At 61.8% G+C, this 56,584-nt stretch carries 51 protein-coding genes and 4 pseudogenes (2 of these 55 cut by a window edge); 27 read left to right on the top strand and 28 right to left on the bottom strand.

Annotation, left to right across the window (positions count from 1 at the left end; genetic code table 11):
• From dgcA to CVO77_RS13105, 7 genes are all read right to left on the bottom strand, one after another.
• Window positions 1-995: the 5' portion of an N-acetyl-D-Glu racemase DgcA gene (gene dgcA, locus CVO77_RS13135; protein WP_105999419.1), read on the bottom strand. It extends 22 nt beyond the left edge of the window; 995 of the gene's 1,017 nt are visible here — the first part of the coding sequence; the start codon lies at window positions 993-995; its stop codon lies off the left edge, out of view.
• 138 nt (window positions 996-1,133) lie between these two features.
• Window positions 1,134-2,012, bottom strand: a complete 879-nt coding sequence (locus CVO77_RS13130; RefSeq protein WP_105999418.1) for a MurR/RpiR family transcriptional regulator — start codon at window positions 2,010-2,012, stop codon at window positions 1,134-1,136.
• Between the two features lie 218 nt (window positions 2,013-2,230).
• Window positions 2,231-3,655, bottom strand: a complete 1,425-nt coding sequence (locus tag CVO77_RS13125; RefSeq protein WP_105999417.1) for an amino acid permease — start codon at window positions 3,653-3,655, stop codon at window positions 2,231-2,233.
• 113 nt (window positions 3,656-3,768) lie between these two features.
• Window positions 3,769-6,162, bottom strand: coding sequence for a TonB-dependent receptor (locus CVO77_RS13120; protein WP_242445938.1), 2,394 nt, complete (start codon window positions 6,160-6,162; stop codon window positions 3,769-3,771).
• Between the two features lie 48 nt (window positions 6,163-6,210).
• The gene (locus CVO77_RS13115; RefSeq protein WP_242445937.1) at window positions 6,211-8,046 is read right to left on the bottom strand and encodes a tetratricopeptide repeat-containing sulfotransferase family protein; all 1,836 of its coding nucleotides are present in this window, start codon (window positions 8,044-8,046) and stop codon (window positions 6,211-6,213) included.
• On the bottom strand, window positions 8,043-9,074 hold the full coding sequence (locus CVO77_RS13110) for an N-acetyltransferase DgcN family protein (RefSeq protein WP_105999416.1): 1,032 nt from the start codon (window positions 9,072-9,074) through the stop codon (window positions 8,043-8,045). Before CVO77_RS13110 ends, CVO77_RS13115 begins: the two co-directional genes overlap by 4 nt.
• Window positions 9,071-10,510, bottom strand: coding sequence for an N-acyl-D-amino-acid deacylase family protein (locus CVO77_RS13105; RefSeq protein WP_197709634.1), 1,440 nt, complete (start codon window positions 10,508-10,510; stop codon window positions 9,071-9,073). Before CVO77_RS13105 ends, CVO77_RS13110 begins: the two co-directional genes overlap by 4 nt.
• 268 nt (window positions 10,511-10,778) lie before the next feature.
• Between CVO77_RS13105 and CVO77_RS13100 the strand changes: the two are divergent.
• Window positions 10,779-11,129 (top strand): annotated as a pseudogene (locus CVO77_RS13100) (IS5 family transposase); the annotation flags it as partial.
• A gap of 78 nt (window positions 11,130-11,207) precedes the next feature.
• Here the strand turns inward: CVO77_RS13100 and CVO77_RS13095 are convergent.
• The 4 genes and pseudogenes from CVO77_RS13095 to CVO77_RS13080 all read right to left on the bottom strand — a co-directional run.
• Window positions 11,208-11,396, bottom strand: a pseudogene (locus CVO77_RS13095) (ATP-binding protein); the annotation flags it as partial.
• Between the two features lie 318 nt (window positions 11,397-11,714).
• Complete coding sequence (locus tag CVO77_RS13090) at window positions 11,715-12,413, bottom strand: EthD domain-containing protein (RefSeq protein WP_105999414.1); 699 nt, start codon at window positions 12,411-12,413, stop codon at window positions 11,715-11,717.
• 38 nt (window positions 12,414-12,451) lie between these two features.
• Entirely contained in the window at window positions 12,452-13,210 is a 759-nt protein-coding gene (locus CVO77_RS13085) for an SDR family NAD(P)-dependent oxidoreductase (protein ID WP_105999413.1), read from the bottom strand.
• On the bottom strand, window positions 13,210-13,611 hold the full coding sequence (locus CVO77_RS13080; RefSeq protein ID WP_158258068.1) for a nuclear transport factor 2 family protein: 402 nt from the start codon (window positions 13,609-13,611) through the stop codon (window positions 13,210-13,212). Before CVO77_RS13080 ends, CVO77_RS13085 begins: the two co-directional genes overlap by 1 nt.
• Before the next feature lie 349 nt (window positions 13,612-13,960).
• Between CVO77_RS13080 and CVO77_RS13075 the strand changes: the two genes are divergently transcribed.
• Window positions 13,961-14,983, top strand: coding sequence for a homogentisate 1,2-dioxygenase (locus CVO77_RS13075; RefSeq protein WP_105999411.1), 1,023 nt, complete (start codon window positions 13,961-13,963; stop codon window positions 14,981-14,983).
• A gap of 88 nt (window positions 14,984-15,071) precedes the next feature.
• Window positions 15,072-15,695 (top strand): superoxide dismutase, encoded by a 624-nt coding sequence (locus CVO77_RS13070; RefSeq protein ID WP_105999410.1) that lies wholly within the window; start codon window positions 15,072-15,074, stop codon window positions 15,693-15,695.
• Here the strand turns inward: CVO77_RS13070 and CVO77_RS13065 are convergent.
• Entirely contained in the window at window positions 15,683-16,627 is a 945-nt protein-coding gene (locus CVO77_RS13065; RefSeq protein WP_275541971.1) for a LysR substrate-binding domain-containing protein, read from the bottom strand. The genes CVO77_RS13070 and CVO77_RS13065 overlap by 13 nt on opposite strands.
• 64 nt (window positions 16,628-16,691) lie before the next feature.
• On the opposite strand from CVO77_RS13065, the gene CVO77_RS13060 reads away from it, so the two are divergent.
• Genes CVO77_RS13060 through CVO77_RS13035 form a run of 6 tightly spaced genes read left to right on the top strand, consistent with a single transcriptional unit; the run spans window position 16,692 to window position 22,478 of the window.
• The gene (locus CVO77_RS13060; RefSeq protein WP_242446191.1) at window positions 16,692-17,282 is read left to right on the top strand and encodes a hypothetical protein; all 591 of its coding nucleotides are present in this window, start codon (window positions 16,692-16,694) and stop codon (window positions 17,280-17,282) included.
• Window positions 17,279-18,286, top strand: coding sequence for an ornithine cyclodeaminase family protein (locus CVO77_RS13055; protein ID WP_105999407.1), 1,008 nt, complete (start codon window positions 17,279-17,281; stop codon window positions 18,284-18,286). The genes CVO77_RS13060 and CVO77_RS13055 overlap by 4 nt, the downstream gene beginning before the upstream one ends.
• Window position 18,287: 1 nt before the next feature.
• Entirely contained in the window at window positions 18,288-19,382 is a 1,095-nt protein-coding gene (locus CVO77_RS13050) for a cupin domain-containing protein (protein ID WP_105999406.1), read from the top strand.
• A gap of 5 nt (window positions 19,383-19,387) precedes the next feature.
• On the top strand, window positions 19,388-20,236 hold the full coding sequence (gene hpaH, locus CVO77_RS13045) for a 2-oxo-hept-4-ene-1,7-dioate hydratase (RefSeq protein WP_105999405.1): 849 nt from the start codon (window positions 19,388-19,390) through the stop codon (window positions 20,234-20,236).
• Window positions 20,237-20,279: 43 nt separating this feature from the next.
• Window positions 20,280-21,074, top strand: coding sequence for a 4-hydroxy-2-oxoheptanedioate aldolase (gene hpaI, locus CVO77_RS13040; protein ID WP_197709633.1), 795 nt, complete (start codon window positions 20,280-20,282; stop codon window positions 21,072-21,074).
• Window positions 21,075-22,478, top strand: a complete 1,404-nt coding sequence (locus CVO77_RS13035; RefSeq protein ID WP_198771997.1) for an NAD-dependent succinate-semialdehyde dehydrogenase — start codon at window positions 21,075-21,077, stop codon at window positions 22,476-22,478.
• A gap of 22 nt (window positions 22,479-22,500) precedes the next feature.
• Here CVO77_RS13035 and CVO77_RS13030 read toward each other — a convergent pair whose 3' ends face one another.
• Genes CVO77_RS13030 through CVO77_RS13020 form a run of 3 tightly spaced genes read right to left on the bottom strand, consistent with a single transcriptional unit; the run spans window position 22,501 to window position 23,179 of the window.
• Entirely contained in the window at window positions 22,501-22,695 is a 195-nt protein-coding gene (locus tag CVO77_RS13030; RefSeq protein ID WP_105999403.1) for a hypothetical protein, read from the bottom strand.
• Window positions 22,696-22,700: 5 nt separating this feature from the next.
• Window positions 22,701-22,868 (bottom strand): nuclear transport factor 2 family protein, encoded by a 168-nt coding sequence (locus CVO77_RS13025; protein WP_105999402.1) that lies wholly within the window; start codon window positions 22,866-22,868, stop codon window positions 22,701-22,703.
• Window positions 22,869-22,906: 38 nt separating this feature from the next.
• Window positions 22,907-23,179 (bottom strand): SDR family NAD(P)-dependent oxidoreductase, encoded by a 273-nt coding sequence (locus tag CVO77_RS13020; protein ID WP_197709632.1) that lies wholly within the window; start codon window positions 23,177-23,179, stop codon window positions 22,907-22,909.
• Window position 23,180: 1 nt separating this feature from the next.
• On the opposite strand from CVO77_RS13020, the gene CVO77_RS13015 reads away from it, so the two are divergent.
• On the top strand, window positions 23,181-23,729 hold the full coding sequence (locus CVO77_RS13015) for a Rossmann-fold NAD(P)-binding domain-containing protein (protein ID WP_197709631.1): 549 nt from the start codon (window positions 23,181-23,183) through the stop codon (window positions 23,727-23,729).
• A 39-nt stretch (window positions 23,730-23,768) separates the two neighbouring features.
• Here the strand turns inward: CVO77_RS13015 and CVO77_RS13010 are convergent, their stop codons facing one another.
• Window positions 23,769-24,470, bottom strand: coding sequence for a MarR family winged helix-turn-helix transcriptional regulator (locus tag CVO77_RS13010; RefSeq protein WP_242445936.1), 702 nt, complete (start codon window positions 24,468-24,470; stop codon window positions 23,769-23,771).
• Between the two features lie 220 nt (window positions 24,471-24,690).
• On the opposite strand from CVO77_RS13010, the gene CVO77_RS13005 reads away from it, so the two are divergent.
• The 3 genes and pseudogenes from CVO77_RS13005 (at window position 24,691) to CVO77_RS21945 (ending at window position 27,394) form a co-directional block, all read left to right on the top strand.
• Entirely contained in the window at window positions 24,691-25,656 is a 966-nt protein-coding gene (locus CVO77_RS13005; RefSeq protein ID WP_197709630.1) for a 3-keto-5-aminohexanoate cleavage protein, read from the top strand.
• 124 nt (window positions 25,657-25,780) lie between these two features.
• Window positions 25,781-26,961 (top strand): annotated as a pseudogene (locus CVO77_RS21315) (MFS transporter); the annotation flags it as partial.
• Between the two features lie 199 nt (window positions 26,962-27,160).
• Entirely contained in the window at window positions 27,161-27,394 is a 234-nt protein-coding gene (locus tag CVO77_RS21945) for an MFS transporter (protein WP_158258143.1), read from the top strand.
• A gap of 151 nt (window positions 27,395-27,545) precedes the next feature.
• Here the strand turns inward: CVO77_RS21945 and CVO77_RS12985 are convergent, their stop codons facing one another.
• Window positions 27,546-29,729, bottom strand: a complete 2,184-nt coding sequence (locus CVO77_RS12985; RefSeq protein WP_158258064.1) for a TonB-dependent receptor — start codon at window positions 29,727-29,729, stop codon at window positions 27,546-27,548.
• 407 nt (window positions 29,730-30,136) lie between these two features.
• On the opposite strand from CVO77_RS12985, the gene wrbA reads away from it, so the two are divergent.
• The 3 genes from wrbA (at window position 30,137) to CVO77_RS12970 (ending at window position 32,769) form a co-directional block, all read left to right on the top strand.
• The gene (gene wrbA, locus CVO77_RS12980; RefSeq protein ID WP_105999395.1) at window positions 30,137-30,736 is read left to right on the top strand and encodes an NAD(P)H:quinone oxidoreductase; all 600 of its coding nucleotides are present in this window, start codon (window positions 30,137-30,139) and stop codon (window positions 30,734-30,736) included.
• 111 nt (window positions 30,737-30,847) lie between these two features.
• Window positions 30,848-31,303, top strand: a complete 456-nt coding sequence (locus CVO77_RS12975) for an SRPBCC family protein (RefSeq protein ID WP_105999394.1) — start codon at window positions 30,848-30,850, stop codon at window positions 31,301-31,303.
• A gap of 74 nt (window positions 31,304-31,377) precedes the next feature.
• Window positions 31,378-32,769 (top strand): spinster family MFS transporter, encoded by a 1,392-nt coding sequence (locus CVO77_RS12970; protein ID WP_146130871.1) that lies wholly within the window; start codon window positions 31,378-31,380, stop codon window positions 32,767-32,769.
• Window positions 32,770-32,806: 37 nt separating this feature from the next.
• On the opposite strand, the gene CVO77_RS12965 is transcribed toward CVO77_RS12970, so the two are convergent.
• A complete protein-coding gene (locus CVO77_RS12965) occupies window positions 32,807-33,853 on the bottom strand; it encodes an aromatic ring-hydroxylating oxygenase subunit alpha (RefSeq protein WP_105999392.1) in 1,047 nt (348 codons plus the stop codon).
• Between the two features lie 24 nt (window positions 33,854-33,877).
• Window positions 33,878-36,001, bottom strand: coding sequence for a TonB-dependent receptor (locus CVO77_RS12960; RefSeq protein ID WP_158258063.1), 2,124 nt, complete (start codon window positions 35,999-36,001; stop codon window positions 33,878-33,880).
• A gap of 225 nt (window positions 36,002-36,226) precedes the next feature.
• Between CVO77_RS12960 and CVO77_RS12955 the strand changes: the two genes are divergently transcribed.
• Entirely contained in the window at window positions 36,227-36,991 is a 765-nt protein-coding gene (locus tag CVO77_RS12955; RefSeq protein WP_105999390.1) for an SDR family NAD(P)-dependent oxidoreductase, read from the top strand.
• A 197-nt stretch (window positions 36,992-37,188) separates the two neighbouring features.
• Window positions 37,189-38,772, top strand: coding sequence for an ISL3 family transposase (locus CVO77_RS12950; RefSeq protein WP_105998671.1), 1,584 nt, complete (start codon window positions 37,189-37,191; stop codon window positions 38,770-38,772).
• A gap of 168 nt (window positions 38,773-38,940) precedes the next feature.
• On the opposite strand, the pseudogene CVO77_RS12945 reads toward CVO77_RS12950, so the two are convergent.
• Window positions 38,941-39,320, bottom strand: a pseudogene (locus tag CVO77_RS12945) (ATP-binding protein); the annotation flags it as partial.
• On the opposite strand from CVO77_RS12945, the gene CVO77_RS21040 reads away from it, so the two are divergent.
• Window positions 39,283-39,951 (top strand): site-specific integrase, encoded by a 669-nt coding sequence (locus tag CVO77_RS21040; protein ID WP_146130870.1) that lies wholly within the window; start codon window positions 39,283-39,285, stop codon window positions 39,949-39,951. The pseudogene CVO77_RS12945 and the gene CVO77_RS21040 sit on opposite strands and share 38 nt — an antisense overlap.
• Window positions 39,952-40,253: 302 nt before the next feature.
• The gene (locus CVO77_RS12935; RefSeq protein WP_105999388.1) at window positions 40,254-41,522 is read left to right on the top strand and encodes a site-specific integrase; all 1,269 of its coding nucleotides are present in this window, start codon (window positions 40,254-40,256) and stop codon (window positions 41,520-41,522) included.
• Between the two features lie 124 nt (window positions 41,523-41,646).
• Here CVO77_RS12935 and CVO77_RS12930 read toward each other — a convergent pair whose 3' ends face one another.
• Window positions 41,647-42,132, bottom strand: a complete 486-nt coding sequence (locus tag CVO77_RS12930; RefSeq protein WP_105999387.1) for an arsinothricin resistance N-acetyltransferase ArsN1 family B — start codon at window positions 42,130-42,132, stop codon at window positions 41,647-41,649.
• Window positions 42,133-42,301: 169 nt separating this feature from the next.
• Here CVO77_RS12930 and CVO77_RS12925 point away from each other — a divergent pair, with 169 nt between their 5' ends.
• The 4 genes from CVO77_RS12925 to arsH are packed head-to-tail and all read left to right on the top strand — an operon-like array spanning window position 42,302 to window position 44,913.
• Window positions 42,302-42,631 carry an ArsR/SmtB family transcription factor gene (locus CVO77_RS12925; RefSeq protein ID WP_105999386.1) on the top strand — a complete coding sequence of 110 codons (330 nt, stop codon included), beginning with the start codon at window positions 42,302-42,304 and terminating at the stop codon, window positions 42,629-42,631.
• Between the two features lie 10 nt (window positions 42,632-42,641).
• Window positions 42,642-43,070, top strand: a complete 429-nt coding sequence (arsC, locus tag CVO77_RS12920) for an arsenate reductase (glutaredoxin) (RefSeq protein WP_105999385.1) — start codon at window positions 42,642-42,644, stop codon at window positions 43,068-43,070.
• An 11-nt stretch (window positions 43,071-43,081) separates the two neighbouring features.
• Entirely contained in the window at window positions 43,082-44,146 is a 1,065-nt protein-coding gene (gene arsB, locus CVO77_RS12915) for an ACR3 family arsenite efflux transporter (RefSeq protein WP_105999384.1), read from the top strand.
• A gap of 2 nt (window positions 44,147-44,148) precedes the next feature.
• Window positions 44,149-44,913, top strand: a complete 765-nt coding sequence (gene arsH / locus CVO77_RS12910) for an arsenical resistance protein ArsH (RefSeq protein ID WP_105999383.1) — start codon at window positions 44,149-44,151, stop codon at window positions 44,911-44,913.
• Window positions 44,914-45,101: 188 nt separating this feature from the next.
• On the opposite strand, the gene CVO77_RS12905 is transcribed toward arsH, so the two are convergent.
• Window positions 45,102-45,860, bottom strand: coding sequence for an AraC family transcriptional regulator (locus CVO77_RS12905; RefSeq protein WP_158213758.1), 759 nt, complete (start codon window positions 45,858-45,860; stop codon window positions 45,102-45,104).
• A gap of 91 nt (window positions 45,861-45,951) precedes the next feature.
• Between CVO77_RS12905 and CVO77_RS12900 the strand changes: the two genes are divergently transcribed.
• From CVO77_RS12900 to hutC, 3 genes are all read left to right on the top strand, one after another.
• Window positions 45,952-46,680 carry a class I SAM-dependent methyltransferase gene (locus CVO77_RS12900; RefSeq protein WP_088440010.1) on the top strand — a complete coding sequence of 243 codons (729 nt, stop codon included), beginning with the start codon at window positions 45,952-45,954 and terminating at the stop codon, window positions 46,678-46,680.
• Between the two features lies 1 nt (window position 46,681).
• The gene (locus CVO77_RS12895; protein ID WP_088440011.1) at window positions 46,682-47,527 is read left to right on the top strand and encodes an alpha/beta fold hydrolase; all 846 of its coding nucleotides are present in this window, start codon (window positions 46,682-46,684) and stop codon (window positions 47,525-47,527) included.
• An 85-nt stretch (window positions 47,528-47,612) separates the two neighbouring features.
• The gene (gene hutC, locus CVO77_RS12890; protein ID WP_242445934.1) at window positions 47,613-48,434 is read left to right on the top strand and encodes a histidine utilization repressor; all 822 of its coding nucleotides are present in this window, start codon (window positions 47,613-47,615) and stop codon (window positions 48,432-48,434) included.
• A gap of 4 nt (window positions 48,435-48,438) precedes the next feature.
• Here hutC and CVO77_RS12885 read toward each other — a convergent pair whose 3' ends face one another.
• The 6 genes from CVO77_RS12885 to CVO77_RS12860 form a co-directional block, all read right to left on the bottom strand.
• Window positions 48,439-49,173: a PepSY domain-containing protein gene (locus CVO77_RS12885; RefSeq protein ID WP_088440013.1), complete on the bottom strand. Its 735-nt coding sequence runs from the start codon at window positions 49,171-49,173 to the stop codon at window positions 48,439-48,441.
• A complete protein-coding gene (locus tag CVO77_RS12880; protein WP_088440014.1) occupies window positions 49,170-49,874 on the bottom strand; it encodes a PepSY domain-containing protein in 705 nt (234 codons plus the stop codon). The genes CVO77_RS12885 and CVO77_RS12880 overlap by 4 nt, the downstream gene beginning before the upstream one ends.
• A gap of 11 nt (window positions 49,875-49,885) precedes the next feature.
• Window positions 49,886-52,591 carry a TonB-dependent receptor domain-containing protein gene (locus CVO77_RS12875; protein WP_088440015.1) on the bottom strand — a complete coding sequence of 902 codons (2,706 nt, stop codon included), beginning with the start codon at window positions 52,589-52,591 and terminating at the stop codon, window positions 49,886-49,888.
• A 284-nt stretch (window positions 52,592-52,875) separates the two neighbouring features.
• Complete coding sequence (locus CVO77_RS12870) at window positions 52,876-53,628, bottom strand: amino acid ABC transporter ATP-binding protein (protein WP_088440016.1); 753 nt, start codon at window positions 53,626-53,628, stop codon at window positions 52,876-52,878.
• A complete protein-coding gene (gene metC / locus CVO77_RS12865) occupies window positions 53,625-54,791 on the bottom strand; it encodes a cystathionine beta-lyase (protein ID WP_242445932.1) in 1,167 nt (388 codons plus the stop codon). Before metC ends, CVO77_RS12870 begins: the two co-directional genes overlap by 4 nt.
• Before the next feature lie 70 nt (window positions 54,792-54,861).
• Window positions 54,862-56,584, bottom strand: partial view of an ABC transporter permease subunit gene (locus CVO77_RS12860; protein WP_088440018.1) — the 3' portion only. Its footprint extends 467 nt past the window's final position; 1,723 of the gene's 2,190 nt are visible here — the last part of the coding sequence; its start codon lies beyond the right edge, outside the window; it ends in the stop codon at window positions 54,862-54,864.

Genomic DNA, 56,584 nt, shown 5'->3' with positions numbered 1-56,584 from the left:
GGCGGGTAGACCATGCCGTCCTCGTACCGCATGCCCGGCGACCGATCCCAGGCGATCAGCAGCGGGCCGTCAAGGTCGATGAAGCGGGCGCGCTGGGCAAGAAGATGCGCCGGCGCCATCGCCAGCGAGGTGCCGGTCATGCAGCCAACCATGATGCCCAGTCCCGCCGCCTCCGCGGCATCGGCCAACGCGAGCGCTTCGGTGAGGCCGCCCGTCTTGTCCAGCTTGATATTGATATAGGCATAGCGGCCGATCACCGCCGGCAGCGACCGGCGGTCGAGGCAGCTTTCGTCGGCGCACAGCGGCACCGGGCTGCCATAGTCGGCCAGCGACGCATCCTGCCCCGGCGGCAGCGGCTGTTCGATCAGCGCCACGCCCAGCCCGGCGAGCGCCGGCGCCATGTGCTGCAGCACCGCCATCGTCCAACCGCCATTGGCATCGACGATCAACTCGACATCGGGTCGCGCGCCGCGCACCGCAGCGACCCGGTCGAGGTCCCGTGCAGTCCCATCGCCGCCCAATTTGATTTTCAGGCGGGTCCATGCCGCCATCCGCCGTGCCTTTTCGGCCATCGCCGCAGGCGCATCGATGCCGAGGGTGAAGACGGTCGGCAGCGCGATCGGTACCGCAACGCCGGCGATCGACGCCGCGGTGCGCCCGCTCTGCTTCGCCTCGAGGTCCCACAAGGCGCAATCGAGCGCGTTGCGGATCGGCCCGGCGGGCAGCAGGGCGGCCAGATCGGTGCGATTCACCCCTTCCGCGACGCGATTGGATAGCGCCCACAACGCCATCATCGCGCGGTCGCGCAATAGGGGGTCACTCTCATGCGGCTCACATTCGCCGCGCCCGACATGGCCGCCGGCTGCGATTTCCGCGACCATCACCTGGCTGTGGTGAAATTCGACCCGCGAGATGCGAAAGGGTTCGCGCAACGGGATATTTTCCGCGAACACGTGAAGCGAAGGGGTTTCCGGGCGCGCGGGCGGGGCGGTCATCGAACATCCTCGGTTGAACATTCGACGATGCCAGAATAGCATCATCTATATTAATATGTATCTTTTATAACATTTGGATGCAAGCCAATAGGCCGCCGGTTTCGTCGAAATGCAGGGATTAAAGCCGGCCGGCCGGCGTTACGGGCCGTTGCCGCGTTGACGCCCGGAGCGGACGAAGCCGGTGAACTCGTCGTAGAGCTTGCCGACCCGTTCGAGCCGTTGCTCGACCTCGCGCCCGCCGCCTTGACCGACGATGTCGTTGACCAGCAAATTGATCAGCGCGACCATCGGCACCGACGATTGCCAGAACAATGCGCCGTCGCTGTCGGCGGTCAGCACATGCGGTGTCAGGCGCGGCGCCCAGTCGCACAATGTATCGGTCAATATGACGAGCGGCAGCCCGGCATCGCGCGCCTTTTCCGCGAGCAGCCGCGACTGGCGCGAATAGCGGCGAATGTCGACGATGATCAGGCACCGGCCCTGGACATCGTCGATCAGCAAATCGGCGAAATGGCCCGAGGCTCCGTCGATCAATTCGACGCCGGGCCGCACATATTGCAGATTATGGGCGAGCAGCGACGCGATCCCCCGCTCGGTCTGAAACCCCACCACCTGGACGCGCGCCGCGCGGGCGATCGCTCCGACGGCGTCCTGCCACACCTTGTTTTGCGATCGTTCGTAGACGGCGACGGTCAGTTCGATTTCGCGCTCCAGCGTCTTGCGCCGGTTGTCGCTGTCGCGAAAGGCGGACAGAAATTCCTGGAAATCGGTGCCCTGCAACCAAGGCAGGTTCGCCGAGGCGCGCAGCTGTTCCTTCAATTCGCGAAAATGCCGGAAACCCAGCATCCGGCAAAAGCGGCCCACGGTCACCGCGCTGACCCCGAGCCGGGCGGCGATCGACGCCGCGGTTTCAAAGGGTATCAGCTCGCGATTGCTCAGAAGAAAGAGCGCAATCTGGCGCTCTGCCGCAGTATAGGTCGCGTTTTCCGCCTCCAATCGCGTGAAAAGATCCGCCATCAAATCCTCGTTTCACCCTGTCGCGCGGTCATGTTATTAAAATTACAATTGGCAAATCAAGCGCCGAGGGACGACGTCTAGGCGACCGGGCACGCCGGTGAAAGGCATATTATATCGGGCGGGATCACTCTCCCGAAAGGCCCCGCCGGGCCGATCGCCGCCGCCGCTATCGCCGGCAACCGGTCAGCGAGGGCAGCCGGGCCGACCCGTCTGCCACGTCAGGCTGACAGGCCGCCCGCCCGCCGCCGGGGGCGCGAGTAGCCGAGGTAGATCATCATCCCCACCGCCATCCACAGCAGCAAGCGGATCCAGGTGTCGCCCGGCAGGCTGACCATCAGATAAAGGCTGCTGGCGATGCCGACGGCCGGCAGCAGCGGCGACAGCGGCGTGCGGAACGGGCGCGGCGCGTCGGGCATCCGGCGGCGCAGCACGAGGACGCTCCAGCACACAAAGGCAAAGGCGAGCAACGATCCGATCGAGACGAGCTCGCCCAATATGTCGATCGGAAACAATCCCGCGATCAACGCGCACGCCGCGCCGACGATCACCGTGCCGACCGCGGGGGTGCGGAACCGCGGCGCGATGCGGGCAAAGATCGGCGGCACCATCCGGTCCTGCGCCATCACATAGAGGATGCGGCTCTGACCATAGAGTCCCATCAGGATCGCCGAGGCAAGCCCGATCACCACGCCGATATTCACGAGCGTGCGCAGCCAGTCGAGATCGCCGCCCGCCGCCGCCAGCGCGACCGAGACCGGGTTCGCCACATTCAATGTCCGATAGTCGGCCATCCCGGTCATCACGACCGCCATGGCGACGTAGAGGACGGTGCACGCAGCCAGCGCGCCGATGATCCCCCAACCGATGTCGCGCTGGGGATTCCGGCTTTCCTGCGCGCTGGTCGATACGCCGTCAAAGCCCAGAAAGGCATAGAAGATCACTGCGGACCCGCGCAGCACGCCGCTCCATCCGAATTCGCCGTAGCTGCCCCTATTTTCGGGAATATAGGGGGTGAAATGCTCGGCGCGGACATAGGCCGCGCCGAACCCGACGACGAGCAGGATGATCCCGACCTTGATGACCACCATCGCGATATTGGCGCGATTGGTTTCCTTGATGCCGACGATCAACAGCATCGTGACCAGACCGACGATCAACGCAGCGGGCAGGTTGAACAAAGCACCGGTCGCGACCGGATGCCCCGCCTTGTCGAAATTGATCGGCGCCGTGGCGATCCAGTCGGGGATTCGCACCCCCATGCTGGCGACCAGATCGGTGAAATAGCTCGACCAGCCCACCGCGACGGTCGAACAGGCGACGAGATATTCGAGCACGAGGCACCAGCCGACAGTCCAGCCGATCAGCGGTCCCGAACTGGCGAGGGCATAGCTGTAGGCGCCGCCCGATTTGGGCAGCAGCCCCGCGAGTTCGCCGTAACAATAGGCGGTGCACAGACAGACCGCGGCAGCCAGGATGAACGACAGCGATATCGCCGGGCCGGCATATTGCGCCGCCGCGGTGCCGGTGATCACGAAGATGCCCGAACCGATCGTCGAGCCGACCCCCGCCGCGATCAGGTGCCAGAGCCCCAGATGCGGGCGAAGGGTCGGTTCGGCGTCGTCGATGGCTGCGACCTGGGTCATGGTGGCGGTTCCTGGATGGTCGAAGGGCGCGCGCCGACGCGTCGGGAAAGGAAATCCGGCGGGGTCGGGACGACCGCCCCGCTCCGCAGATGGAGCGGAGCGGGTGGGCGGGATCAGAATTCGGTTCCGACCTTCAGGCCGAAAAATTGCGGTTTGGTCGGATAGCTGCGGCGGTAAGGTCCGCAGAATGTGATCGCGCAATAGGTGTTGCGGCTCAGCTCCCCGCGCCGGTCGAACAGATTCTCGATAAAGGCCTCGACCTTCCAGTTGCCGACGTGGGTGCCGGCCGAAAGATCGAAGGTGACGAACCCCTTCGTCGGCCCGATCGCCGCAAAATCGGCGTCGGTCAGAAAAGATCGCGTGCCACCCTGAAAGAACATCGATGCCTGGACGAACATCTTGTTCTCGGCTGCCGCCGGAAACTCGTAGCGCGCGGTCAGCGTCCCCTTCACCTTGGGCTGGACCGGCAGCCGGGTTCCCTTGGGCGCCGCCGGCGCGACCCCCGGGCGGCAGACGATGTTCAGCGTGGCCGGGTCGATCTCGCAGAAATCGGTTCCCAACCGGGCATCGGTATAGGCCATCGACGCGATCAGGCTGAGTCCGTCGACGCGGTAGGACACATCGCTCTCGATGCCATAGATGTTCGCATCGCCGGCGTTGTAGATGTTGGTGACGCCGTTGTTGTTCAGCGGCACCAGCCCGAACTGCATATTCTTCCATTTTTGATAGAAAGCGGCGCCGTTGAAGGTGAACCGTCCCGCGCCCAGCTTCCAGCCGATCTCGTGATTATAGAGCTTGTCCGCCTTGAACGGATCAACGTCGGCCCGGCGGTTGTTGCCGCCCGGCCGAAAGCCGCTGGACAGCGTCGCATAGAGCATCAGATCGGGCGTCGCGTTCCAGCTGAGGTTGAGCTTGTACGTGTAGCTGTCCTGCTTGGTATGCTTGTCGATATTGATGCAGACCTTGTCGGGCGTCGGCGACGGTCGCACACAGCTGTCGATCGAACTGCCGGTGGCGATACCCGAAAAGCCGACGATCGAATTCCTGGCCCGGAACCCGCGGACGCCCGCCGAGAGGGTGAGGTTGGGCAGGATGTCATATTCGCCCTGCGCGAAGAGCGCATAATCCTTGTCGACGCGGAAAACGCGGGTCATGAAAATCGTGTCGGGATCGCCGGTGCTGGCGGGAAACGGCGTCGCCCAGATCGGCGGCGGGATGCTTCCGATGCCGGTGATGTCATAAGTGGTCCGCGCGGTGTCGCTCTGGCGCTGATAGAACATTCCCGCGGTCAGCCTGAAGCGGTTTTCGGACGGCGATGAAATACGCAGTTCGTGCGTCTGCTTGGTATAATGATCGCTTCCGTAAAACCGCTGCTGCGGGTCGAGGAAGCCGCCGTTTCCGTCGGGGTAATAATTGGCATAATAGCCATAGCTGTCATAGGCGACGGTGTAATAGGAATAATCGAACGTGCTATCGACCTTGCGCTCGAAATATCCGCCCGAATAGACCAGGTCCCAATTCCCGACCTTTCCTTCGACCGTAAGCGCGGCCTGATACCAGCGATCGAGGTTGCGCGACGGGAAATAGTCGGTGACGTTCAGATCGCCCTTGCGCGGATCGAACAGAAAGCCGCCGTGCGAGAGCTGGCGCTGATAGATGAATTGCGGCGTGACCGTCCAATCCTCGTCGAGGTCGACCCCCAGCGCGATCCGCCCGCCATAGGTTTCGACGTCGTTATAGTCGTTCTTGACCAGCGCATGATTATCGACGGTGAGGTTCGTATCGGGGTCGGCATCGTCGAGCGTGAAGGTGCGGGTGCCCGGAATATTGTCGATATAGCCGCCGTCCTTCTGATAGAATCCGACGACCCGCAGAGCCGCGGCCGGCGACAGCGGCAGGTTGAGATATCCCTCCAGCGAACCGCCGAAATCGCCCTTTCCGAACTTGTTGACCTGGGCATCGATCGCGCCCGAAAAGCCCGAGGTGTCGGGCTTGTTCGTGATGATACGCAGCGTGCCCGACAGCGAGCTGGCGCCGAACAGCGTGCCCTGCGGTCCGGACAGCGCCTCGACGCGCGCGACGTCGTAAACATGAAAATCGACCGAGCCATAGATGGTCGTGACGGGAATCTCGTCGATATAGACGCTGCTGGTCGGCAGCGACCCCGTTTGCAGCCCGTCGCTGCCGCTGGTGACGCCGCGAAACACGATCTGGGTCTGGCTTGGCCCATAGGATTGGGAGCTGACGCTGGGGAGCAGCTTCTGATAGTCGTCAAAGCTCGACACCTGGGCATTTTCCAGGCGGCTCTCACCCAGCGCCTGAATGCTGATCGGGACGTCCTGCAGATTCTGCTCGCGCTTCTGAGCGGTGACGACGATTTCGCCATCGGTGGTCGCGCCATCGGCGGCGCTCGCGTCCTGCGCCAAGGCCGCTCCCGATGTGCACAGAATCGTTGTCGCGAGCATCGCCGCGACCGATCGGGACATGAATTGCGTCGTTTCTTTCATAACACCCTCCCAGTGTTCGGATTATTTGATCTTTATTTTTTCTGTCGATCAAAATACGGATATTTCCTGCTCATATTCTCGAAGAACGGGGGCAAGTTGGTCGATTAAGGGGCCAAGATATTCGGAATAGGGGCGCCATTGCCCGACGCCGTCGCGATTGATCGGACGCCGGACCTGTTCGGAACTCGCGGTCTGCACCGCGCGACCGTTGGTATGAAAATCGCGGCAGCCGGCCTCGAAATCGACGCCGACGAACGCCAGCAACGCGCGCACTTCCTCGTCGAAGGCGCCGATTAGCCGTTCGTGGATCAGGCGGTGGACGGTTCCGGGCCGAACGCAGTCGAAATGGTCCATCAACGCGACATAATCGCGATAATATCGGCCAATGTCGTCGAGCGCGTAGGAAAAGGCCTGGCCGCGGGCGAAATGCTGCCGGAAATTGGAAAAGCAGCAGTCGAGCGGATGCCGGCGGGCATCGATGACCCGCGCGTTCGGCAGGATCATCCGGATGAAGCCGACATGCATCCAGTTGTTCGGCAGCTTGTCGATGAAGAAGGGCTTGCCGCTCTTGCGGTGAACGCGAGCCCGCGCGAGATAGTCCTCGCCGATCGCGCGCACCGCGTCGGGCGGAATTTGGGCGAGGCCGCCGAAATCCGCCTTGGCCTTCGCCTCCAGCATCGGCAAATCGGGCAGCTCGGTCGTCCCCTCGATCTGCGAGTGGCTCGCCAATATCTGTTCGATCAGCGTCGATCCGGCGCGCGGCATTCCGACGATGAAGATCGGATCGCGCGCCGGACATCCCTTGCCCGCGAACCGGTCGAGGAAGTCGGCGCTGAACACCGATTTCGCGCGCTCCACCAGCGTGTGCGTGTCGTCGGCGTCGTAATCGATCGACTGCCGGCGCTGCCGGTTGCCCCGCGCATAATGGTCGAAGGCGATTGCCGGGCGCTGCTCGTCGCCATGCGCCTTGCCCAGCGCGAAATGCAGGTGGAACCGGTCCTCGTCGCGCAGCCCGGGGCCGGCGAGCGCTTCCTCCATCGCCGCGATATCGGCGGCGGAAAAGCGAACGGTCTTGAGGTTCGCGAGGCTCCACCATGCTTCGCCAAGGCCGGGTTGGAGCGACAGCGCGCGGCGGTAGGCGGCCACCGAATCCTCCCGGCGACCGACGGTTTTCAGCATATGGGCATAGGACATCCACAGCTTGGGATGGTCGCCCGATCGCGCGAGTATCTGCTCATAAAGCGACAGCGCCTCGTCATATTCGCCGATACGGCCCAGCGCCGCGGCCCGCAAATTGGCGTTGGTCATGTCATCGGGATCGAGCCGGGCAATCGTGTCGAGCAGCGCGATCGCCTCCGCGGGGCGCGCCGTTTTGTGGAGCACCATCGCCAGGTTCGACCGCGCCGCGACGAAATCCGGCGCGAGGGCGAGACCCCGTTTCAACAGATTTTCCGCATCGCGATAACGACCGAGCCGCCCCGCCAGCTCGGCAAGCATCCGCATCGCGGCGACGTCGGTGGCATCCGATTTCAGCCGGTCCTTCAATATGCGTTCGGCCACCGACAATTCGTTTTGCGCCAGCGCCGCCGCGGCGGTCATCAGCTCCGGGTCATGGATCGAGGCCGACACTGCCGCCAGCGACGCCTCCCGTGCTTCCGCCTCGCGGCCCAACGACCGCAGCGCCTCGGCCACCAGCCGATGCGCCTCGGCGCACACCGGCGATCGCGCGGCGATCGCGCGTGCACTGGCGAGCGCCGCTTGCGCGTCCGTCCTCAACAGCGCACGCGCCCCGGCGACGGCCCGCCGGTCGGGATCCGGCCTGCCGGGCGCCGGGAACGGCGGAGCCGCCGATCGCTCGGTCCGGCAGGCCATGGCCGCGGTCATGCCGGAAAGGTCCGGGCCAGATGATCGACGATCGCACCTGCTCCCCAACGCAGCGGATCGCAGGCGGGAAGACCCATCTCGTCCTCGGCGCGCTTCAGCGCATCGCGCGCGGCGCCTTCGTCGAGGAGCGAGGTATTCAGGCTGACCCCGACACCGCGGACCGCCGGGTTGGTCAGGCGGGCAGCGGCGAGATGGACGTCAAGCGCCGCGCGTAGCGACGGGCAGGCAAAATCGCCCTCATAGCCCTGCAATTCGGTGCGCCCCGCCTCGTGGCAGATCACCATCGCGTCGGGCTGGCTGCCGTGGACGAGCCCCAGCGTCACCCCGGCGTAGGCCGGGTGCAGCAGCGCGCCCTGCCCTTCGATCAGATGCCAGTGATTCCGATCGGCCGGCGGCGACAGCCATTCGGCCGCCCCCGAAATGAAGTCGGCCACCACCGAATCGATCGCGATACCGCGCCCGGTGATCATGATCCCGGTCTGACCGGTCGGGCAAAAGGTCGCCGCCATGCCGCGCGCCCGCATCTCGCGCTCGAGGCTGAGCGCGGTATATTTCTTGCCCACGGCGCAGTCGGTGCCCACGGTGAGCAGCCGCAGGCCGGATCGTTTCTTTCCCGTTCCCGGTCGGAACACACGCTTCGGCTGGCGCAGGTCGTGCAGCGACCGGCCGGCCTCGCTCGCCGCTGCGGCAATTTCGGTATGGTCGGCGAGCCGCTCGTGCAACCCCGCCGCAATATCGAGTCCGGCACCAAGAGCAGCGATCAGATGCGGCACCCAGCTGTCGGCGATGAACCCGCCATCATTGGCAATTCCGATCACCAGCGTGCGCACGCCCGCCGCGCGCGCGGCCGCGAAATCCATATCGGGCAGGCCCAGATCGACCTGACAGCCGGCCAGCCGATATTGCCCCGCGCAATCCTCCGGCCGCCATTGGGCCAGCCCCGATGCGGTCTTGGCCCAGCCGATGTCGGGCGCATCGCCCAGAAACAGGAGTAGGGGTGCGATCATTCCGTCCTCGATCATTGTCATTTGCGCATCGGTTCGGGCTGGCGGCGCAATATCTGGCCCGGCCTTGCCCCGGTGGGCGCGCCGTCGTTCATCACCAGCACGCCATTCACCCACACCGACCGGATACCCCGCGGCCGCGCCGCGGGGTGTTCAAAGCTCGATCCGTCGGCAATCGTCGCGGGGTCGAACAGCACCAGATCGGCCGCCATGCCCGGCGCGATCTGTCCGCGATCGGTGAAGCCCATATGGCTGGCCGCCAGTCCGGTCATCTTGTGGACCGCCTGTTCCAGCGTCAGCAGTTTTTTGTCGCGCACCAGCCAGGCGAAAATGCGCGGGAACGACCCCGCGCCGCGCGGATGATGATCGTCGAGCTGGCCGTCGGAGCAGATATTGGTGTTGGCCCAGCCGATCAGCGCCGCGACATCGTCCTCCGACATCGAATGGCCCATCACGCCGCTGCCTTCGCCCTTCGCAGCCGCCTCGCGATTGAGCGCCAGAAACGCTTCGGCTGGGGATATGCCGCGCAGCTTCGCGACGTCGGCGACCGATTTGCCGACCAGCGACGGATCGGGCGGGAAATCCGACAGCACCAGCCCCTCCGGGCGGGCGAGATGATCGAGCGCGAACTGCGCCGCCTTCAGATCGGAAAAATCGCGCGCGGCCAGCAGCACGTCGAGCCCCGATTGCCACCACGCATAGGGGTAGGCATCGGCGGTGACGTCGATCCCTTCGGCCCGGGCGGCGTCGAGCCGCCGCAGCACCGCCGCCGCATCGCCCCACCGATCGACCAGCGCGATCTTGAGATGCGAGATTTGGACCGGCATTCCCGTCGCGCGGCCGATCGCGAGAAGCTCGCCGATCGCGTCGTCCAGCCCGATGTCCTCGCTACGCATATGGCTGATGTAGCGGCCATTATGGGCGGCCGCGACGCGGGCGAGTTCCATCACCTCCTCGCGCGTCGAATAGATGGCGGGCTCATATTCAAGGCCGGTCGACAGGCCGATCGCGCCGGCATCCATCTCCTTGGCCACCAGTTGTTTCATCCGCTCGATTTCATCGGGTCGCGCCGGCCGCTTTGCATCCTTGCCCATCACCGCTTCGCGCACGCTGCCGTGGCCGACATAGGACGCGATGTTCACCGCCGCCGGCTCGGCCGTGAACGCGGCGAACTGATCGGCGAGCGGCATCGCGCTGAATCCGTCCTGTCCGACGACGATCGTCGTCACGCCCTGCGCCGTCAGCGGTGCGGCGTCGCGCTGTGCGGCCAGCCCCTCGTCATGGTGGCTGTGGGTGTCGATGAAGCCGGGGGCCAGCGTCAGCCCGCCGGCATCGACTTTCCGGTCGCCGCGCGCCGCCCGGCACTTGCCGACACAGCGGATGCGCCCATCGACGATCCGCACCGTCCCGCGCCGCGCCGCCGCACCAGTACCATCGACGATCGATGCGTTGGCGATCACCAGGCCGGCGTCGGCTGGCGCGCTCGGAGCGAATGCCGACGCGCACGAGGCGCTGGCGACAGCGACGAAAGGCAGAACACCCCGGTGCAGCATTTTTCGCATAAATACTCGACCCCAATGACGTATAACAAACTTTTAATCAGATATGTCATTTTTCTAACTCAAACGGGCGCGCCTTGCAAGCGGCGTTTGCGCGGGCTGAATCATGTCTGAGGATGCGCCGTGGCTCGTCGAGTTCAAGGAAGAGCCTGCCCCGACGTGATCCGGGGGCGGCATGAACACCAAGCTGCATGCCGTGACCGATGCGAATGGTCGTCCGATCAGCTTCTTCATGACCGCCGGGCAGGTCAGCGACTACACGGGCGCGGCCGCTTTGCTCGACAGTCTGCCCAAAGGGCAATGGATGCTGGCCGACCGGGGCTATGACGCCGACTGGTTCCGCGACGCCTTGCAGGAAAAGGGCGTCACGCCCTGCATCCGGGGCCGGAAACTGCGGAACAAGGCCGTCAAATACGACAAGCGTCGCTACAAACGCCGCAATCGCATCGAGATCATGTTCGGGCGTCTCAAGGACTGGAGACGTGTAGCAACCCGCTACGATCGGTGCCCAAAGTGTTGATTCCCACTGAGAGTTGACCCGCGATTTTCATCGAGATTTGACCCGGGTTAGTTTATGTTCCGCGATGCGGGGATTTCGTCAAGCTGGTACTTCTTCCTTTCGTGTCTTTGGGGCTGCGGAGCTGGCTCTGAACCGGAAGCTGTCATTGCCGGTTTCCAGGATGTGGCAATGATGGGTTAGCCGATCCAGGAGAGCCTTGGTCATCTTGGCATCGCCGAACACATCCGCCCATTCGCTGAAGCTGAGGCTGGTGGTAGTGATTGTGGATCGGCACCAGAGCGGGGGCCCGTCGCTTTGGGGCATAACTGTCTGAAATAAATGGCGAAGAATTTGCATTGCCGGGGTCCCGATCGGCGCCGATCGGGACCCCATTGTTTTCTCATTTCCGATTTACTTTCAGGGCCTTGGAAAAAATCTGATGGGTTTCCGCTCACCAGCCGCTCTACACTCATGGTAAAGCCTTTCATCATTAGCGGACCATTCGGTCCAATACTGACAAAAAAATTATGTTTTATTTATCAATAGATTAACTGGTGGGTCGGGAGCGCGATCGCTAACGCGTCTTGAAGATTTTTCTGACCGCGGTCAGGGAAGAACTCTCTTCTCCTTCGCTGCAAAGCTGACGCTTGCGGCAGTGTCGAGAATGGAGGCGTGCTCCAGAGACCTCAGGATTTCCTGATCAATCGCCAGAAAGCGACGAAGACCGTCATCATTTTCGAACCAGAGCTCGTCGACGCCAACGAAATCGCGGGCAAGTGGAAACGGGTTGCTCGCACGCGGCGTCGACCAGTTCTGGATATATTTGACCGGTAGTGCCGACAGGTCGCGATCCGACACGATCGCCTCACCATAGAGTCGCTGCCATTGGGCGACGAACTCGGCGTCGCTCGTGCCGTCGACGGCCGCGAGAAAACGGATCAGTTTTGCGCCGCCACCGAGAGGCTTGTCGATTAACACCGTCTCGCTCGTGAAAGCCGCAACCATGCGATCGGGGTTTGCAAACCGCGGTTCGTCGGGCCGGACCTGTTCCAAGTAACGTGGTTCGGCATAGGCTGCGATGAAGATTTCAGGGCTGTCGAACCAGAGTTCCGCCGCGCCATCGATGGCGAACTCTCCAGGAGCGATCCCGGCCTCGAAAACAAAATTCTGCACATAGCCTCGTACGTGCCTGCAGAATTCCGGAACACTTGCAACGAGCGGGCCATGAACAGCCGAGAGATATTCATGGGTCTCATCCCGCGTCAAACCGGGATGGCGCTCGAATGCGATGATGAATTTGAACATGCCGAACTCCGCGCTTGCGCCGGGTAAAATATCGGGAATTACCAGGCTGTTGTTCCGCCGTCGACGCGAAGGTCAGCACCGGTAATGAAGCTGCTTTCCTCGGACGCCAGGAATAGCGCGGAAAGCGCGATCTCTTCGGGTCGCCCAGGTCGCTTGAGCATGATCTGATCGGTCATGACCGAAGCAAATTGATCGTCGCCCAGGATGTCTTTCGTCTGATGGGTCAAGATAAGCCCCGGCGATATGGTGTTTGCGCGAATTCCGTGCGGCGCACCCTCCATCGCGAGTTGCCGCGTCATCGAGAGGATGGCGCCCTTGGCGGCCATGTGCGCAAGCCCGGGGAGCGGCCGATAGGCCTGGTGCGCCGAAATCGACGCCGTGTTGACGATGGTTCCGCCCGTCGCCACCAGCGCGGGCCAGGCGGCGCGCGTAAGATAATATACGAGATTGATTTCCTGATCGATCGTGCGATGCCAGTCCTCGAGAGGCATTTCGTTCACCCAGCCGAAATAGGCCATCGCCGCGTTGTTGAAGAGGACGTCGATGCGACCATAGGTCGAAAGTGCCAAGGCCACGAGCGCTTCGCATTCTTCCATCTTGGTCAGATCGCATGGGTGCATGGAAACCATCTGACCGCCGGCTTCGCGGACGGAGACGACGGTCTCCTCGGCCCGATCTGCTACGACGTCGCAGCCCACGATCAGGGCACCTTCCCCAGCAAAGGCCAGCGCAGAGGCCCGCCCCATGCTGCCGCCCGTCCCGGTGATGACGCAGACCTTGTTGTCGAGCCGGCCCATTATGCGATTTCCTCAGCAGCGCGGGCGGCGTATTCCTCGGTTGGGGGAATGAAGAGCGTGTGATTGTCGACGAAGATCCGGACTTCCTTGATCTGTCCGCCTTCGAGAAAGATGATGTCGCATCCCGGAAATTCGAATTTCCGACCGTGACGATCGGTGTAGTGAACGCGTGTCTCAGCAGTCACACAATCGCCTGCCGCCCACATACCGACGATGTCATGATACATGGCGGTCAGGATTCCGGTGACCAGTCGATATTGCTCACGAACGGCTTCGCGGCCGTTCGCGACCGGGAAATTGCCGAAACGCCAGACAATGTCCTCGGGGAGGCCACCGAGAAAACGCTCTTCGTCGAGCGAATCGGCGGCGGCGAAAAAGCCTCTAATAAGATTCTCGGTCATCCTGCTCTCCATTCCCTGCCGAATTTACGCCGCCCAAAGGGGCACGCGGTCGCTCAGCAACGCTTATCGTTGCAGAAACATTTATATAGTAGTTTTTTTCCTGTCAATCACGATGCGGGAAAATCGCCCCCCTCACTTAGTCCTTGCAAATAGATCGCGCGCCTTTTCCGGGCTTTACCGGTGCGCGCCGCTGAATTCGGGTACCGAATGACCCGACGACAAAATCGCGCTATTCTCGCGCATCGGCCCGCACCCGCGGCGAGTCCCTCGATCCGGGCGGGGCCATTATCTTGACCGGGCCGTCGATTCGATTTACAACTATATAAAAGTATTTTGAAGGAGACTAATTATGGCAGGTCATGGTGGCCCCGGGCCCTATTTATGGTCGCGCGACGGCTTTCTTGGCGCGAATGCGGTTGCCCTGCGCGAGAATTATCTGCCAGATTATCTTTCGGTCGAAGGCCCCCATGCGCCGCACCGCGTCAACCTTTTCGATCTGCCGACCGCCGACAGTATGGATGCCGAGGCGCTGCCGACACCGGTGATGACTTCGCGCGAAGGCGTGGAACTCGCGGTCTCCAGGCGCCGCGCCCCCACCCCTTATACCGTGCGCAACGCCGAAGCCGACGAGTTGCACTTCATCCAGTCGGGGCGCGCGCGCATCCGCACGGACTTTGGCGACATCGAGGCGGGCCCACTGGATTTCGTTTTCCTGCCGCGCGCCGTCTCCTATCGTGTCGAACCGCTGGACAGCGAACTGGCCGTGCTCATCCTCTCGAGCCCGTTGCCACTGTACTTCGATGTGCCGGCCCCTTTCGGGATGATCCATTTCGGCCGCAGCGTCCGGCGTGCGGCGATTACGGCAGGCCTCGCGGCCGAGAAACCGCATCGTTTGTGGATCAAAAGCTTCGACGGCATCACACGCTTCGAAATGGCGCATGATCCGCTGCCGGCGGTCAAGCAGGTCGAGGGCCAGTCACCCGTCTGGGCGCTCAATCTCAAGGAAATTCATCCGCTCGCTTATATCACTGGTCCCGGAGGCCCTCCCGGACAGTTTCTTTCCACGGCCGATACAAGCGTCATGTGCTATACGTTGAGCGCGCGACCCGGCAGCCGACCTCCCGTTCATCACAACGCCGATTATGACGAGCTCATCCTTTACTGCGAGGGCCCCGGCGCGTGGGGCGGCGTGACCGAACCGGGCACACTTACCTGGGTCCCGAAGGCTGTTACCCATCATGGTCCCGAGGAAAATGTCCCGGAAGGCTATCAGGCTTGGCTTCTTGAGGTGCGGCCGACGATGCGCCTCACGAAAGAGGCCTTGGAATATGCGGCTCACATTGAAACCGGCTTTTACGGCCTGAAAACATAAGCCGATGCGCTTTCGGCGCAACGGGCGCGGGCTTTGTCCGCGCCCAATCAGGGTTCGCCGCGCCCCGGCGATCGACAGGAGACTGCCCATGCCTTTCACCCTCCCGCCGCTTCCCTATGCGACCGATGCCTTCGGCGCCGTCATCTCGGCTGAAACCTTCGCCTACCATCATGGCAAGCATCACAACGCTTATGTGACAAAGCCCAACGAACTGGTCGCTGCCGATCCTTCGCTTCAGGGTAAGTCGCTCGTCGAGCTTATCCACCTCGCGGCGGCCGAAAGCCGCAAACCGCTCTTCAATCAGGTCGGACAGATATGGAATCATGGCTTCTACTGGCTTGGGCTCAGCCCGGTGGCCAGTGCACCGACGGGCGAGCTCCTGGTGCTGATCGAGCGCGATTTTGGATCGACCGCCGACCTGGTCGCCGCGCTCAAGTCCGAGGCGGCAGGCCATTTTGGTAGCGGCTGGGCCGCGCTCAATCTCTGCGACGGCCGCCTGCAGATCGCATCCTATCATGATGCCGACACGCCCATAGCGCATGGCGCCGTACCGCTGCTAATCATCGATGTCTGGGAACATGCCTATTATATCGACTATCGCAACGCACGCCCCTCTTATCTCGACGCGATCCTGGAGACTGCCGTCAATTGGGATTTCGTCGCGGCCAATCTCGACGGCCAGGGCGCAAGCCGCGCCGATCAACCCGGCTGAACCGGAGTCTTCCGCTTTCCTTCTTCGGATGCGACTTCTGGGAGCGAACGCACGAAAGCGATAAATTCCTCCGTCACTGCAGAGGTAAAATCGCGCCGCCAGCCGATTCCGAAGGTTACCGACGCGAGCTGCGCTGGCAGCCCCTTGGTTTCGAGCGGGCGGAACGATACGCCGCGCATGCGAAGCCGCTCGGCCGAAGCCGGTACGATTGCGACACCCTCGCCGCAGGCGACGATGCCGACGACGGCTTCGGTCGATGGCGCTTGGTGGACGATCTGGGGCTCGAAACGTGCGAAGCGGCAAAGTGCGTGCAGATCGGCCTGGAAGTTGAAGCCGCGCCGCGCCTCATAAGTGACGAAGGGCGAACCCACGAGGCGGCGCACCGGGACTGGTCCGGACGCACCAAGCAAAGGATGCTCTGATGGCAGCGCCACCGACAGCGGTTCCTGATAGACCGCCGCGGTTTCGACCATCTCGTCGAGCACAGGCAAACGGATGAGGCCGACGTCGATCCGGGACTCGCGAAGTGCCTCGATCTGTTCCAGAACGGACATCGCGCGGAACGACAGGTCGACATCGGGCGCGAGTTGTTTGAACCCGCGGATCAGCGACGGCCAGAATGAGTAGACCGTCGATCCGCCGAAGCCTAGCGTCAGCGTGCCGCGAAGGCCCCGCGCGACCTTGCGAGTCCGTTGGTCCGCCTCATCGAGCAACGTAGCAATGCGCGCGGCATCCCTGGCGAGACTCGCGCCCGCCGCGGTGAGGCGGACATTGTGCGTGTCTCGGATGAAGAGTGCGACACCCAACTGCTCCTCGAGTTGCCGGATGGCTCGACTTAGCGGGGGCTGCGACACATTGCACCGGGCAGCGGCGCGCGTGAAGTTCAGTTCCTCGGCGAGCACGGAGAAATAGCGAAGCTGGCGGAAATCCATATTATACCCATGAGGTATTACCAACCCTAAAACAATATATTTCCGTGACCGCCTCGTGTCGGGCATGGCTTGTGCGACTTCAGCAGGAGGAACCATGGCCGACCGTATTCAGAGACTGAGTTTCGAGGAACTCGCTCCCAAGGCGCAGGCTGTTCTCGATGCCCGGGTCAAGCGGCTCGGCTATCTCGGCGAGTTCTTTCGCTGCGCGGGGCATCAGCCAACCGTGCTCGTACCCTTCATGGAAATGACCGAAGCGCTGAAAAAGGCCCTGCCGGACCGTCTGACCGAGACGGGCGCGCTGACGATCGCGTCGCTGATGAGCAACGACTATGAAAGGCACCAGCATGAGCGTCTCTCGGTGCGGCTTGGCTTCGGCCATGACTGGGTGGCGGCAATCGAGCGCCTCGAACCGGATGGCAACGACGCGCTTTCTCCAGACGAGCGCGCCGTTCAGCGTTTCGTGATGATCGCCATCGAGCGCAAGGCGATCGGTGTCGGCGCAGAACTCGACGCTCTCATCGACGCGATCGGATCCGACCAGGCGATTGCAATCCTCTTTCTGATCGGGCGCTACATCACCCATGCGCTGATCGTGAACGCTCTCGAACTTGCACCTCCCGTCCCCTCCATTTTCTCGAAGGAAAGCGACCTGTGAGCGATATCGTCTGGATTACCGAGCAGGACGTCGTCTCGCTCCTCTCCCTTCCCGAAGCGATCGAAGCCCTCCGGGTCGGCCTCCGCGAGGAGGCCGCGGGCCGTGCCGAGAATATGGTCAAGACACATGTCATATGGGGTGACTATGCAACGATGCACGCGATCGGCGCGGTATTCGAGGGAAAGGGAGTCGCTGGCACCAAGACCTGGGCCCATACCCCGGGCGGCGCCATGCCCCTGCTCGTCATCATCGACAGCAACGACGGCTCGGTGCTCGCAATCATCGAGGCCTTCGCGCTTGGCCAGATGCGCACGGGCGGCATCAGCGGTCTGGCGACCTCGCTGATGGCGAAGGCGGACGCGCGGCGCATGGCAATGATTGGTGCGGGCAAGCAAAGTATGACGCAGATCGCGGCGGTGGCCGCGGTGCGCCCGCTAGATCGTATCGCGATCTGGAGCCCGACGGCGGCGAAGCGCGAACAGCTTGCGGCCAAAACCGAGGATGCCCTCGGGATCGAAGCAATCGCCGCGGCTACGCTTGAGGAAGCGCTCGACGGCGCCGAAGTGGTGACCCTGGCAACGCGGGCTACCACGCCTTTTCTGAAGTCGTCGATGCTGCCGCGCGGCGTGCATCTCAATGCGGTGGGGGCGATCACCCCCGAGCGCGCGGAATTCGAGTATGACTTGCTCGATCGCGCCGCCGTGATCGCCGCCGACAGCGTTCCTCAGGCCCGCAAACTCTCGCGCGAGTTTAACGAAGCCTTCGGCGCCGACGAGGACGGTTGGAAACATGTGCGCCCGCTCAGCGAACTCGTTGCCGAGGAGGCGACACGTTCGGCGGATGCAGACCTTTCGGTATTCAAGGCGATGGGTATGGGAATTTCCGACCTGTCGTTGGGCTTTACCATCTTGAAGCTCGCACAAGCTGCGGGCCTCGGCCGAGTAATCCCCAGCCCCGTCCGTATTTCTCCCCGTCTCACCAAATCATCCAATGAAGGAAGCTGACATGACCAATCCGATTTTTGTCGACGGCAGCGGCGAGTTGCCGGACCGCGAAACCCCTTGGGAACCGATCGTGATCACCAAGGAAGAAATCGACATCGAGATCGAGCGGCTTGCGGCAATGCCGCGCCCCGCCAATGGGCGTCGGCGCTCCTTCTTCGTCCACCCGCTCAACAAGAAATCGCGCGGGCTCGCACCCGGCATTGAAGTCGCACTCGACGTGCTGCTGCCCGGCGAGGAAACCTCGACTTTCCGCCAGAATTCCACGCAGGTGAATTTCGTTATTCGCGGATCGGGCGAAACCGAAATCAGCGGCGACCGACGCCCGACCGCGCTGCACGATGTCTGGAACACTCCGTCGATGCGCATTTACCGCCACCGAAACACGGGCGACAATGTCTATGTTCGCCTCACCTATTCGAACGGCGCGCTTCTCGACATGATGAACATCCATGTCATCGAGGAAACCCCCCAGCCTGCGCTTCGCGCCGTCGAGGAAGCCAGTGAGCATGGCGAAGCGGACGAAAGCAAGACCAACCCGTTCGGCACGTTCGCCCTCAACGATGAAGGCGCCTGGATGATGCCCTATGAGCGACTCATCAACCCGCCTTCGGTCCAGAGCCCGGCACTTTACTGGCCTTGGGAACAGGTCAAAGAGCATCTCGACAAACTCGAAGCGCTGGGCAAAGACTATGTGGGTCGTCGTCTTTATCTTCTGTATAATCCGATGACTGGCCGCACCAACGGCACGACGCCAAACTTCTTCGCAACGATGACGCTGCGTCCGCCCAAGATCGTCGATCGCCCGCACCGTCACTCCTCGGCGGCCGTGAACTATTATTTTTCGGGTTCGGGCCGCTCGACGGTCGAGGGCAAGATCTATGAATGGAAATCTGGCGACCTCATGCTGTCGGCGCCCGGCTGGGCCGTCCACAATCATGCTTCGTTCGACGAGCCGGTCTATGAACTCACGATCCAGGACCAGCCGCTCAATATCGCGATGGAATCGCTGCTTTGGCAGGAAAGCCTGAAAGAACCGCCGGCGCTGCTTGGCACCGAAGAAGGTTTCGCGACCAACCGCTCCGCGGCCGCTTCCTGACCGCCATGGCGCTTGCCGGCAGCACCGACAGCCTTCCGCACGGCCTCACCCTTTCGGGCGAGGCCGTGCGGAAGGCAGCGCTCGCCCTTGAGGAGGCCGAGCGCTGCCAGATTCAGATTCCGCTGCTGAGCGAGGATCACCGGGGCATGACGCTCGACGATGCCTATGCGGTCCAGGCCGAATGGGTCCGGCTTAAACGGGCGTCGGGCGACGGCATTGTCGGCTGGAAAATTGGTCTCACATCGAAAGCGATGCAGGCTGCGCTTTCAATCGACATTCCCGACTCGGGGGTCTTGCTTGAGAGCATGGTCTTTGCGAACGGCGCAAAAATCCCGCCGCGGCGGTTCATCCAGCCGCGCGTCGAGGCAGAGATCGCCTTTGTCATGAAGGCTCCGCTCGTCGGGACGAATGTCACGCCTGCCGAAGTCCTCGCCGCAACCGATTATGTCGTCCCGGCCCTCGAGATCCTCGACACGCGCATTACCCGGAAAGATCCCCGCAGCGGCGAGAGCCGCAAAGTGTTCGATACCGTCGCCGACAATGCGGCCAACGGCGGCATTGTCCTGGGCGAACCAGTGCGCGATTTCCATGGTCGCGACCTGCGCTGGGTCGGCGCGATCGTGTCGAAGAATGGTGAGGTCGAAGAGACCGGACTTGGTGCCGGCGTTCTCGACAACCCGCTCCTCTCCATCGCCTGGCTCGCCGCCCGGCTTGCGACCTATGGCGGCACGATCGAGACCGGCCAGATCGTCCTCTCGGGTTCCTTCATTCGGCCGGTGGAAGCCCCGCCTGGAAGTCGCATCGTGGCAGACTATGGTGACTTCGGGCGGGTGGAGTGCGAGTTCACCAGCTGACAATCGCCACGCAATATTTTCCGCATCGACAGGAGCTCCGGGCGTGAACGCATTCAAACAGGCCATTGCGGCGAATCAGCCGCAGATCGGCTTCTGGCAGGCTCTCGCCTCGCCTTATACCGCCGAGATTTGCGCTGGCGCAGGCTTCGACTGGCTGCTGATCGACGCCGAACATGCACCGAATGACATTCCTCTCATTCTGGCCCAGCTCCAGGCCATTGCGGCCTACCCAGTCGAGGCCGTGGTGCGCCCCCCGATCGGCGATGCCGTCATGATTAAGCAGCTCCTCGATCTCGGTGCGCGCACCCTTCTTATTCCCATGGTGGAAAGCGGTACCCAAGCGGCCGAGATGGTCCGCGCCACGCGCTATCCGCCCGCCGGTATCAGGGGCGTTGGCTCGGCGATCGGACGGGCAAGCCGCTGGAATCGCTCACCGGATTATTTGCAGAATGCAGTCGACGAGATCTGCCTGCTGCTACAGGTCGAGTCGCGCGCAGGCCTGCAGGCCCTCGATGCTATCGCATACACACCGGGTGTCGACGGTGTGTTTCTGGGACCGTCCGATCTTGCGGCGGCGCTTGGGCATTTGGGCAACCCGGGTCACACCGAAGTGCAGGATGCCATTGAGGCCGGGATCGCGACCATTACCGCGGCGGGCAAGGCAGCTGGAATTCTGATCGCCGACGAAGCGCTCGCAAGACGCTATCTCGAACTGGGCGCGGCCTTCGTCGCGGTCGGAACTGACGTCACCATCCTCGCGCGCGGCGCCGAAAGCCTCGCGCGATCCTTCAAGAACCCGACGGTGCCCGAGACACCGCGTGAGAAAGGCGTTTACTGAGTGCTAAAGTTCAAGTCGCCCGCGCGCGAAGTGCAATGCGCGGTCTCGATCAGTCCCGCCACAGGCGACAAGATTGCCAGCTATCCGTTTCATGGTCCGGAGAAATGCGAAGAGATTCTTGCGCAGGCCGCCGAGGGGCAATTGGCCTGGGCGGCTCTGCAAATTGCCGAGCGCGCGCAATATATCGCACGCGTTGGCGTTATCCTCCGCAAGGATGCCTGCTCTCTTGGCCAGCTGATCAGCCTTGAAATGGGAAAACCGGTCGTTGCCGCGCGTGGAGAAATCGAGAAATGCGCGGCGCTATGCGAGTGGTATGCCGCCCATGCCGAGATATTGCTCGCAGACGAAATCGCCGATGTCGGAGGGGATGGAGAGGCCGTCATCGCCTACCGCCCGCTCGGCGTCGTGCTCGGCGTAATGCCGTGGAATTTTCCCTTCTGGCAGGTCCTGCGGGCCGCCATACCCATTATGGTCGCGGGCAATGGCTTCATCCTTAAACATGCCGACAATGTTCAGGGCTGCGCCGCCGCGCTTGAACGGGCGATAGCCGAGGCGAACCTCCCCACAGGCTTATTCTCGGTGGTCAATGTGACGCGCGACGCAATCCCGGCGATGCTCGCCGATCGGCGGATCGCCGCGGTGACCGCGACCGCCGGTGTCGGCGCGGGATCGGCGATCGCGGCAGAGGCGGGCCGTAATCTCAAAAAGTCCGTACTCGAGCTGGGCGGATCGGACCCCTTCATCATCCTTGCCGATGCCGATCTCGACCGCGCCGTCCAAGCTGCGGTCCAGGGGCGTTTCCAGAATTGCGGGCAAGTTTGCATTGCGGCCAAGCGGCTGATCGTCGAGCGGCCGATAGCGGATGCTTTCGTTGCCCGGTTCGTTGCGGCGACAAAGCGACTTCAGCTCGGCGATCCACTCGATGAGGATACCGAAGTCGGCCCAATGGCCCGCGTCCGCTTGCGCACCGAGTTGCACGATCAGATCGAGCGGAGTGTGGGCCTCGGCGCGACACTGCTTCTCGGCGGGCGAATACCCGACGGCCCCGGGGCTTATTATCCCCCGACGATCCTCGCGAATGTCACCCCCGACATGCCGGTGTTTCGGGAGGAAACCTTCGGTCCGGTCGCCGCCATCAGCATTGCGGAAAATGCCGAGCATGCGATCGCGCTTGCCAATGACAGCGACTTTGGCCTGTCGGGCGCACTCTGGTGCGGGGATGCCGAGCGAGCCTTGCGGCTTGCCCGCCAGATCGAGACCGGCGGTATATTCGTCAACGGGGTTGCGGCGTCGGATCCCCGGGTGCCGATCGGAGGGGTGAAGCAAAGCGGCTACGGACGCGAGTTGTCGCATTTCGGCCTTCGCGAATTCACCAATGCTCAGCTCGTCTGGGCTCGCGACTGATCGTTCCGGACCGCCCGGGCAATCAGTTTGCAGGCGGCTCGAACAACGCGTGGTTGTCGACAAATACGCGAACGTCACGGAAGCGCTCGCCGTCGACCTGCATGATATTGCACGGGGGAAAAACGAAATGGCGGCCATGGTGATCGTAATAATTGGCTATGGTCTCGACGGTGACACAGTCGCCGTCGCGCCAGATGCCGACGATGTCATGGCGCACTGCCTTTACGACGCTGGAGATCGTTCGATACTGGTCGAGACGATATCGAGCCCCTGAACAGGCGGGCTATTGCCATAGCGCCAGACGATATCGTCGGTGAAAAAGGCCGCGAAGCGTTCGGCTTCCATCGCGTCCGCTGCGGCAAAAAAGCGCCGAACAAATTCCTCCGACATCCGAAAACCTCTCTATCGGGCGCTTGCGCTACATTTTTCTATGAAATCTTGTAAGCGCCGCCGTCAACGACGATCGCTTGCCCGGTAATGAAACCGCTGTCCTCGCTGGTCAGGAAGGCAACCGGCCCCACCATATCGCCCGGCAAAGCCACGCGCCGGATCGCCTGCGTCTGGGCGAACTGTTCGAACATTTCGTCCGACACGTGGGAAAGGCCCTGGGTTTTCGTTGCCGCGGGGAGGATGGCATTTACCGTGATCCCGGCGTCGCCGACCTCGTTGGCCAGCCCGCGCACAAACCCCAAGATCGCCATTTTGCTCGCCATATGGTGGCTCACCCCAGGCGCCCATAGCGCCTTCGATGCGCGGCGCGAGGCGGGCGAAGCGATTGCCGAAATGGGCCTCGGGCATATCCATATCCTGCAGGGCGGCTTCATCGATTTCATGAGACCTGGCTCGCCGCTCGTCGACTATGACAAAGGCACCGCCGCTTTCTGGGGTACGGGAGACGAGGCATTTGAGGTCACGACGATCGAAGACACCGCGCGAATGACGGCGCGCGTGGCGCTCGACCGGGACGTCAAAAGTGGGAAATTTGCCTTTGCCGGCGATCGTATCTCACTCAATCGAAGCTTGGATATCGCCGAGAATTTATGCGGCCGTCCCTTCTCACGGCAAAGCTTGGGCAGCGAGGCGGACCTGTGTGCCGCAATGGATTCGTCCGATCCCCAAACGCGCCTTTTCTACGCGTATCAGCTCTATATGATGAACGGCCAGACCGCGCTCGATAAGCTGCAGAACGACCGCTACCCGGACATCGAGCTGACCCGCTTCGAAGACTTCGTGCAAGCATTGCTGGGCTGACCGCAGCGCGCGGCCCTGGACGCCGGCGTCCCTGTTCGCCTAGCTGCCATCTTCGGCCCCGCCATTTTTGAGGCTTTCCTCGAGATTGTTCGCCATGCGCGAGAGAACCGAGAGGCAGATCTCGATATCGCGCTTTGAAATTCCTGCGGTTGCGACATCGTTGAGTTCGGTCGCATATGGTGTGACCGTCGATGCGAGCGAGCGCCCCTTGTTGGTGAGCGAAATGAAGACCTGACGCCGATCGACGGTATCTTTCGACCGCGCGACCAGTCCTTCCTTGGTCATGCCCTTGAGCAAAGCGACGGTCGTGGTTTCTGTCGCCTTAGTGGCTTCGCTCAGATATTTGGGCGTCACATTCTCGCGAAGCCCGAGCGCCCGCAGATAGTACCAGTAGCCATTTTTAACACCGTGTCGCGCAAGCCGGGTTTCGAGCAGGCGCGAAAAAGCGAGATGCGCGCGCCTGATCTGAAACGCGATGCTTCGCTCGGGAGCAAGTTGGGCGACGCCGGCGGAACGCTGTGTTCCGGCGCTGGAATTGGGGACGTTCTCCGTCTCGTCCACTGCCCGCGTCGCCGATGCTTGTTTCGTCATATTCGCAAAGCTCGCCTTGTTAGCCAGAAGATCGTGGATTGCGCCATCGCCGGATAGCAAAAGGCCGCGCGTCCCCTGCCATCTCCCGCCTGAAAGGCCGCCGACTCGTTGAAATGGCCGTCGCCGACAATTTCTCCGGTCGCGCTGCAATGACGAGATTGTTTCGCCGAACCGCGCGAATTCATCGCACCTTGGCTAGCCATCCCGAGACGGCAATGCAAGCCAAAGCATCGGTTCCCCAACGCTTGGGCAGCGCTGCGAACGCCCATTACCGCTTGGGCGCACGGAGCCTCTTGACCTTAAATATAGTTTTATATAGTAGTAGTTTTCAGCTGAACTCAGTATGGGAAAGTTTGAGAGGAGAGATTTGATGACGCCGTTGCCACTATGGGAAGCCGCGAAGCGCGAGCTTGAAGAATATCAGTTCGTATCGTCCTCGGACGTGCAGCCGAAATGGGACGTTCCCGAGAAGATCGCGATCAACTGTGCCGTCTCGGGCCGCTTCACCGACGGGGCCTCGACGGGCGGTGCCAATCCCAACAATCTCGAGGATTATGTCGACGAAGCTTCGCGAGTCATCGAGGCCGGCGCCTGCGGGGTCCATATCGACTTCACCTTTGTAACCGACGCCAAGGGTCGCCGTCTTGACCGCGACCTGCGTCCCGTCGACGCCTATACCGAGGTCCTCACTCCGCTGAAGAAGCGCTTCGGCAATGACTTCGTCCCCAATTTGAACGTCCTCAACGGCACCAGCTTCGAGATGTGCGTCGAGCCTGCAAAAGCCGGACTGGCCGAAGCGGCCCCCTGTGCGCCGGGGCATCCCGACGCATTCATGGTCCCTGCCGTCACGGCGCTCGAGGAATTCGGGGTGAAGCCTGAACTGGCGGTCCACAGCACGGGCGAAATCGAACTCGCCAAGCGCAAGCTTATCGACACGGGCATTCTCAAGAAGCCGTACAACTGGCTGATCCTTTACGGTCTGCCGTTCAACGTCGGGCGTTCGCTCGTCTCGGGCGTCTCGGTCAACAATGCGCAGGACATGGCGCAGCACATGTTCATGATGGTCGATCAGATTCGCAAGATCGATCCTGACAGCATCATCTCGGTCTGCGCCGCGGGCCGCGCGACCCTCTATATGACCACCCTCGCAACGATGCTCGGCCTCCATATCCGGGTTGGCGTCGAGGATACGCCGTGGAAATATCCGAACCAGGACAAACTGCTTGGAAACAACCTCGAGATGTTCGAGATGGCGAAGCAGATCGCGGAACTCCACGGCCGCACGACGGGCGACGCGAATTACTACCGCACGCTTGTCGGCCTGCCGACCAAATAAGCCATATAATATTCGGCTCCCAGTCCAGGCCCGGGGGTTGCCGTACGAGATATGTCTCGTGCGGCCGCTCCCGGGTGCGGATTTTTTTGAAGGACGACATCATGCTGATCCCGCTACGGGGAAAATGTTTCGCCGGATGTGGACAGCGAGTCTTCTCTCGAACCTCGGGCAATTGATCCAGGGCGTCGGGGCGACCTGGGCGATGGCAGAGATGAAGGCCGGGGCCGACCTCATTGCCCTTGCCCAGACAGCATTGATGGCACCGGTCATGTTGTTCGCGCTGGGAGCCGGCGCGATCGCCGACACGTCTGACCGCCGCAAGGTCGGCTTGGCGGCGCTATCGGTCGCGCTCGCCGGCAGCGCCAGCCTCACCGCGGCGGCCTAGGCGGAACTGCTGACGCCGCCGCTGATCCTCGCGTTCACATTCGTTATCGGGAGCGGCGTCGCGTTTTTTGCCCCGGTGTGGGAGGCTTCGGTGAACGAGCTGGCGCCGGCGCGGGATGTGCCCGCTGCGATCTCGCTAAACAGCATCAGCTTCAACGTCGCGCGCAGCTTCGGCCCCGCCGTCGGCGGGCTCGCGATCTCGCTCGCCGGCGTAATGGCGGCGTTCGCGCTCAATGCATTGTTCTTCCTCCCGATGATCCTCGTCTTCCTCCTCTGGCGCCGGACCGAGGAAGAGTCGCGATTTCCGCCCGAGCAGCTCTATCGCGCGGTGATCTTCGGCATGCGCTATGTCGGGAACTCGCCCGCCCTGCGCGTGGTCCTCGTTCGCGCCCTCGTCATGGGCGTGCTCGGGTCCATCCTCTCTTCGCTCATGCCTTTGATTGCACGCGACCAGCTCGGCGGCGACGCGCGCTTTACGGCCTGCTGTCGGGCGCTTATGGAATCGGAGCCGTTCTCGGCGCGATGAATCTCGCGCGCTTGCAGCGTCTGGCTCAGGACGAGGCGATCGTCGCCGGCAGTTCCGCCGGGATGGGCCTTGCGGCAATCGGGATCGCGCATGCGAACTCGCTCTGGATCGCTGCTCCCCTTCTCCTTGTCGCCGGCGCGTGCCTGATGATTGTCATGACGATTCTCAATGTCGCGATCCAGGTGATGGCGCCGCGCTGGGTCGGCGGCCGCACCCTGGCTGCGTTTCAGGCGGCGACGGCAGGCGGCATCGCCTCGGGAAGCTGGATTTGGGGCGCGCTCGCGGTTGAAAACGGACTGAAGTCTGCGATCGTCGCCACGGGCGCGCTTCTCGTCCTCTCGGCCCTGATCGGGCGATGGCTGCGGCTTCCGCACACCGCCGACATGCGGAACGAGGCCGGAGGTCCCTCGGCCGACCCGGAAGTGGCCCTCGCCGTCACCGGGCGCAGCGGCCCCCGTCGCGATCGACGTCCAGTACCGCGTTCCGAGCGATCGCGCGCGGCCCTTTTATATCCCGATGCAGGACGTGCAGCTCAGCCAGCAGCGCAACGGCGCTTATGGATGGACGATTTCGCGGGATGTCGCGGACCCCTAGCTGTGGACCGAGCGCTATTATTGCTCGACCTGGCTCGACTATCTGCGCCAGCGCGGCCGCCCAACGCAGGCCGAGCGCGACTTGCACGACCGCGCCTTCGCATTTCATGTCGGCGAGGCGCCCACGCTAATCCGGCGGATGCTCGAGCGTCCCTTCGGCTCGGTCCGTCGACATGAAGATGTCCGCGATGATTCCATTGGGGACGTTTTGCCGGTGTCCTCACCCGGCGGTTAGGTCGGCGCGCGGAGCAGCTTGCGGATAACCGAACGGCGGTTGACCGAGGGTCGAAGCCGGCCTCCCCCCGTATCGCGTTCCGGCACGATCGCATCGGCCGGATATTAAATGGCAGCGGGCGGTGCGCCGCGAGGACGCACCGCCCTATAGCCTAGAATTTCACCGAAGCACGAAGACCGTAGGTACGCGGCGGTTCGAGATTGGTGGTTGCGCCGAACGCTTGAAGAGGCGACCCGCTGCCGACGGCCGTGGCGGCAAGCACCGCCTCATCCTCGATATTCTTGATCCACGCACCGATGCTCCAGCTCTCGTCGGCCGAATAATAGGTGATCGAGGCGTCGGTCTTCGTGTAGGACGACTGGCGTCCACCGGGAACATGGCTGTAGTCCGAATAGAAGGCGCTCTCGAAGCGCGAGTTTACGAAGGCCCGTATATAGCTGCCACCGGCGAGCTCGAAGTCGTGATAATAGCTCGCCCCCACCGTCCAGTCAGGCGCATATTGCAGCTGCAGGCCATTGAAGTTGGCGCTGCCGTCGGGAAGAAAGAAGCGCTTGTTGCGGGCATGCAGATAGCCGACATTTAAGCTGAGCTGGTCGTTCGGCGTAACCTTGAACAGAATGTCCAGCTGGTTTCCGTAGATTTCGACCTTCTGCGCATTGAACGTCTGGGTCGTGTTCAGAACCGAGTTATATGCCGAGGCGAACAGGTCGGAATAATTATAGTAGAAAAATTCGCTGTTGATCTGCAGCCGGTTGTCGAGTGACCTCGTCTTGATACCGGCGGTATAGGCAAGCAGCTTCGCCGGCGCGATCGCATTGGTTACACCCGGGCGATCCCGGTAGGTATTGAATGTTCCCGGCTGATAGCCCGACTGGATGGCGGCGTAGAGGTTGATGTCGGGGTTCACTTCATACTGCACAGCGACCTTGAAGTCGGCGTGGTTGAAGTCGCGCTGATAGCTGTACGGAACACCGACGACGAAGTTTCCGCCTTCAAAGCCCGTGTAGGATCCACGGCCATCGCGGTCGTCCCAGCTGACACGTCCCCCAAGGGTAAAGCTCAATGCGTCGGTCGCGTTGATTTTCGCTTCGCCGAAAATCGCGTAGCCCTTCAAGCGGTTGGCGTCGACGTCGGCAACCGGAAACCCGGCGACGTTGAACGTGCCCGAGGTTTTGATCCGATATGCGTAGAGACCCGCGAGATACTCGACCGGGCCGACGTCGCCGGCGAGCCGAAGCTCCTGCGTCCACTGACGGGCGCGATCGCTCTTGTCGGTTTGATAGGCGCCGAAGAAATAATCTACGTCGACATGCGCTCGCATGTAGGAGGGAATATAGGTTATCGTCGCACCGCCGAGATCGATCGTGAGTTCGGCGCCGGTGAGAAACGTCTCGCCCGACGTGGGAAGCGCGCTCGGCGCCACCGGCGGCGGCAAATTCGGATTAGCAGGCAGCGCGAGCATCGCCGGCGTGCGCGTATCATCCCATGGATTGGAACGCAGGAAGCGGCCCGGCGAATAGGCTCCGGTGACGGGGTCAACGCCGATCGTAACGGGGTTTGTCGAGTCTCCGCTCCGCTTCACATATTGGCCCCAGATGTAGAGGCCGACAGTGTCGTTCGGCTTGTAATCGAGCGAGAGGCGTCCAGCGAAATCGTCGGCAGAGCTGGCGCCGGACTTCTGATAGCCATCGCGATAGGTATAATCGGCAGCAAAGCGGACAGCGAGTTCGGGTGATGCAGCGAAGTTCACCATCGCGGACCCGTGGATCAATGAAAAGTTACCGACTTCTGCGAGAACCGCGCCTTCATTGGAATTGGTCGGCCGCGCAAAGCTGGCATTGACGATACCGCCGAGCGAACCGCGTCCATAGAGGGTTCCCTGCGGCCCGGGAAGCACCTCGACGCCCTGCATGTCGAAGAAGGGCATGGCTGACACTTCGCGCGGGATGTAGATGCCATTGAAGTTTAGCGAGGTCGGCGACTCGATATTGGGAAGGTCGATGGTCGAACCCACACCGCGAAGGTAAATTTCGGTGGCGGCATTCTGAGGTTGGAAGCGAACCGAGGGAACGAGGTTCTGGACGCCGCGGATATCCACGACACCTTGAGCCACGAGCGTGTCGCCCGTCACCGACGTGATCGCGGCTGCGGTGTCTTGCAGGTTGCCGGTCGTCTTGGTCGCGGTCACGACGATGTCGGTGAGACCCGCATCCGATGATTGCGCCGCCTCGGCAGGCTCGGCCTCTTGCGCATAGGCTGTCGAGGCCATCACTGTAGCGAGCCCGATCGCCGTCGATAGACGAAGAACGGAATTTAGAGTTTGATAAGCCCTCATAGCACCTCTCCCTGAATGTTTCTTATATACATTTATATAGTAGTATATTCGCGCGAAGGGAAGAACTTTTATATAACATTGCTTCAATGACATAAGCTTATGAAATTGCTAATGTCCTCGCTGGCGAAGCTGCCACCGGCTCAATAAAATCGGTACAATTCGGCCAAACGCGGCGCTCCGACTCGCGCGTTCACCCTGAATCAGTTGAAGATGAAGCATAGGGGCGGGAAACCTGCGATTTCAGAAGGCTTGACACTATGGCAGATAGTTTCATATAAAATTTGTTGGGAGCAAGGATCGCGGTGTCTACGGGGGAGCGTTTACGACCTTCGTGGTTAAGCCCAATCCCCAGAACGCATCGCCGTTTTCCCGGAACGGACCCGAGAATGGGTCACGAGGAGAGTGACATGGCGAAGATTCTGATTCTCTACTATTCGACCTACGGACATATCGAGGCGATGGCTGAAGCGGTGGCGGACGGCGCCCGCGCGGCGGGAGGTGAAGTTTCGATCAAACGCGTGCCTGAAACTGTCCCGGAAGAAATCGCACGTGGCGCCTACTTCAAGCTCGAACAGGTCGCGCCTATCTGTACGGTTGCGGAACTGCCCGAGTATGACGCAATTATCTTCGGCTTTCCCACGCGTTACGGCCGCCTCCCCGCGCAGATGGCTGCATTCCTCGACCAGACCGGTCCGCTCTGGATGCGCAACGCCTTTGTCGGCAAGGTCGGATCGGTTTTCACCGCCACGGCGACACAACATGGTGGTCAGGAAACCACGCTTATTTCCACCGTCGCGAGCCTGATGCACCTCGGCATGGTCATCGTCGGACTTCCGTACAGCTTTCAGGGTCAGGCCACGATCGAGGAGATGTCCGGCGGCTCGCCCTACGGCGCCACCACCATCACGGGGGGCCAGGGCCAGCGCATGCCTTCGGAAACCGAACTCGCGGGGGCTCGCTTCCAAGGTGAACTGGTAGCCCAGACCGCCGCCAAGCTGATGGTCTGAACAAATCCTCGGGCCGCGAGGCCAGGAGGAATTGGGGTGCCGGCCTCGAACTGGGGAATGGCTTGAGGCCGGCGCTTTGCCGCCGCGAAGCAACAGATTGGAGCCGAACTCATGTTTATCCTGTCGCATGCCGTCGAGATCAATCCTCCAGGCGCATCAATTGCCCTGACGGTCGGGCAGGTGTGGGCAGGGCTGGTCCTCAAGGCGGAAGATGCCCTTCCCTTCGTGCCGGCCATGCGGCGTTGCGATCTGCTGGAGCGCGGCGCCGGCTGCCTGCGACGTGCGATTAGTTTCGGCGACCAGGATTTCGAGGAACAGGTCACCTTCTACGCCCCCCGGCTCGTGCGCTTCGACCGCGTCGGAAGCGATGATTTCATTCTGAACATTATCAGCGATTCCGCCGTGGGGCTGCTGTTAAGTTTCACCTTTGCCATTTCATTCCCTGGCGTCGCCGACGGGTCCGAAGAAGAGCATGCCCGGGGCGAAGCGATGCGCGAAGCCTATGTGGGTGCCGTCGCGGCGACCCTTGCGAAGGTTCGCGAGTTGGCCAGCCATGGCGAAATCTGACATGTCCGATCCGGCTTTGCTGCCGGGCATGGCGCTGAATCCGTTTCGCCTCGCAGGCGGTGGGTGGGAGTGACGTGACGGATCCCGGCAAGATGGGCGGAGCGCCGCGAGAGACCGAAGGCGAATTCGAGTTCCGTCCGTTTCGGGCCTGGTCGTCGGTCGCGATACTCCTCATCTTCTCGCTGCTGTCGATCCTGGACCGGCAGATCATCTCGCTCCAGGTCGATCCCATTCGCAGGAGCCTTGGTCTGAGCGATACAGAGCTCGGCCTTTTGCAGGGATTCGCCTTCGCCCTGCTTTATGCGTTGGCGGGACTCCCGCTTGGGTGGGCAATAGACCGCTATCCGCGCAAGATCCTGCTCCATGCCGGCATCACGCTCTGGTCCTTAAGCGCTGCGGCAACCGGGGTCGCACGCAGCTTCTGGCAGATGTTTGCCGCCCGAACGAGCGTTGGCATCGGCGAGGCGGTGCTGGCGCCTGCGGCGCTTTCGCTGATCAGCGATCTTTTCCCTAAGGAGCGCGTGGCGACGCCTCTGGGTATCTATTCGGCAGGTTTCTACCTCGGGTCGGGCGCGGCGCTCGCAATTGGTGCCTATGTCGTCAGTCATTTCTCGGGGATGGATCGGATCGTCCTGCCCTTCGCCGGACAGGTCGAACGCTGGCAGGCGGTGTTTATCGTGACCGGTCTTCCGGGCGTGATCATCGCCTTGCTGGCCTATCTTCTTTTCGACCCTCGCAACCCCGGTGCATCTACCGCCAAAGCGGCGACCCAGGTCGGCTTTCTTTCATTTGTGAGGGCGAACCGCACCATTCTTGCGATCTCTTTCTGCGGCTTCGGTCTGTCGAGCTTTGTGGCTTACGCGATCGGCGCCTGGGCTCCGACCTATTATATGCGCGTCCATGGCATGGAAGCGGCAGATATCGGGCCGCGCTACGGGTTCATCCTGGCCCTCGCGGCGCCGGGCGCGATCGCCGGCGGGATCCTCACCGATAGCCTGTTTCGGCGCGGCGAGAAGGGTTCCAACTATGTTGTCGCGGGTCTCGGAACGGTTGCGGCCACGCCTTTCCTCATTTTGGCTTTCAACGCCTCCACCGCGATAAACTCCATGACGCTTCTCGGCATTGGAATGCTCTGTTACGGTTTCACCGCGCCCGGTCCTTATTCGACCTTCAATCGACTGGCACCGCCCGAACTTCGCGGCCGGCTCATGGCTTGCTTCGTGCTGTTTCACGCCTTTGTCGGTGCGGGTCTAGCGCCCGTCGTGGTCGGCCTTGTCACCGATGCCGTCTTCGGCGACGATATGGCGGTGGGCCGTTCGCTGACGATCGTCCTCGGGGTGGCCCTCCCGCTCATGGCGGCGCTGCTCTACATGGCCTGGCGGTCGGAGCGTACCCCGCCCGCTGATGGGGGGACCAACCGCGACGCGGACTCGCCGCTCAGTGCCCATATATGGGCAAATTTTTGAGAATTTGCGAGCCGAGCTGACCGGCGCAGGTTCCTGTCTATGCCGCCGCAGGAGTAGCCTCCTCCTCCCGGATCAGCTTAGCGAGAATCCGCCGCGCCTGCAGCGCCGCGCGATCGCCCTTGTTGATGACCGGATTCATGGCCAGAATATCCCAACGCTCTCCCATGCTAGCCTGCACGGCCTCAATCATCCGCTTGTCCTGGAGAAAGGCATAAGTCTGCGCTTTTGCCCAGAAGGCCAGGATCGACCGGTCGTTGCGGCGGTAAGACTGCGCCGTCCCGTAAAAATAATGCGTGCTCGTGGCCGTCTCCGGGGTGAGACCGTCAAGACTCATAATCTGCAATCCCCGGCTGCGCTCGCCGTTTACCGGCATGACCCCGACATCAAGCATCATGTTGGAACCGGCTTCCCAGTGCATATCCATCCAGAAGTCGATGTCGCCCTGCGCCCAATCGTCGTTCACGATCGCCGCCCACCCGGGCACGAGCGGTGAAGCCGGACTCAACCACTGGTCAACGATCCCGCGGTCGGTGCTTTTCGTATTGTGGATCATGTCCGACGCGCGGTCCGAGCTTCCCAGCACATCGCCATGAATAAAATTGATGTGCGAGAGATCGAACAGATTGTCGAGCAGCAGAAGGTAATTCCCCGCTACGTGCATATATTGGAGGTCCGTATCCCAGTCTGCGTGATCGTAATACCAATAATCGGGTATCGCGGCTTCGTCGGCAAGCGCCGGGTCGCCGGGCCAGAACCAGATCAGACCATGCCGTTCGCAGACGGGATAGCTGCGAACACAGGCGTGCGGCGCGATGGTCTCCCCGGGCTGGGTCGGATTGGCAACGCAGCGGCCCCGGCGATCAAATTCCATTCCGTGATAACCGCATGCTATCGTATCCCTGCCCATACGCCCCATCGACAGCGGAGCAAAGCGGTGCGGGCAGCGATCCTCGAGCGCGGCCACCGCGCCATCGTGGGTGCGAAACAGAACCACAGGTTCATCGAGCAGTCTGCGGGCGAGCGGTTCGAAGCGCGTGACTTCGGGAGCGAGAGCCGAGACGTACCAGCAGTTGCGAAGAAACATGTCTTTAATCCTCTGCAATCGTCTTTAGAAGTTGAACCCAAGTCGCACACCATAGGTGCGCGGCGGTTCGAGATAGGCCGTCGCCGGCCCCGGAATGCCGGCAAAGGCGGTCGCGGCAATTACCGGTTCGTCGGTAATATTCTTGATCCAGGCCCCGAGGTTCCAGCGCCCCGAATTGGCGAAGTAGGTAACGCTCGCGTTGAGCTTCACATAAGGCTTTTGCCGGGTGCCGAGATTGTGAATGAAGTCCGCATAAAACGAACTTTCGTAGCGTCCGTCGCCCTGCAGACGCACATAGCCGCTCGACCCGACATCGATGTCACGCGAATATTCGGCGGCGAGCGTCCAGTCCGCGGCATAGGCTGGCGACAGGCCATTGAAATTCTGGCCGTCAGGGGTTGTGAAGTCCTTGTTGCGAGCATGGTTGTAGGAAACACTCAAGGACAGGAGATCGGCGGTCGTCGGCTTGAATTTGAGGTCGGCCTGAACACCGTAAATCTCGACTTTCTCAGCGTTGAAGATCGGATTGAACAATTTGCTCTGGTCGAACGCCTGGATGTAGAGGTCGCGGTAATCGTAATAATAGGCCTCGAGATTGAGCTGGAGGCGGTCATCGAGAAACCGGTTCTTGAGTCCCGCGGTTATCGAGGACAGTTTGGCGGGCTTTACGAGATTGTCGTTGCCCGGCGTCGCGGGAAACGGGTTGTAAGTCCCGGGCGTATATCCCGTCTGATAGGTGAGATAGGCCATGGTCGAGGCACCAAGGTCGGCCTCCGCGCCGAGCTTGAAATCGAACCGCTTGAACTTGCGGTCGAAGTTGTAGGGCTGCAATGTGAACGAGGTGCCCGTCGCCTCGGCATGATCGGAGCTGTAGCGCCCACCGGCCATGACGCGGAACGTATCGGACGCCGAATAGGTGGCCTGCCCAAAGGCAGCAAAGCCTTCCTTGATACCCTTGTCGTTGTTGAAGAAAATGCCTTCGAAGGGTGTGCCCGGCAGGACTCGCACATCCTGGTCGACCGACATGTGATAATAATAGAGGCCCGCGATCCACTTCAGCCGGTCGGTATCGCCGCTCAACCGCAACTCGTGCGTTGTCTGCTCATATGCCACGTCATAATGGGCCGGAATGCCGCCCAGCCAGTAGCCATAGTCAAGTTTCAGGTCGAGATAGGAGGGAATGTAGGTGAACGTCGTCGTATCACTGAGGGCGATGTTTATCTCTGCCCCGGCCACATAATTGCGATAGTCGAGATCCTCGGCACGAGGCTGGCCGAACGGCGCAAATGCGGCAAGCGTGCCGGTGCGCGTATCGTCCCACGGGTTATCGTGAAGAAAGGCATTTTCGCTATAGGCGCCGGTGGCGGGATCGAAACCCTTGTTCACGAGGTTGGGCGCTGTGCCATCCTTGTCGACGACATAACCCCAAAAATAGATGTTGAAGCCCTTGTCTGCGTCGTAGAGGAGGCCGAGTCGCACCGCGAGATCGTCCTTCGCCTCGGCGCCGGACGTCTGGTAACCACTGGTATGCGTATAATCGACGCCAAGGCGCGCGGCGAGCGTATCGCTGATCGGCACATTGACCACCGCGGTACCATGCCAAAGGTCATAATTGCCCGCTTCGAGAACCCCGGAAAATTCGGCTTCCTGCTTGGGCTTCACGAAACCGACATTCACCGTGCCCCCGACGGCATTCCGGCCGTAAAGCGTGCCCTGCGGGCCGGGTAGCACTTCGATGCGCTCGATATCGAAAAATGGCGCACTCGTTCCCTCGCGCGGAATATAGACGCCATTGAAGTTGAACGAGACGACTTGCTCGACATTGGCGAAGTCGAGGTTCGAGCCGATGCCGCGGAGGAAAACCTGCGTTGATTGCCCTTCCTGCTGGAAGCGCGCCGATGGCACCAGCGCCTGCACGCCGCGCAAGTCGGTAACGCCCTTTTCCACGAGCAGATCGCCGGAGACAGCGGTCACCGCGGCCGCCGTTCGCTGAAGATTTTCCTCGCGCTTGTTCGCCGTGACGACGATATCGCCCAGCCCCGATTCGTCGGTGGCCGCCGCGTCAGTGCTCGCCTCCTGAGCGAAGGCGTTGCCTTGAGCGAGCGCCAACATGCTCGCTGCCACGACAATAAATTTCCGATAAGCCATAGCTTCCTCCTCCCAGTTTCCAGGCCGCCTCCCCTTCGCTGTCGAGGGGAGTTCGGCATCGCGGCTCCAAGCGTCTCGCTGTCGCCAGGTAACCAATCGAGAAACCGGCGCTCCGGTTTTTTCCTCGATTGTGCATTTATATAAATCTATCTTGAAGTCGGCAAGCATATTTATATAAAGGTATGGACGCCGCGTGAGATCAGGACGGCGCAGGAGAGAAATCAGATGGAACAGACGCTCGCGGGCAAGATCATCCTCGTGACAGGGGCGGCAAGCGGCATCGGCCGCGCCAGTGCGCTTCGTATTGCCGAAGCGGGCGCGCATGTCGTCGTTAGCGACATTTCGGAGGAAGGCGCAGCCGTTGCATCGCATATAGCACAGCAAGGCGGCAGCGCGAACTTCATTCGCGCCGATGTCGGATCAGAAGCCGATGTAGCGGGGCTTATCAATGATATTGTGAGCAGTCATGGGCGCATCGACGGAGCGTTCAACAATGCCGGCGTCGTCCAGTGCGGAAAGCAGCTTCACACATTGTCCACCGAGGAGTGGGACCGCGCGATCCGGATCGACTTGAGCGGCGTCTTCTGGTGCATCAAATATCAGGTGATCGCGATGCTCGAGGCGGGGGGCGGCTCGATCGTCAACACGGCCTCATCGCTCGGCGCGGTCGCGATCCCCAACGCGTCCGAATATGTCGCCGCCAAACATGGGGTCATGGGCCTGACGCGCGCGGCTGCGGCGGACTATGGCGCGGCGGGCATCCGCGTGAATGCGATTTTACCTGGCATCATCCAGACGCCCGTGATCGAGGAGCTCAAGCAAAATCCCCAATTTGCCGCTTTCCTGGAAAAGCTGCGCGACCGCCATCCGATCGGACGATTCGGCGAGCCGCGCGAGATCGGCGAGGCGGCTGCCTGGCTTCTGTCGAGCAGCGCATCGTTCGTCAACGGGGCCGGCATCGCGGTCGACGGCGGCTATCTCGCGATCTGAGCGGCATGCGCGCGCGGGCAAGGAGATAGGGCGGCTACTGCCGGACGGCTCCAAAGCCCCGTGCCGCCGCAGCGGTGCGCCCGCTTTCCGCACGTCATCATTGCCGTCCCTGTCAAACGGCGTTCAAACGGGGCTCTGACTCACTTTTGGTGCAAGTGCGTTGATAGTGGCGAGTTTCCCCGAAGGAGGACATCGCCATGCATGGGAGAGGTTTTCGCGAAGCCATTGCGCCAATAGGATTGGTGATCGACAAGGTCGAGTATGCCGCCAATCAGATACTGATCACCGGGCGATCCCGATTTCGAGTTTCGATCTGCCCGAACTGCTGCCGCCCATCTGCGCGTGTCCACAGTCGATATCACCGTACACTCGCCGATCTACCATCTCATGGCCGGCCGGTTCGGATTACTCTTGTCGCCCGGCGTTTTCGTTGCGCCACATCTCGGTGCGCCACGCGTATCTTCGTTGAACGCTTTCCTCCGGATGTGGCTGCAACATTTGCCCGGCGTACGGCCCGCCTGGATTCTATCGTACATCACCTTGGGCTGGCGCTGGGTGGGCGTCCGGCGGCCAGCTTGGCGCGCCGCCTTCTGATGCCGGTCAGCAAGGACACATTGCTTCGAACTGTGCGTCGGCGCTTCAAGGGCGCTCAGGTGAAGCCGACGATCATCGGCATCGACGACTGGGCGTGGAAGCGCGGACAGCGATATGGCACGATCGTCTGTGATCTGGAGCGCCGACAGATTATCGACCTCCTCCCCGATCGTGGCGTCGCCACCGTGGAAGCGTGGCTCAAGGCCCGGCCGGAGATCTGCATTATCTCGCGTGATCGCGGTGGCGGGTACCGCCATGCGGCCGCGCGGGCCTTGCCTGGCGCCCTGCAGATTGCCGATCGCTGGCATTTGATGGAGAATGCCAGCCAGGCGTTCCTCGACGCTGTCCGTAAATCTATGCGCGCCATTCGCCAGGCACTTCAATCCGCCGAACCCGATCCAGAACTCCTCACCTGCGCTGAGCGGCTTCAATACGAAGGCTTCAAGCGGCGTCAGGATGCCGATGATACGATCCGCTCGCTGCTTGGGAAAGGGGCGTCCATCAAGGCGGTTGTTCGCGCGACCGGCTATGCCCGCAAGACCGTACGCCAGGTCGCTCGTGGCGGACGATCCGATATGTTCCGCACCCGGCTTAGCTCTCTCGACCCGTGGCTCGGGACGCTCGATGCCGAATGGCGTTCCGGTTGCCGGAATGGTGCCGAACTCTGGCGGCGGCTCAAAATCATCGGCTTTAACGGAAGCCTGCGTGTCGTTGCAGAATGGGCGACGCGGCGGAGGCGCAACGAGGCAGCTCCGAACAACGTGTCGCGCGTCATTCCATCAGCCCGTGTGATTGCCCGGCTTATGACGATGGCCCGCGATCAACTCTCGAAATCAGAAGCCACGCTTATCGCGACGATTGAAGCCGCCGTGCCGGCGCTCGTCGTCGTTCGAAATCTTGCCGACCGATTCCACCGGATCATCAGGCAACAGAAAGACTTCGAGCTCGCCACATGGATCGACGAAGCCCGGAAAACTCCGCTTCGTTCGTTTGCGAATGGCTTGAGCGACGACTGGAATGCCGTGAAGGCCGCTATCGTGGAGCCCTGGTCCAACGGGCAAACGGAAGGACAGATCACGAAGTTGAAGCTCGTCAAACGCCAGATGTATGGACGCGCCAAGCTCGATTTGCTGCGGGCGAGGCTGATGCCACCTCGCGATCATCCCTCTGTATTGCACCAAAAGTGAGTCAGAGCCCAAACGGGACCCCCGATCGGCGTCGAAGAAGGACCCTCATCCGGATATGATAGGGTTTGTTGAGGTGAGCCTTGCGCTGCGTGCGGCGGAGGGCGGGCGTAGCCCGACCGGAGGCGCACGCAGCGCAAGATAGATTTTTGAAGGCGGCGAAGGTGGCGGTCAGCTGCGGTTTTTGAAGCGCCAGCTATCGTTGCCCGTCTCGACGATATCGCAGTGGTGGGTGACGCGGTCGAGCAGCGCCGTGGTCATCCCTTCGACAAGCTCAGGACAGGCTTGGGATCGCCGAAGAGCGCACGATCGAGGCGCCGCCGGTCCGAGCCCGATCGCGAGCAGGCCACTCGCCGAACGCGAGGTTCGTGGTGATGATGACGCTGGTGCTCATAAAGCTTGCTGATGAGGTGGAACAGCAACTGCCCTCCCGAGCGTGCGAACGGCCGACATCCAAGCTCTTCCAGCACGATGAGGTCGAACCGCGACAGCTGCGCCGCCAGGGTGCCGCCCTTGCCGATCCGGGTCTCCTCTTCGAGGCGTGTCACCACGCTGAAGACGGGCGATCGCTATCATGCCGCCACTTGCATCCGCGATGGGCTGCTGATCGCGATCCTTGCCAGTTGTCCGATCTTACGGCTCGCCAACCTGACGGCCATCGAAATCGTACGGCATCTGCTGTTCGACTGCGACCGTTATCGCCTCTTCTTCACCGAGGAAGAGACCAAGACCGCGCATCCCTATCAGGCGGAGCTGTCACCGGCTCTCAGTCCTTATATTGACATCTGGCTGCGCGATCACCGGCGTAGGCTGCTGGTGCACGGCGATGGCGGCATGACCGACCGGCTCTGGATCAACCGCTGGGGCAAACAGATGGGTGCCTGGCCGATCCCCGCGCAGATCGTGAAACGCACCCACGATGCCTTCGGTCGTCACATCTGGCCGCATCTCGCCCGCAGCATCGCGGCGACCAGCTTGGCCCGGCTGCTGCTCAGCGAGGTGCGTGTGAACGACCGGGAAATCCGCATCAGCGGCTCCAAAGCCGTGCTGGCCCGGAGTGCGGCAGCGGGCGTGGCCAAAACCACGCCGCAGTTCTCTCTTTTGTTCGAGAATGGTGCACCCGACAGGATCCGAACCTGTGACGTTCCCTTGGGTATCCGTGAACCACAGCTGCGGTGGTGAACCGGTGGTGAACTGAGCGCAAATCGAAAGCGGGGGCGAAAATAGAAAGCCCGCAAACCTTTGATTTTGAGATAAAAATTGGAGCGGGCGAAGGGATTCGAACCCTCGACCCCAACCTTGGCAACTTGCCGTTCTACCTTTTCGATACCTTCCGATACTACGCTATGTCCCTATTTTTCCACTATTTGTTGAAAAGCTATTCGACCTATTGTATCCTGCGGCTGTCCCCTTTTTCCGCGAATTTGGAGACACATTGGAGACACGGACGATTTTCGAGGCTGTGTCTCCAACAGGAGGTGCGCATGCCGATAGTGAAGTTGACCAAGCGGGCCATAGACGCCCTCGTTCCGCCAAAAGCGAAACAAGTCATTCTGTGGGATACCGACGTGAAGGGCTTCGGTCTTCGGATCATGGCGTCGGGTATCAAGACCTTTGTCGTCCAGTATCGAAATGCCGAGGGCATCAAGCGTCGTATGAACCTCGGACGATTTGGCGTGCTGACTGTCGACCGGGCTCGCGATCTCGCGAAACTGAAACTGGCTGAGGTCATTGTTGGAGAAGATCCAGCCGACAAGGTCCGCCAGGTTCGCAAGGGTATGACGGTTTCCGAGATGTGCAGCTGGTATCTCGAAGAGGCTCGGGCCGGGAACATTCTCGGCCGGAAGAACGTCCCCATCAAAACATCGTCGCTCGATCTGGATGAGAGCCGTATCCGCACGCATATCGGCCCACTGATCGGCAACCGGATCGTCAAGCATCTGACAATTGCGATCGTCGAGCAGATGCAGACCGACGTAAAGAACGGCAAGACTGCGAAGCCCCGGACGGGAGGCCGTGGGGGAAAGGCAACCGGTGGCCCCGGCGTCGCGGGTCGCTGCGTAGGCACGCTCCAGGCGATCCTCGGGCACGCCAAGCATAAGGGCCTGCTCGAAACCCATCCGACGCTCGGGGCAAAGAAACTCGCCGGAAAGAAAAGAACCCGGCGCCTGAGCGCCGCGGAGATCGAGATGCTCGGAAAGGCAATCGCCTATGCCGAGGCTGGCGGGGAAAACCCGGTCGCCCTCGGCGTGCTGCGCACCTTGCTCCTGACCGGCTATCGCCGTCAGGAAGGCCAAGCGATGCACCGCAGCTGGCTGCGCTCCGATCGCGGCTATGTCATGTTTCCCGATACCAAGGGCGGCGCGCAAATTCGCGCGATTGGGCCCGCCGCAATCCGTGTGCTCGAAGCGCAGGCGGAAATTGTCGGCAACCCGCACTTGTTTCCATCAGCGGTCGGCGAGGGCCCGTTCACTGCGGTCAGCGATTGCCTAAAGCGAGTTTGCGGCTTGGCAGGGATCAAAGGCATCACACCGCATACGCTTCGCCACACCTTCGGAAGTGTTGCCGGCGACCTCGGATTTTCTGAACTCACAATTCGCGCTATGCTCGGCCATGCGTCGCAGAATGTGACGCAGGACTATGTCCATATCGACGAAGCGCTAAAGCTGGCGGTGGAGCGAACATCCAGCGAGATTGAACGATTGCTCGCGCGCGGCGCCGAGAAAATGCAAGCTATGCAACTGGCAGCCTAGATAAATTATGAGCTTCTAGTTGAGGCCGGGGATAGCGGAAGATCGCACGTCTCCCGCCACAGCGGGCCTTCCTCTGGGCGCAAATCGTAGGCGGTCGTTCGCCCTTCGGGGATCACCGCATCGCTCACAGCAGCCGTTGCCACCAACCGACATCGTGCCAAGCATCAAATTTTCGTCCAACCTCGCGATAGATGCCGACCAGCTCGAAGCCCATAGATTCGTGGAGCCCGATACTCGCCTCATTTGGCAGCGCGATGCCGGCAAAGGCAGCGTGATAGCCCAAGCTTGCTGCTGCCGGGAGCAGACGAGAATATAGGGAGCGCGCTATGCCGCTTCGTTGCGCGCCAGGCGCCACATAGACTGTCACGTCGACAGATGTCCGGTAGGCAGCGCGGGTCCGGTGCTCGGAGGCGTAGGCGTAACCGACAACCCGCCGGTCCACTTCGGCCACGAGATAGGGATAGTGCGGCACGATGGCGGCGATGCGCCGTTCAACTTCCATGATGTCGGGCGGCACCTCCTCGAACGAGATCGTCGTGGCGGCTACATAAGGTGCGTAAATTGCCTGAACTGCCGGTGCGTCCTCCATGACTATCTGACGAACATCCATGTTTTCACCGTTTCAGGATAGGAGATTGGACAGACTGGCCTGCCGCCTCCGGGCAATCAAGGCCTTCCGTCCGGCGTCGTGTTGGCGGCGCTACAGCGAAGCAGCCGCTATGTATCGTATTTTTCCGATGGGTCTTGACGCCCCTATACCTATCGGATAATCCCGATGAATGAAGACCGACACCGCCCTTGCCGCGCTCGCTGCGCTGGCACATCCGACCCGTCTCGAAGCCTACCGCTTGCTTGTCCAGCATGAACCCGAAGGGCTTTCGACCGGCCAGCTCGTCGAGGCGTCGGGCCTGACACAAAGTACATTTTCGACCCATCTCGCCGTTTTAGCCAAGGCAGGTCTGGTCAAATCCGAGAAACGTGGACGTCAGTTTATCCAGCGCGCCGAGATCGACACGCTTAAAGGCCTAATGCTCTTCCTCGCAAAGGACTGCTGCCAGGGACGACCCGAGCTTTGCGAACCGCTGCTCGCGGAACTTGCCTGCTGCTGAAGGATCTCACGTGAACGACATCATCATCTACCATAATCCCGATTGCGGAACGTCGCGCAACACGCTGGCGATGATCCGCAACGCCGGCATCGAGCCGCATGTGGTCGAATATCTGAAGACGCCCCCGTCGCGCGCGCTGCTTGAACAGCTGATCGCGCGCGCGGGCATCGCCCCCCGCGCCCTTCTCCGCGAAAAGGGCACGCCCTATGCCGATCTCGATCTCGGCGACCCCGGCCTTGAGGACGACGCCCTCATCGACGCGATGATGGCGCATCCGATCCTGATCAACCGGCCGCTCGTCGTCTCGCCGCTCGGCGTGAAGCTCTGCCGTCCATCGGAAGCGGTGCTCGACCTTATCCCGGCGCGACAGCGCGGCGCCTTCGCCAAGGAAGACGGCGAACAGCTAATCGACGACGCCGGCAATCGCCTCGGCGCCTGAGGAGAGATAAGTTGACGCAACCGAAGCGCGAACGCCTGTCGTTCCTCAACCGCTTTCTGACCTTGTGGATCTTCCTCGCGATGGCGCTGGGCGTGCTGCTCGGCTCGACCTTCGCCGGGCTCCCCGCCGCAATCGACAGCCTCTCCTGGGGTTCGACCAACATCCCGATCGCGATCGGGCTGATCCTGATGATGTATCCGCCGCTCGCGCGTGTCCGCTATGAAGAACTACCGCGGGTGTTCGAGGACAAGCGCGTTCTCGCGATCTCGTTGATCCAGAACTGGATCATCGGTCCGGTGCTGATGTTCGCGCTCGCGGTGATCTTCCTGTCCGACAAGCCCGAATATATGACGGGCCTGATCCTCATCGGCCTCGCGCGCTGTATCGCGATGGTAATCGTGTGGAACCAGCTCGCCAAGGGCGACAATCAATATGTCGCCGCGCTTGTCGCCTTCAACTCGATCTTTCAGATTCTCTTCTTCAGCGTCTATGCCTGGTTCTTCCTGACCGTGCTGCCGCCGCTCTTCGGGCTCGAAAGCAGCGTGATCGACGTCAGCTTCTGGACCGTCGCCGAGGCGGTTCTGATCTATCTCGGCATCCCGTTCCTCGCCGGCTTCCTGACCCGCAAGATACTGGCGGACGCCAAGGGCAACGATTGGTACGAGACGCGCTTCCTGCCCAAGATCGCGCCGATCACGCTCGTCGCGCTGCTTTTCACGATCGTCGCGATGTTCAGTCTCAAGGGAAGCGAGATTGTTACCATTCCGGGCGACGTCGTGCGGATCGCGATCCCGCTGACCATCTATTTCGTGGTCCAGTTCGTCATCAGCTTCTGGATGGGCAAGCTCATCGAAGCCGATTATCCGCGCACGACGGCGGTCGCCTTCACCGCGGCGGGCAATAATTTCGAGCTCGCGATCGCCGTTGCGATCGCCGCCTTCGGCCTCGCATCGCCGGTCGCCTTTGCCGCTGTGATCGGTCCGCTCGTCGAGGTTCCTGTTCTCATTCTGCTGGTCAGCGTCGCCTTCTGGTTCGGGCGCCGTTGGTTTCCGGCCTCTACCCCCGCGAAAGATTGACCATGTCTGCCACAAGCTTCTCCCGCCTGCGCACGCTCCCCGACCCCGATCATCTTCCGGCGCTGCGTCCCGAATATATCCGCTCGCAGCCCGGCCTCGGGCTTGGCCCGCTCGATCCAGCGCCGCGCATCCTCCTGCTCTACGGCAGCTTGCGCGAACGCTCCTATTCGCGGCTCGTGGTCGAGGAGACCGCACGCCTGCTCCAGCTATTCGGCTGCGAAACGCGCATCTTCGATCCGTCGGACCTGCCGCTGCCCGACCTGATCGTCGACGACGATCATCCCGCCGTCGAGGAACTGCGCCAGCATTCGCTTTGGTCCGAAGGTCAGGTCTGGTGCAGCCCCGAGCGCCACGGGCAGATCACCGGCATCATGAAGGCGCAGGTCGATCATCTGCCGCTCGCGTATAAGGGCCTCCGTCCGACGCAAGGACGGACGCTCGCGGTGATGCAGGTCTCGGCGGGCTCGCAGTCGTTCAACAGCGTCAACACGCTCCGCATTCTTGGCCGCTGGATGCGGATGATCACGATTCCCAACCAGTCGAGCGTCGCCAAGGCCTATGCGGAGTTCGACGAGGCGGGCCGCATGCTGCCATCGAGCTATTATGACCGCATCATCGATGTCGCCGAGGAGCTTGTGCGGTTCACTGTGCTCACGCGCGGCCATGCCGATCAGCTTGTCGATCGCTATTCCGAGCGCAAGGATCGCAACGAACCGGTGTTGACCCCGGCGGAGCTTGCCAAAATTCCGGGCGCATCGGCGGCGTAGGCGAAGAAAAAGCCTGACGGCGCGTCGCTGCGCTGTTCGGCCAGTGTCCGTTGCCCCGGGAAGATCGCCCTCATACCTTCTTTCTGTAGAGCGGGTAGGATGATTCGCGCGATTAAGTTGAGTTGGTCGGTTAACCGCTAGCTTCGCCTGTCCGAAAGCCCAATTGCGGCGTCCCGAAATTCATTCACCTACGATTTCTGCCTGGACCGATTTTGGAAATACTTTCCCGGGGTGAAGCCCGTGGCCTGGCGGAACATACGTATGAAATTGCTCGCCGAACCAAATGACAAATCAAGGGCGATATTGGTGATGGGCTCTCCTTCGGCCAAGCGTACCAGAGCCGCCCGAAGTCGCGCCTGCTTTCTGTAGGCAGTGAAAGTCATATTCGCTTCACGCTCGAATGCGCGGGCCAAGGTTCTGCTGGTCGCGCCCAGTTCGTTCGCCCACTGCGATAGGGGTTTGTCATTCCCGGGCTCCCTCGAGAGCGCGGCCTCGATTTTTCTGAGACGCGAGGAATGCAGCTGAGGGACAAAGAGGCGCGGGGCGCTATCGACAGACACTTCTTGGGCAAACAGGATTGCCAAACTGACGCGCCGGGAGCGCGGCCCTGCCGTTTCGAGGGCAAAGATGCACTCGCGCAGAAGGCCACTCACCGCGACGACACCGGGAGCCGCGGGCAGCCGGCTGAGCACGCTCCCGCGGCAGTAAACGCTGAGCATTTCGAAACCCGCCGAGCTTTGCACCCGGTGATTTTCAGCGGAAGGAAGCCAACAGGCTTGATGGGGCGGGACCACCCAGCATCCAGCTTCCGTCTCGAGCATCATCACACCTCGACCAGGATAAATGAGCTGCGCTGCCGGGTGGCTATGCCACATCCCTTTGAACCCCGCTGGGAAGACTGCACGCTCGACTGAAAGAGCGTCGGCCGTGCCTGCGCTATTGGTCATACTGTGTCCGATACTGAACATTTCTTGTCGTCGGAGCACATATACGACGTCGTTTGGATTGCCTACCAGAGCTCATCAGGTGGAGTTGCAAATGTCATTGAAGATGATCCAACGGCAGGAGCCCGAAGAGAGGCCCCGCCCGCACACAGAGTATCGCAAAGAATTCCTGTCCCGTGTGCTTTCCTTCGAGCCTTCGTCGGTACTGGATGTGGGATGCGGCAATGGCGCTTCGATGCAGGCACTCCGGGAGGCCCATGTCGCTCATTGCGTCGGCATAGACCCGGAGGAAGAGGCAGTAGCGGAAGCCCGCGCGATAGGGTTGGACGTTCGGCACGCCCGCGCAGAGGCGCTTCCATTCGCGGACCAGAGCTTTGATGTGGTGACTTTGGAATATGCCGCGCACCATCTGGAGACGCTTCACAGAGGGCTTCAGGAAGCCATCAGGGTGGCCCGGCTCGGTGTCGTTGTGTTGGATTGCTGGTACGACGTGTCGATTCCATCGCAGCTGGCAGCACAGCGATACGACGAGTGGCTGAAGCTAATCGATCGCCGGGTCGGCCTTGTCCACAATTCCTGCCCCCAGCCGGCTGAACTTGCCGCCCCATTTCTCACCGCCGGCTTTAAGCTCGACTATTCCTGCAGACTTCTTCTCGTGCCTCTCTCGGTTCCGCAGATGGAAATATCGGCAAAACAGAGGCTTCACTCTATCCCGGAAGCTTGCGGGTTGCGTGACGATCTGGAGAGGTTGCTAGATGTAGCCCGATTAAATGGTCTTTCGGATGACGGTGCGATAATCTTCTCGGCAACGCGTGGGGATTAGCATGACGACCGACATAATCGACATATTCTATTCCGGGCCCGATGGCTGGCCGCTCTGCGCTGCGCTGGTCGATCCCAATCACCGGCTGTCGACCTCCCACGTCGTTATAATGATGCATGGCGGCGGCCCCGACCACCAGAGCCTGATACCGTTGGCGCGCCGGCTGTGCGACCGGCGTGCGGTAGTGCTGCCCGATATCCGTGGCTATGGCCGGTCCCCTTGCAGCGAAAACGCGAAACATACCTGGACGTCCTACTCTGCCGACGTGATGTCGCTTCTCGATCACCTGAAAGTCGATTCCGCCATCGTCGGCGGCGCGGGACTTGGCGCCACGATCACTTTACGAACCGCACTCGCCCACAAGGAGAGAGTGAGAGCGGCCATTTTGATCAGCGTTGAAGACATCGAAGACGACGAGGCCAAAGCGGCTGAAACGGCATTCATGCGCGAGTTCGCGACGCGCGTCCGCGAGGAAGGGCTTCATGCGGCGTGGGCGCCAATCCTGCCGAATCTCGCGCCGGTCATTCGCGAGATGGTTTACGACGCGATTCCGCGAAGCACTTCCGCCAGCATTGCGGCTGCGGCGGCAATCGGTGAGGACCGCGCCTTCCGCAGCGTCGGCGAACTCGCAGACATAAATATGCCGGCGTTGGTCATTCCAGGAATGGATGAGAGGCATCCCATAGCCCTAGCGAAGCAGCTCGCTCACCTGCTGCCGCACGGCAAGCTTGCTGCGGCAGAAATGTCGGACGCGATAGTGACAACCGAAGATTTTGCGCGATGCTTCGCGCCTGCCATTCGCGAATTCCTGAACGAGCTTTCGGCGCTGCCCACAGCATCCGCATGAAATCAGCCTCCTCGGGTCGCAGTCGCGCCGATGCCGCCGACCCTGTGCCGCAGCCGTATGACTTTGTAAGGCCTATCGGAAATTCATGTCGGAACACTTGGAATTTGGACGGTCTCACCTGTATAGACGGGTGATGGAAATTCCTTTTCGAACAAGCTCAAACGGGATCGACCGATCGCCGGCCGGACATGGCACCCAAGACGCTCCTCCTCGCTATGCCGCGATCAAGCAGAGCATATCGGATGCGGTTCGTAACGGGAGCTTGAAGCCTGGCGATCGCATCCCGTCGGAATCCGAGCTCGTCGAGAAATTTGACGTGTCGCGCATGACCGCAAATCGGGCGCTTCGCGAGTTGCAATCGGCAGGTGTTATCACCCGGCGCGCAGGCAGCGGCTCATTCATCGCCGAGCCGAAACCGATCGGGCACATGATCGAAATCCGAAACATCGCAGATGAAATTCGCGGACGCGGTCACGACTACCGGGCCCGGGTCATCCAGAATAGCGAAGAGAAGGCCGGCGCCGAAACCGCGGCGCTGCTCGAAGTGTCGGTGGGTACGAAAATCTTCCATTCGATCATTGTCCACCATGAGGCCGAGTTTCCGATCCAGCTTGAGGAGCGGTTCGTGCTCGCGTCGGCGGCGCCAGACTATGGCGCGCTCGATTTCACCCAACTCACGCCGAACGAATATCTGACGCGCACCGCCCCGCTCGAGCGGGTCGAGCACCGCGTTTGCGCGACGATGCCCGATGCGCGCACGCGCGGCATGCTCGGCCTGAAGGAGGGGGAGCCTGTCCTGCGGATGACCCGGCGGACCTGGAGCCGCGGGCGCCTGGTGTCGCACGCCTGGCTTTCCCATCCGGGCACGCGCTTCGAGCTTTCGGCCGCCTTTTCGGTCGACGGCTGATACGTCAGGTCGTGCTGGCGGTCACTTGGGGCTTGCGGCGGCGGCGCAGCCAGCGGAAGTCGGCGCGGCTGAAGCTCTTGAACAACAGGTAGAAGCCGGTCCCCGAAAGCCACAGCGCGCCAAAGGCGACGAAGATGATCAGCGGGTGGTTGAAGCTCGACCGGTTGATGTAATCCATATTGTGGAGCATCCAGAAGAAGTCCCAAGTGCGCCAGGTATCGCCGCGCATCACCAGAAAACGCGCGGTGTCGAGCGAAACATAGGCGCTGCTATTCTCGGCATCGGCAAAGTCGACGCGCCACATGGCGCCTTCGAAATCGCGCGATTCGAGGTTCGGCTTTGCGAGCACGCTCACCTTGCGGATCGGCGCCTCGTTCATCATCACCGCGACGTCGCGGGCAAGCGCCGCGTCGACACGAACATCCTCGCCGCTCGTCGCATCGACCAGCCGGACGCCCTTGGCCGAGCGCAGCTCATACACCGGCCGGGCGCCAAGATCGCGCAGGACCACGCCGGTGACGGGTTCACCGCGCGGCAAGGCGGCGACGTCGAAATATTCACCCGCCGGCAAGGGATGCGCGTGGCTCATCCCGCCGCCGTGACCGCCGACCTTGTCCTTGTCGAGCAGCGCCATCACCGAGCCGCTCAAGGCCCAAAGCAGGAACTGGAGCCCGAGAATGAGTCCGACCCATTTGTGGATGCGCCGGAAGAAAAGCGGCGAGAGGCGTATCATCTTCATGCCTTCTTCCTCTTGCGGCGCTTGAAGGACCAGATCAGCAGCCATGCGCCCGTCAGTGCCATGGCAAAGGCGCTCCAGGTCGCGACGCGGAGCAGCGGATTGTTCACGTCGGTGCGCTCGTCATAATCCATGATGTGGAGCATCCACGCGAAGTCGAAGACGCGCCACAGCGCGTGGCGACGCGAGATCAACTCGCCCGTCTGCGGCGACAGGTAGAGCGTCGGGCGGTTCCAGCCTTCGAACTCGACCTGCCAATAGGGCGGTTTGCGCGACTGCATTTCCTGCGGCGCTTTGGTAAGCAGCCGCACCGCAACGATATCGCCGTCGCCGGCATAGATGCGCCGCGCCTGCTCGCGAACCTGGGACTCGGTCAGGAGAGGCAGCGGCGCACCCGAGCGGCCGTCGAACAGGCGCGGCCCGTCGGGCGTTTCAGCGCGCCAGACCGGACGGCCCGAAAAGCGCTGGAGGCGGATTTCGGAGACCCCCGGCGCGGCCGCGACGACCTTCGACGGCGCTGCGAGGCCGTCGAGGTCGAAGGGCTGGGTCACCGGGGAGCGCACCAGATGATCGCCGTGGATGGTGTCGATGTGAACGACCACCATGTAGAAGCCGGTCAATGTCCAGAGCAGCGCCTGGACGCCGACCACCAGCGCCAGCCATTTATGCGTCCGCCGAACAAGCAGCGGCCAACGGATCGCCATCTTCGAATTCCTCAGAAGGCGGTGCGGAAGCCGACATAGAAGCGCCGGCCGAGCAGGTCATAGGTCATCGTATCGGTGTTCGCATCGGTGAAGCTCTGGATATAGGGCGCCTTGCGATCGAACAGATTATCGACTCCGACCTGGAACCGCGTTTTCTCGTCGATCTCAAAAGCGACCTGAAGATTATGATAGAAGACGTTCGGCGTGCTGTAGCCGATTTCTCCGGGCGCGGCGTTGAAGTCGGTCGCCTTGCCGATCCACTGCGTCGACCAGGTCGCGCTGATCCCGTCCTTTTCGGCCGTCAACACGCCATAACCGCGCCACTTCGGATAGCCACCATTACCGCCGCCGATGAAGCCGTCGAAATCGATCGGCGCGCCGCCCGGGAAAGGCAGGACGACATATTTGTTTAGGTAGGTCAGGTTGACGTCGAGCGAGATGTTCACGCTGCCGATGTCGTTGTTGTAGACAAGACCAAGATCGAGGCCATTCATTTCCTCACGCCCGGTGTTGATCGGCTGAGCGGAGAGGAAGGTGACCTCGCCGGTCAGCGGGCTGCGCGTAAAATCTTCGCAGAAAGGATGCGAGAGATTCTGGCTCGCGTAGCATATTCCGAGCTTGGTCGACCCGGGGATTGCACGGATCGCGTCCTTGATCTTGATGTCGAACCAGTCGGCGGTGAGCGAAAGGCCCGGGATGAGCCCCTTCGGGGAGATGACCGTGCCGACTGTCCAGGTCGTCGAACTCTCGGGTTTCAGATTCTCGTTGCCGCCGACCGTCGTCAGGATCGTCGTGCCCAACTGGACATAATTGGCCGGTACGCCCGACGCCTGACAATTGGCGATCAGCGTCGCATTGCCGCTGGTCGCATAGCGCGAGCAGGGATCGGTGGTGGTGAGATTGCCCTCGGATACGCCGCCGAACAGTTCGGGAACGTTGGGGATGCGGAATCCCGTGCCGTAGGTGCCGCGCAGACGGAAGCTGTCGCTGATCATCCAGTCGAGGCTGGCCTTGTAGTTCCAGTCGCTGCCGAACAGGTCATAGTCCGAATAGCGCACCGCTCCGCCCGCCGTCAGCGATTCGAAGAAGGGCTTGCCGGCAAGAATCGGAACCGACAGTTCCAGATAGGCTTCCTTCGCCGTGCTCGTCCCCGAGATCGGATCCTGCTGGTTGGTATTGGCGATGCCGAGCACGGTCAGCGGATCGGGATCGCGCCAGCCCTTCTCCTTGCGGTAGACGACGCCGGCGGCGAACGACACGGGGCCCGCGGGCAGCTTGAAGAGGTCGCCGTTCAGATCCGCGGTGACGGTCGCGAGTTCATTGCCTCCCCGATCGCGCGAGGTGAAGAGGATATAGTCGAGCGCTTGCGGGGTCAGATCGCCGAAGCCCAAATAGTCAGCGCAGGGGATCGACGCGCCCGCGGCGAGGCTGCACTTGCTGGTATCGAGCGTGTTGGCGACGCGCTCGAGATTGGCGATATTTGTCGAACCATCAACCGCGGTGTTGCGGCCGAACGCGCCGGCGACTTCCCAGCCCCAGTTGTTCGACAGCTTGCCGCGCAAACCGAAGGTGCCCTGCCAGGTGTCGGTTTCCTGGAAGAACTGGCGCGGTCCCGGCTCGGCAAGGCGCCGCTGGACTAGGACGATGTTCTGGCCGGTGGGGTTGGTCGGATTGCTTGCCGCGATCGACAGGTTGCGCAGCGTTCCGGGGGTCGCGATCTGGTTCGACTTGCGAAAGGTATAGAGAAATTCGCCAAACGCCTCGATGTTGTCGCTGAGGTCATAGTCGGCGAAGAAGGCCGTGCTGACGCGCTCGACCGGGCTCACCGCGTTGAGGAACGGGTTCGAATTGAAATTATGCTTCGCTGCGCTGTAGGGCTCGAAGAAATTGCCGTTGCCGCCGAGCACCTGGTTGAAGTTGATCTGCTGGCCGTTCGGCAGCACCGCGCGGCCGCCGATCGTCGATGCGCTGTTGACGCAGCTCAGCTGGCCTGGCGTGGTTTCGGCGAGCGAACAGGGCGCGCGCGATGCCATATTGACCGCGCTGGTCTTCTGATAGGTAACAGCGGCCATGAAACCGCCGCGATCGTTCCGGACGCCCCACAGAAGATCGGCGGTGAAGTCCGAGCCGTCGCCCTTTTCGGTGATCCCCTGCCGCACGCTAAGGCCGAGACCTTCATAGTCGGTGCGGGTCACGAGGTTGACCACGCCCGCCATGGCGTCGGCGCCGTAGATCGCCGATGCACCGTCCTTGAGGACATCGGTGCGCGCGAGCGCGGCGACCGGGATCATGTTGAGGTCGGGCGACGAGTTCGCACCCGTGCCACCCGCGACGAGGCGGCGGCCGTTGAGCAGCACGAGGGTGCGCTTGATGCCGAGGCCGCGCAAGTTGACCTGCGCCGTGCCATAACCGTTGTTCGCCCAATAGGCCGAGGTCTGGTTGCCCGCAAAGCCGGCGTTGGCGGGAAGGCGCTGCAGCACCGTTTCTATATTGACGACCCCGGTGTTCTCGATCTGCTCGGCCGACACGACCGTCGCGGGACCGACGCCGGCGAGGTCCTGCCTGCGGATGCGCGATCCGGTCACGACGATGTCCGATCCGTTCGGCGCGTCCTCGGCGGCGGGTGACTGCGGAGCAGTCTCGCTCTGCGCGAACACTGGCGTTGCAAAGGTGGCGACCGCCGCGGCGCTGGCGAGCAAAATTGTCCTGGTCATCATAGCGAAACCCCCTGATGGTTACTTGATTCCCGTCAGAAAGCACCAAATGTATATACAGGTCAATAGCAATTTATTGAATCATATCAATTAGTTATGATGAAAATCGCGGACGCATGATACATATTAAAAACGCATCCGGGCGCTGTACCCCTCACCAAATTTGAAATTTTTTTGCTGGCTCAAGCCTTTTTGCGCAAGGAGGCGGCCGGCTACAGCTGTGGCCTGCTCATGAAATGACAGGATAACTGGGTCGGCGCAACGCGAGACGGCCGATATGAGATCGCTCAGTGCGAAAGTATCTGTTCGAGAAAGGTCCGTGCGCGCTCGCTTTTCGGCGCGGCGAAAAAATCGGCCGGTCTTGCGTCTTCGATGATCTGCCCTTGGTCCATGAAAAGAATGCGATCGGCCGCCTCGCGCGCGAATCCCATTTCGTGCGTTACGCACACCATCGTCCGTCCTTCACCAGCAAGCGCCGTCATCACATCGAGCACCTCCTTGATCATCTCGGGATCGAGTGCCGAAGTCGGCTCGTCGAAGAGGAGAATCCGGGGTTCCATCGCCAGCGCGCGGGCTATAGCCGCCCGCTGCTGCTGCCCGCCCGAAAGCTGCCCCGGATATTTGCCCGCCTGGTCGCCGATCCTCACTTTGTCCAAATAGGATATGGCGCGCGCTTCGGCCTCCGGAAGAGACAGGCCGCCAAGCAGGACCGGCGCCAGGGTGCAATTTTCGAGCACCGTCTTGTGCGGAAACAGATTGAACTGCTGGAAGACCATGCCGACGGCGCGGAGCGCCGCCGCTGCCTCCCGCGACGCCTCTGTTACCTTGACTCCCTCGATCAGAACGGAACCGGAGTCGGGCGCCTCGAGCATGTTCATGCAGCGAATGAGCGTTGATTTGCCGGAGCCCGAAGGCCCGCAGATCACGATCCGCTCGCGCGGGGCGATTTCGAGGTCTATCGCGCGGAGCGCATGATAGGCGCCATAATATTTCTCGACCAGTCGCAAGCTGACGGCTGCGCGGTCCGAACCGTCGGTCATGACGCCTGCCCCGGACCGCGCAACGCCCGTACGCGCGCGAACGCCGCATCAAGGTCCGCGATCAAATCTTGCGGCGCTTCGAGTCCGGCGTGGATACGGATCAGGGCCCCATCGGTCTCGCCATTGGGAAAATCGCGGATTGGGGCAGGCCACGCCGGAACCGCGAGACTTTCGAAACCGCCCCAACTCGACCCCAACTGGAAAAGCGCGAGCTCGTTAAAAAAGGCACTGGTTTCCAGCGGCGTCAGGCGATCGAGCTGAACACCAAATAATCCGGACGCACCGGTGAAATCCCGCTTCCAGATCGCATGACCGGGATCGGCGGGATGGGCCGGATAGCGGACCGCGATCACTTCGGGTTGCTCGACGAACCAGTCGATCAGCGTCGCAGCGGTGCGTTGGTGGCGTTCGAGCCGCGCATCCAGCGTCCTGATGCCCCGGTGGACCAGATAGCAATTGTCGGGACTCGCGCAGTTCCCCCAGCGCGCCGCCGCGTCCTTGAGCTGGCGGTAGACAGCATTGCTGGCGGCCGTCATCGTGCCGAGCAGACAGTCGGAATGTCCGGAGAGATATTTGGTCGCCGAAGCAAGCGAGATATCGACCCCATGGGCCAGGGGCTTGAAGAAGAGCGGAGTCGCCCAGGTATTGTCCAGAGCGGTCAAAATACCCCGGCTGCGCGCGACCGCCGTAATAGCGGGCACGTCGATCATGTCGAATGTCTGCGAGCCCGGGGTCTCCATATAGATGAGCCGTGTGTTGCTGCGGCACAGCCCGGCAATCTCCGCGCCGATATCGGGCCGGAAATATTCTACCTCGACCCCCAAACGTGCGAGCACGTCGGTCAGAAACTTACGTGTCGGCCCATAGACGCAATCCGCAACGAGCAGATGGTCGCCTGCGGCCACGAAAGCCGTGAGAGTGAGCGCGATCGCGCTCGTTCCAGACGAGGTGATGACGGTAGCACAGCCGGCTTCGAGCTCGCTGACGGCTTCGGCGAGCGCAAAGGTCGTTCGCGTACCGTACAGGCCATAGATGACCTCATCGTAGAGGCCTTGATGCCGATCCATATAGGCCTCGACGCTGTCATAGATAATGGTCGATGCCCGATCGACGGGCGGATTGATGAGGCCCCGCTGATCGCGCGGCCGGGGACCGCCGTGCACGGCACGCGTCGGATCCTGCCAGGCGCGACCCTTCGGGTTCACCGGCTCCCCGGGCCACTGTGCGTCGTGATTATCCTGCATAGTTTAGTTTCCGTTCGATCTTCATGCTGAGCCGGGACAGGGAGAAGCAGAGGAGAAAAAAGATTGTCCCGGTAAAGAGATAGGCTTCGGCGAAATAGGGGCGCCATTGCGCCTCGACATAGGAAAGACGGGTCGTCTGCAACAAATCGAAGACCCCGACGATGAGGACGAGGGTTGTATTCTTCACCTCGCTGATCGAGGTGTTGACCAGCCCCGGCACGCTGACTTTCAGGGCCTGCGGCAACAGGATGTGGCGCCGCGCCTGCCACTTGGTGAGACCCAGCGCCTGTGCGGCCTCGGCTTGCCCAACGGGAACCGCCATCAGGCCGCCCCGGATGACCTCGGCCATATAGGCGGCGGTGAAGAGAATAAGCGCGATCTGGACGCGCGGCAGGCTGTCGATCGAGAGATAGGAGGGTACGAACAGCGGGAACAGAACCGCAGCGAGAAAGAGCACGCCGATCAGGGGCGTTCCGCGGACCAACTCGATGAAGGCGACGCTCGGCCAGCGCACGCCGCGCCGCGTGGATCTACGGCCGAATGCGAGGAGTATGGCCAAGGGAAAAGCGCCGACCACCGCGAGGCTCGCGAGCAGCAGTGTGACCGGCAGGCCGCTCCACTTCTCCATCGGCACATAGGAAAGGCCCGCGAATCCGCCGTGCATCAGAAGCACTGCGACCGCGATCGCGCCGAGCCAGGCAAGACCGAGGCGGCTGCGCCAAAATCGCGGGACGAAGGAGATCGCGAGGCATGAAAGCAGCGCGGTTGCGGCGGCGGCGGACCGCCACTGCTCGGCTTCGGGATAGGTCCCAAAGAGAATGAGCCTCGCATTTTCGCGAAGGAACGGCCAACAGGCGCCGCTGGCCAAACGGCACTCGGCCGCGCCTCCGGCGAATGTCGCTTCGAACAACAACCACGAGAATCCCTTGCCGACGAGAGCCGCGGTCAAGGTGAGGATAGCGAAGGTCAGGATCGATTGGCGCCTTCCGCTGACCAGATTGCGCCGCACCCATGTCGGCCAAGCCGCGATCGAGCGCAGCGGAAATGATTCGCGTGTCACCTGGATGCTCCGGCCGGGCTGCCCGGCGACGCTCCAGCCCAACCGGCGAGCATAACGGCCGGTGACGAACGACAAGGACAGCGAAAGCAGGAGGAAGGTGGCGACGATCAGGCCAACGCCTTCGATCGCCTGGCCTGTCTGGCTGATGACGGTATCGACCACGGAGACAAACTCGGGATATCCGATCGCCACCCCCAGGGAGCTGTTCTTGATCGTGTTGAGATGCCAGCTCGTCATCGGCGGTATCGCAATGCGCAGCGCCTGGGGAATCACGATCCGTCCCATCGTTTGCGCGGGCGACAGACCGAGCGCTTTGGCGGCCTCGCTCTGTCCTGCGGGAACCGCGAGGATCGCGCCGCGGAATATCTCGGCCAGATAGGCCGAGGCATAGATCGATAGGCTGGCGACCAGTGTCAGAAACTCGGTGGAGAGCGACAATCCGCCAATGGTTCCGAAGCGCCCCGCCCTCGGCAGATCAAATCCGCCCCACAACATCAGCGGAACCACAGCAATGCCGGCGAGGGCCAGCGCGGTGCGCACGCGAACCCACCTCCGCCGCACGGCAGCGAACAGGATCGCCCAGGCGATGATAGCGATCAGCAGGGCGGGCATAGCCGGATCGGCAAGGGTAAGCGCCGGGACGTGCAATCCT

Source organism: Sphingopyxis lindanitolerans (assembly GCF_002993885.1).
GTDB lineage: Bacteria > Pseudomonadota > Alphaproteobacteria > Sphingomonadales > Sphingomonadaceae > Sphingopyxis > Sphingopyxis lindanitolerans.
The sequence above is the reverse complement of the archived record's forward strand: the minus strand, read 5'-3'. Positions and strand labels throughout refer to the sequence as shown.

Excerpts from the sequence above, each read along its gene's own strand:
- CVO77_RS12930 (WP_105999387.1), bottom strand. The coding sequence starts at position 42,132 with ATGGATGTTCGTCAGATAGTCATGGAGGACGCACCGGCAGTTCAGGCA.
- CVO77_RS12950 (WP_105998671.1), top strand. The coding sequence starts at position 37,189 with ATGCATGGGAGAGGTTTTCGCGAAGCCATTGCGCCAATAGGATTGGTG.
- CVO77_RS12875 (WP_088440015.1), bottom strand. The coding sequence starts at position 52,591 with ATGATGACCAGGACAATTTTGCTCGCCAGCGCCGCGGCGGTCGCCACC.
- hpaH (WP_105999405.1), top strand. The coding sequence starts at position 19,388 with ATGGCGCTTGCCGGCAGCACCGACAGCCTTCCGCACGGCCTCACCCTT.
- CVO77_RS13110 (WP_105999416.1), bottom strand. The coding sequence starts at position 9,074 with ATGACAATGATCGAGGACGGAATGATCGCACCCCTACTCCTGTTTCTG.
- CVO77_RS13060 (WP_242446191.1), top strand. The coding sequence starts at position 16,692 with ATGGCTTGTGCGACTTCAGCAGGAGGAACCATGGCCGACCGTATTCAG.
- CVO77_RS13115 (WP_242445937.1), bottom strand. The coding sequence starts at position 8,046 with ATGACCGCGGCCATGGCCTGCCGGACCGAGCGATCGGCGGCTCCGCCG.
- CVO77_RS12955 (WP_105999390.1), top strand. The coding sequence starts at position 36,227 with ATGGAACAGACGCTCGCGGGCAAGATCATCCTCGTGACAGGGGCGGCA.
- CVO77_RS12870 (WP_088440016.1), bottom strand. The coding sequence starts at position 53,628 with ATGACCGACGGTTCGGACCGCGCAGCCGTCAGCTTGCGACTGGTCGAG.
- CVO77_RS12925 (WP_105999386.1), top strand. The coding sequence starts at position 42,302 with ATGAAGACCGACACCGCCCTTGCCGCGCTCGCTGCGCTGGCACATCCG.
- arsH (WP_105999383.1), top strand. The coding sequence starts at position 44,149 with ATGTCTGCCACAAGCTTCTCCCGCCTGCGCACGCTCCCCGACCCCGAT.
- hutC (WP_242445934.1), top strand. The coding sequence starts at position 47,613 with ATGTCGGAACACTTGGAATTTGGACGGTCTCACCTGTATAGACGGGTG.
- CVO77_RS12935 (WP_105999388.1), top strand. The coding sequence starts at position 40,254 with ATGCCGATAGTGAAGTTGACCAAGCGGGCCATAGACGCCCTCGTTCCG.
- CVO77_RS13025 (WP_105999402.1), bottom strand. The coding sequence starts at position 22,868 with ATGTCGGAGGAATTTGTTCGGCGCTTTTTTGCCGCAGCGGACGCGATG.
- wrbA (WP_105999395.1), top strand. The coding sequence starts at position 30,137 with ATGGCGAAGATTCTGATTCTCTACTATTCGACCTACGGACATATCGAG.
- CVO77_RS13070 (WP_105999410.1), top strand. The coding sequence starts at position 15,072 with ATGCCTTTCACCCTCCCGCCGCTTCCCTATGCGACCGATGCCTTCGGC.
- CVO77_RS12975 (WP_105999394.1), top strand. The coding sequence starts at position 30,848 with ATGTTTATCCTGTCGCATGCCGTCGAGATCAATCCTCCAGGCGCATCA.
- CVO77_RS12905 (WP_158213758.1), bottom strand. The coding sequence starts at position 45,860 with ATGACCAATAGCGCAGGCACGGCCGACGCTCTTTCAGTCGAGCGTGCA.
- CVO77_RS12960 (WP_158258063.1), bottom strand. The coding sequence starts at position 36,001 with ATGGCTTATCGGAAATTTATTGTCGTGGCAGCGAGCATGTTGGCGCTC.
- CVO77_RS13090 (WP_105999414.1), bottom strand. The coding sequence starts at position 12,413 with ATGTTCAAATTCATCATCGCATTCGAGCGCCATCCCGGTTTGACGCGG.
- CVO77_RS13050 (WP_105999406.1), top strand. The coding sequence starts at position 18,288 with ATGACCAATCCGATTTTTGTCGACGGCAGCGGCGAGTTGCCGGACCGC.
- CVO77_RS13005 (WP_197709630.1), top strand. The coding sequence starts at position 24,691 with ATGACGCCGTTGCCACTATGGGAAGCCGCGAAGCGCGAGCTTGAAGAA.
- CVO77_RS12880 (WP_088440014.1), bottom strand. The coding sequence starts at position 49,874 with ATGGCGATCCGTTGGCCGCTGCTTGTTCGGCGGACGCATAAATGGCTG.
- CVO77_RS13075 (WP_105999411.1), top strand. The coding sequence starts at position 13,961 with ATGGCAGGTCATGGTGGCCCCGGGCCCTATTTATGGTCGCGCGACGGC.
- CVO77_RS12965 (WP_105999392.1), bottom strand. The coding sequence starts at position 33,853 with ATGTTTCTTCGCAACTGCTGGTACGTCTCGGCTCTCGCTCCCGAAGTC.
- CVO77_RS12985 (WP_158258064.1), bottom strand. The coding sequence starts at position 29,729 with ATGAGGGCTTATCAAACTCTAAATTCCGTTCTTCGTCTATCGACGGCG.
- CVO77_RS13125 (WP_105999417.1), bottom strand. The coding sequence starts at position 3,655 with ATGACCCAGGTCGCAGCCATCGACGACGCCGAACCGACCCTTCGCCCG.
- CVO77_RS12900 (WP_088440010.1), top strand. The coding sequence starts at position 45,952 with ATGTCATTGAAGATGATCCAACGGCAGGAGCCCGAAGAGAGGCCCCGC.
- CVO77_RS13130 (WP_105999418.1), bottom strand. The coding sequence starts at position 2,012 with ATGGCGGATCTTTTCACGCGATTGGAGGCGGAAAACGCGACCTATACT.
- CVO77_RS13085 (WP_105999413.1), bottom strand. The coding sequence starts at position 13,210 with ATGGGCCGGCTCGACAACAAGGTCTGCGTCATCACCGGGACGGGCGGC.
- CVO77_RS12895 (WP_088440011.1), top strand. The coding sequence starts at position 46,682 with ATGACGACCGACATAATCGACATATTCTATTCCGGGCCCGATGGCTGG.
- CVO77_RS13120 (WP_242445938.1), bottom strand. The coding sequence starts at position 6,162 with ATGAAAGAAACGACGCAATTCATGTCCCGATCGGTCGCGGCGATGCTC.
- CVO77_RS13065 (WP_275541971.1), bottom strand. The coding sequence starts at position 16,627 with ATGGATTTCCGCCAGCTTCGCTATTTCTCCGTGCTCGCCGAGGAACTG.
- CVO77_RS12885 (WP_088440013.1), bottom strand. The coding sequence starts at position 49,173 with ATGAAGATGATACGCCTCTCGCCGCTTTTCTTCCGGCGCATCCACAAA.
- CVO77_RS13020 (WP_197709632.1), bottom strand. The coding sequence starts at position 23,179 with ATGGCGATCTTGGGGTTTGTGCGCGGGCTGGCCAACGAGGTCGGCGAC.
- CVO77_RS13080 (WP_158258068.1), bottom strand. The coding sequence starts at position 13,611 with ATGACCGAGAATCTTATTAGAGGCTTTTTCGCCGCCGCCGATTCGCTC.